General features: G+C 72.3%; 51 protein-coding genes and 3 pseudogenes (2 of these 54 cut by a window edge). 21 read left to right on the plus strand and 33 right to left on the minus strand.

Going from position 1 to position 56,124, the window contains the following annotated elements:
• The 3 genes in view from ACH4SI_RS39685 to ACH4SI_RS39695 are tightly spaced (at most 8 nt apart) and all read right to left on the minus strand, a layout consistent with a single transcriptional unit that may run on beyond the window.
• Positions 1-1,724, minus strand: the 5' portion of a protein-coding gene (locus tag ACH4SI_RS39685; protein WP_398305066.1) for an L-aspartate oxidase. 46 nt of this gene lie to the left of the window's left edge; the window shows 1,724 of its 1,770 coding nt (coding positions 1-1,724); the start codon lies at positions 1,722-1,724; its stop codon lies off the left edge, out of view.
• 8 nt (positions 1,725-1,732) lie between these two features.
• On the minus strand, positions 1,733-2,737 hold the full coding sequence (gene panC, locus ACH4SI_RS39690; RefSeq protein ID WP_398305069.1) for a pantoate--beta-alanine ligase: 1,005 nt from the start codon (positions 2,735-2,737) through the stop codon (positions 1,733-1,735).
• A complete protein-coding gene (locus ACH4SI_RS39695) occupies positions 2,734-3,669 on the minus strand; it encodes a Rossmann-like and DUF2520 domain-containing protein (RefSeq protein WP_398305072.1) in 936 nt (311 codons plus the stop codon). Before ACH4SI_RS39695 ends, panC begins: the two co-directional genes overlap by 4 nt.
• A gap of 172 nt (positions 3,670-3,841) precedes the next feature.
• On the opposite strand from ACH4SI_RS39695, the gene ACH4SI_RS39700 reads away from it, so the two are divergent.
• Positions 3,842-5,080 (plus strand): threonine aldolase family protein, encoded by a 1,239-nt coding sequence (locus ACH4SI_RS39700; protein WP_398305074.1) that lies wholly within the window; start codon positions 3,842-3,844, stop codon positions 5,078-5,080.
• A gap of 134 nt (positions 5,081-5,214) precedes the next feature.
• On the opposite strand, the gene ACH4SI_RS39705 is transcribed toward ACH4SI_RS39700, so the two are convergent.
• Positions 5,215-5,577 carry a hypothetical protein gene (locus ACH4SI_RS39705; protein WP_398305077.1) on the minus strand — a complete coding sequence of 121 codons (363 nt, stop codon included), beginning with the start codon at positions 5,575-5,577 and terminating at the stop codon, positions 5,215-5,217.
• A gap of 99 nt (positions 5,578-5,676) precedes the next feature.
• On the opposite strand from ACH4SI_RS39705, the gene ACH4SI_RS39710 reads away from it, so the two are divergent.
• Positions 5,677-6,768, plus strand: a complete 1,092-nt coding sequence (locus ACH4SI_RS39710; RefSeq protein WP_398305080.1) for a DUF5937 family protein — start codon at positions 5,677-5,679, stop codon at positions 6,766-6,768.
• Between the two features lie 611 nt (positions 6,769-7,379).
• Here ACH4SI_RS39710 and ACH4SI_RS39715 read toward each other — a convergent pair.
• Together ACH4SI_RS39715 and ACH4SI_RS39720 are read right to left on the minus strand one after the other, a co-directional pair.
• Entirely contained in the window at positions 7,380-8,075 is a 696-nt protein-coding gene (locus tag ACH4SI_RS39715) for a response regulator (RefSeq protein ID WP_398305083.1), read from the minus strand.
• Positions 8,076-8,160: 85 nt separating this feature from the next.
• Positions 8,161-9,357 carry a sensor histidine kinase gene (locus ACH4SI_RS39720; protein ID WP_398305086.1) on the minus strand — a complete coding sequence of 399 codons (1,197 nt, stop codon included), beginning with the start codon at positions 9,355-9,357 and terminating at the stop codon, positions 8,161-8,163.
• 111 nt (positions 9,358-9,468) lie between these two features.
• On the opposite strand from ACH4SI_RS39720, the gene ACH4SI_RS39725 reads away from it, so the two are divergent.
• Positions 9,469-10,491 carry an SAM-dependent methyltransferase gene (locus tag ACH4SI_RS39725; protein ID WP_398305089.1) on the plus strand — a complete coding sequence of 341 codons (1,023 nt, stop codon included), beginning with the start codon at positions 9,469-9,471 and terminating at the stop codon, positions 10,489-10,491.
• A 269-nt stretch (positions 10,492-10,760) separates the two neighbouring features.
• Positions 10,761-11,903: an NADH-quinone oxidoreductase subunit D gene (locus tag ACH4SI_RS39730; protein WP_398305092.1), complete on the plus strand. Its 1,143-nt coding sequence runs from the start codon at positions 10,761-10,763 to the stop codon at positions 11,901-11,903.
• 43 nt (positions 11,904-11,946) lie between these two features.
• Here the strand turns inward: ACH4SI_RS39730 and ACH4SI_RS39735 are convergent, their stop codons facing one another.
• From ACH4SI_RS39735 to ACH4SI_RS39750, 4 genes are all read right to left on the minus strand, one after another.
• Positions 11,947-13,050: a hypothetical protein gene (locus ACH4SI_RS39735; protein ID WP_398305095.1), complete on the minus strand. Its 1,104-nt coding sequence runs from the start codon at positions 13,048-13,050 to the stop codon at positions 11,947-11,949.
• 74 nt (positions 13,051-13,124) lie between these two features.
• Positions 13,125-14,084 (minus strand): ABC transporter substrate-binding protein, encoded by a 960-nt coding sequence (locus tag ACH4SI_RS39740; RefSeq protein WP_398305098.1) that lies wholly within the window; start codon positions 14,082-14,084, stop codon positions 13,125-13,127.
• Between the two features lie 65 nt (positions 14,085-14,149).
• Positions 14,150-14,887 carry an ABC transporter permease gene (locus ACH4SI_RS39745; RefSeq protein ID WP_398305101.1) on the minus strand — a complete coding sequence of 246 codons (738 nt, stop codon included), beginning with the start codon at positions 14,885-14,887 and terminating at the stop codon, positions 14,150-14,152.
• A complete protein-coding gene (locus ACH4SI_RS39750; RefSeq protein ID WP_398305104.1) occupies positions 14,887-15,564 on the minus strand; it encodes an ABC transporter permease in 678 nt (225 codons plus the stop codon). The genes ACH4SI_RS39745 and ACH4SI_RS39750 overlap by 1 nt, the downstream gene beginning before the upstream one ends.
• Positions 15,565-15,693: 129 nt before the next feature.
• On the opposite strand from ACH4SI_RS39750, the gene ACH4SI_RS39755 reads away from it, so the two are divergent.
• Positions 15,694-16,851: a betaine/proline/choline family ABC transporter ATP-binding protein gene (locus ACH4SI_RS39755; protein ID WP_398305107.1), complete on the plus strand. Its 1,158-nt coding sequence runs from the start codon at positions 15,694-15,696 to the stop codon at positions 16,849-16,851.
• 90 nt (positions 16,852-16,941) lie between these two features.
• Here ACH4SI_RS39755 and ACH4SI_RS39760 read toward each other — a convergent pair whose 3' ends face one another.
• Complete coding sequence (locus ACH4SI_RS39760; RefSeq protein WP_398305110.1) at positions 16,942-18,072, minus strand: alpha/beta hydrolase; 1,131 nt, start codon at positions 18,070-18,072, stop codon at positions 16,942-16,944.
• A gap of 166 nt (positions 18,073-18,238) precedes the next feature.
• On the opposite strand from ACH4SI_RS39760, the gene ACH4SI_RS39765 reads away from it, so the two are divergent.
• The 6 genes from ACH4SI_RS39765 (at position 18,239) to ACH4SI_RS39790 (ending at position 23,274) form a co-directional block, all read left to right on the plus strand.
• Complete coding sequence (locus tag ACH4SI_RS39765; RefSeq protein WP_398305113.1) at positions 18,239-20,071, plus strand: phosphatidylglycerol lysyltransferase domain-containing protein; 1,833 nt, start codon at positions 18,239-18,241, stop codon at positions 20,069-20,071.
• A gap of 84 nt (positions 20,072-20,155) precedes the next feature.
• Positions 20,156-21,034 carry a dihydropteroate synthase gene (folP, locus tag ACH4SI_RS39770; RefSeq protein ID WP_398305116.1) on the plus strand — a complete coding sequence of 293 codons (879 nt, stop codon included), beginning with the start codon at positions 20,156-20,158 and terminating at the stop codon, positions 21,032-21,034.
• Positions 21,031-21,510 (plus strand): nuclear transport factor 2 family protein, encoded by a 480-nt coding sequence (locus tag ACH4SI_RS39775; protein WP_398305119.1) that lies wholly within the window; start codon positions 21,031-21,033, stop codon positions 21,508-21,510. The genes folP and ACH4SI_RS39775 overlap by 4 nt, the downstream gene beginning before the upstream one ends.
• A gap of 228 nt (positions 21,511-21,738) precedes the next feature.
• Positions 21,739-22,107, plus strand: coding sequence for a dihydroneopterin aldolase (folB, locus tag ACH4SI_RS39780; RefSeq protein ID WP_398305123.1), 369 nt, complete (start codon positions 21,739-21,741; stop codon positions 22,105-22,107).
• A complete protein-coding gene (folK, locus tag ACH4SI_RS39785) occupies positions 22,104-22,697 on the plus strand; it encodes a 2-amino-4-hydroxy-6-hydroxymethyldihydropteridine diphosphokinase (RefSeq protein WP_398305126.1) in 594 nt (197 codons plus the stop codon). Before folB ends, folK begins: the two co-directional genes overlap by 4 nt.
• A gap of 79 nt (positions 22,698-22,776) precedes the next feature.
• Positions 22,777-23,274 (plus strand): DUF3180 domain-containing protein, encoded by a 498-nt coding sequence (locus ACH4SI_RS39790; protein ID WP_398305129.1) that lies wholly within the window; start codon positions 22,777-22,779, stop codon positions 23,272-23,274.
• A 55-nt stretch (positions 23,275-23,329) separates the two neighbouring features.
• Here ACH4SI_RS39790 and folE read toward each other — a convergent pair whose 3' ends face one another.
• The 6 genes from folE to dacB form a co-directional block, all read right to left on the minus strand.
• Positions 23,330-23,935: a GTP cyclohydrolase I FolE gene (folE, locus tag ACH4SI_RS39795; RefSeq protein ID WP_398305132.1), complete on the minus strand. Its 606-nt coding sequence runs from the start codon at positions 23,933-23,935 to the stop codon at positions 23,330-23,332.
• Between the two features lie 119 nt (positions 23,936-24,054).
• The gene (gene ftsH, locus ACH4SI_RS39800; protein WP_398305135.1) at positions 24,055-26,097 is read right to left on the minus strand and encodes an ATP-dependent zinc metalloprotease FtsH; all 2,043 of its coding nucleotides are present in this window, start codon (positions 26,095-26,097) and stop codon (positions 24,055-24,057) included.
• Between the two features lie 255 nt (positions 26,098-26,352).
• Positions 26,353-26,892: a hypoxanthine phosphoribosyltransferase gene (gene hpt, locus ACH4SI_RS39805; RefSeq protein ID WP_055547184.1), complete on the minus strand. Its 540-nt coding sequence runs from the start codon at positions 26,890-26,892 to the stop codon at positions 26,353-26,355.
• Positions 26,893-26,954: 62 nt separating this feature from the next.
• Complete coding sequence (gene tilS / locus ACH4SI_RS39810; protein WP_398305138.1) at positions 26,955-28,076, minus strand: tRNA lysidine(34) synthetase TilS; 1,122 nt, start codon at positions 28,074-28,076, stop codon at positions 26,955-26,957.
• Between the two features lie 200 nt (positions 28,077-28,276).
• On the minus strand, positions 28,277-29,416 hold the full coding sequence (locus tag ACH4SI_RS39815) for a zinc-dependent metalloprotease (RefSeq protein WP_398305141.1): 1,140 nt from the start codon (positions 29,414-29,416) through the stop codon (positions 28,277-28,279).
• 154 nt (positions 29,417-29,570) lie between these two features.
• Entirely contained in the window at positions 29,571-31,226 is a 1,656-nt protein-coding gene (dacB, locus tag ACH4SI_RS39820) for a D-alanyl-D-alanine carboxypeptidase/D-alanyl-D-alanine-endopeptidase (RefSeq protein ID WP_398305144.1), read from the minus strand.
• Between the two features lie 86 nt (positions 31,227-31,312).
• Here dacB and ACH4SI_RS39825 point away from each other — a divergent pair, with 86 nt between their 5' ends.
• The gene (locus ACH4SI_RS39825; RefSeq protein WP_391168451.1) at positions 31,313-31,804 is read left to right on the plus strand and encodes an inorganic diphosphatase; all 492 of its coding nucleotides are present in this window, start codon (positions 31,313-31,315) and stop codon (positions 31,802-31,804) included.
• A gap of 68 nt (positions 31,805-31,872) precedes the next feature.
• Here ACH4SI_RS39825 and ACH4SI_RS39830 read toward each other — a convergent pair whose 3' ends face one another.
• The 3 genes from ACH4SI_RS39830 to ACH4SI_RS39840 all read right to left on the minus strand — a co-directional run bounded on the left by ACH4SI_RS39830 (position 31,873) and on the right by ACH4SI_RS39840 (position 35,427).
• Complete coding sequence (locus ACH4SI_RS39830; protein ID WP_398305147.1) at positions 31,873-33,582, minus strand: threonine/serine exporter ThrE family protein; 1,710 nt, start codon at positions 33,580-33,582, stop codon at positions 31,873-31,875.
• A 210-nt stretch (positions 33,583-33,792) separates the two neighbouring features.
• The gene (locus ACH4SI_RS39835) at positions 33,793-34,488 is read right to left on the minus strand and encodes a DedA family protein (RefSeq protein WP_398305150.1); all 696 of its coding nucleotides are present in this window, start codon (positions 34,486-34,488) and stop codon (positions 33,793-33,795) included.
• Positions 34,489-34,668: 180 nt separating this feature from the next.
• Positions 34,669-35,427, minus strand: a complete 759-nt coding sequence (locus tag ACH4SI_RS39840; RefSeq protein ID WP_398305153.1) for a MerR family transcriptional regulator — start codon at positions 35,425-35,427, stop codon at positions 34,669-34,671.
• A gap of 139 nt (positions 35,428-35,566) precedes the next feature.
• On the opposite strand from ACH4SI_RS39840, the gene leuE reads away from it, so the two are divergent.
• Together leuE and ACH4SI_RS39850 are read left to right on the plus strand one after the other, a co-directional pair.
• Positions 35,567-36,247 carry a leucine efflux protein LeuE gene (gene leuE / locus ACH4SI_RS39845; protein WP_398305156.1) on the plus strand — a complete coding sequence of 227 codons (681 nt, stop codon included), beginning with the start codon at positions 35,567-35,569 and terminating at the stop codon, positions 36,245-36,247.
• Positions 36,248-36,798: 551 nt separating this feature from the next.
• Positions 36,799-37,722: pseudogene (locus tag ACH4SI_RS39850) on the plus strand (glutamate decarboxylase); the annotation flags it as partial.
• A gap of 11 nt (positions 37,723-37,733) precedes the next feature.
• Here the strand turns inward: ACH4SI_RS39850 and ACH4SI_RS39855 are convergent.
• The 6 genes and pseudogenes from ACH4SI_RS39855 to ACH4SI_RS39880 all read right to left on the minus strand — a co-directional run bounded on the left by ACH4SI_RS39855 (position 37,734) and on the right by ACH4SI_RS39880 (position 43,182).
• The gene (locus ACH4SI_RS39855; protein ID WP_398305159.1) at positions 37,734-39,128 is read right to left on the minus strand and encodes a hypothetical protein; all 1,395 of its coding nucleotides are present in this window, start codon (positions 39,126-39,128) and stop codon (positions 37,734-37,736) included.
• A gap of 76 nt (positions 39,129-39,204) precedes the next feature.
• A pseudogene (locus tag ACH4SI_RS39860) lies at positions 39,205-39,426 on the minus strand (ABC transporter permease); the annotation flags it as partial.
• Positions 39,422-40,039 carry a PadR family transcriptional regulator gene (locus ACH4SI_RS39865; protein ID WP_398305162.1) on the minus strand — a complete coding sequence of 206 codons (618 nt, stop codon included), beginning with the start codon at positions 40,037-40,039 and terminating at the stop codon, positions 39,422-39,424. The gene ACH4SI_RS39865 and the pseudogene ACH4SI_RS39860, both read right to left, overlap by 5 nt.
• 57 nt (positions 40,040-40,096) lie before the next feature.
• Positions 40,097-40,570, minus strand: a complete 474-nt coding sequence (locus ACH4SI_RS39870; RefSeq protein ID WP_398305165.1) for a DinB family protein — start codon at positions 40,568-40,570, stop codon at positions 40,097-40,099.
• Between the two features lie 199 nt (positions 40,571-40,769).
• Positions 40,770-42,227 (minus strand): aldehyde dehydrogenase family protein, encoded by a 1,458-nt coding sequence (locus ACH4SI_RS39875; protein ID WP_398305168.1) that lies wholly within the window; start codon positions 42,225-42,227, stop codon positions 40,770-40,772.
• Between the two features lie 91 nt (positions 42,228-42,318).
• Positions 42,319-43,182, minus strand: a complete 864-nt coding sequence (locus tag ACH4SI_RS39880) for a helix-turn-helix domain-containing protein (protein WP_398305171.1) — start codon at positions 43,180-43,182, stop codon at positions 42,319-42,321.
• Positions 43,183-43,490: 308 nt separating this feature from the next.
• On the opposite strand from ACH4SI_RS39880, the gene ACH4SI_RS39885 reads away from it, so the two are divergent.
• Positions 43,491-43,994, plus strand: coding sequence for an ATP-binding protein (locus tag ACH4SI_RS39885; RefSeq protein WP_398305174.1), 504 nt, complete (start codon positions 43,491-43,493; stop codon positions 43,992-43,994).
• A 53-nt stretch (positions 43,995-44,047) separates the two neighbouring features.
• On the opposite strand, the gene ACH4SI_RS39890 is transcribed toward ACH4SI_RS39885, so the two are convergent.
• A complete protein-coding gene (locus tag ACH4SI_RS39890) occupies positions 44,048-45,199 on the minus strand; it encodes a site-2 protease family protein (protein ID WP_398305177.1) in 1,152 nt (383 codons plus the stop codon).
• 68 nt (positions 45,200-45,267) lie between these two features.
• Complete coding sequence (locus ACH4SI_RS39895) at positions 45,268-45,501, minus strand: DUF397 domain-containing protein (protein ID WP_398305264.1); 234 nt, start codon at positions 45,499-45,501, stop codon at positions 45,268-45,270.
• 393 nt (positions 45,502-45,894) lie between these two features.
• Between ACH4SI_RS39895 and ACH4SI_RS39900 the strand changes: the two genes are divergently transcribed.
• The 6 genes and pseudogenes from ACH4SI_RS39900 to ACH4SI_RS39925 all read left to right on the plus strand — a co-directional run.
• A complete protein-coding gene (locus tag ACH4SI_RS39900) occupies positions 45,895-47,607 on the plus strand; it encodes a bifunctional 3'-5' exonuclease/DNA polymerase (protein ID WP_398305180.1) in 1,713 nt (570 codons plus the stop codon).
• Positions 47,608-47,686: 79 nt separating this feature from the next.
• Positions 47,687-48,715: a rod shape-determining protein gene (locus ACH4SI_RS39905; RefSeq protein WP_398305183.1), complete on the plus strand. Its 1,029-nt coding sequence runs from the start codon at positions 47,687-47,689 to the stop codon at positions 48,713-48,715.
• A gap of 186 nt (positions 48,716-48,901) precedes the next feature.
• Positions 48,902-49,498: a sigma-70 family RNA polymerase sigma factor gene (locus ACH4SI_RS39910; protein ID WP_050799946.1), complete on the plus strand. Its 597-nt coding sequence runs from the start codon at positions 48,902-48,904 to the stop codon at positions 49,496-49,498.
• On the plus strand, positions 49,495-50,316 hold the full coding sequence (locus ACH4SI_RS39915) for a zf-HC2 domain-containing protein (RefSeq protein ID WP_398305186.1): 822 nt from the start codon (positions 49,495-49,497) through the stop codon (positions 50,314-50,316). The genes ACH4SI_RS39910 and ACH4SI_RS39915 overlap by 4 nt, the downstream gene beginning before the upstream one ends.
• A 142-nt stretch (positions 50,317-50,458) precedes the next feature.
• Entirely contained in the window at positions 50,459-51,013 is a 555-nt protein-coding gene (locus ACH4SI_RS39920) for an RNA polymerase sigma factor (RefSeq protein WP_039938547.1), read from the plus strand.
• A gap of 65 nt (positions 51,014-51,078) precedes the next feature.
• Positions 51,079-51,153: pseudogene (locus tag ACH4SI_RS39925) on the plus strand (zf-HC2 domain-containing protein); the annotation flags it as partial.
• 37 nt (positions 51,154-51,190) lie between these two features.
• Here the strand turns inward: ACH4SI_RS39925 and ACH4SI_RS39930 are convergent.
• The 5 genes from ACH4SI_RS39930 to ACH4SI_RS39950 form a co-directional block, all read right to left on the minus strand.
• The gene (locus ACH4SI_RS39930) at positions 51,191-51,871 is read right to left on the minus strand and encodes a signal peptidase II (protein WP_398305189.1); all 681 of its coding nucleotides are present in this window, start codon (positions 51,869-51,871) and stop codon (positions 51,191-51,193) included.
• A 214-nt stretch (positions 51,872-52,085) separates the two neighbouring features.
• Positions 52,086-53,372 (minus strand): glycoside hydrolase family 5 protein, encoded by a 1,287-nt coding sequence (locus ACH4SI_RS39935; protein ID WP_398305191.1) that lies wholly within the window; start codon positions 53,370-53,372, stop codon positions 52,086-52,088.
• The gene (locus ACH4SI_RS39940) at positions 53,369-53,716 is read right to left on the minus strand and encodes a DNA-binding response regulator (protein ID WP_398305194.1); all 348 of its coding nucleotides are present in this window, start codon (positions 53,714-53,716) and stop codon (positions 53,369-53,371) included. The genes ACH4SI_RS39935 and ACH4SI_RS39940 overlap by 4 nt, the downstream gene beginning before the upstream one ends.
• A 305-nt stretch (positions 53,717-54,021) precedes the next feature.
• On the minus strand, positions 54,022-55,158 hold the full coding sequence (locus ACH4SI_RS39945; RefSeq protein WP_398305197.1) for a glycoside hydrolase family 6 protein: 1,137 nt from the start codon (positions 55,156-55,158) through the stop codon (positions 54,022-54,024).
• A gap of 14 nt (positions 55,159-55,172) precedes the next feature.
• On the minus strand, positions 55,173-56,124 hold the 3' portion of the coding sequence (locus tag ACH4SI_RS39950) for a S8 family serine peptidase (protein ID WP_398305200.1). 104 nt of this gene lie beyond the right edge of the window; 952 of the gene's 1,056 nt are visible here — the last part of the coding sequence; its start codon lies off the right edge, out of view; it ends in the stop codon at positions 55,173-55,175.

The raw sequence follows: 56,124 nt of genomic DNA on the forward strand, positions 1-56,124 counted from the left end.
GCCGCGGAGTCCGTCGTACGGACGTCGAGCGAGCCGTCGGGGCCGAGGGTGACCAGGAGGTGCCGCTGCCAGACCGCGTCGTCACGGTCGGGGCGGTCCTCCCGCCAGTGGCAGCCGCGGGTCTCCTCGCGCCGGAGCGCGGCGGCCACCAGGACCCGGGCGACGAGGAGGAGGTTGGTCGCCTCCCACGTCTCGACGCCGGGCTCGGCCGTCTTGCCGTCGCGGTGCAGCGCCTCGACGGCGTCCTCCCGGACGCGGTCCAGCCGCGCGGCGGCGTGGGCGAGGCTTGTCGCGGAGCGGAGGACACCGGCACCGGTGGTCATGATGCGCTGGACGGCGTACCGGGCCTCGGGGGCGAGCAGGGCGCCTCCCCCGCCCCGGCCCTGATCGGCCTCGGGCACGGGGGCCGCGTCCCGGGGCGCGGGGTCCGGTGTGCGGGCCGGGTCGGCGATGTCCGCCGCGATGCGCTCGGCGAAGACCAGGCCCTCCAGCAGCGAGTTGGACGCCAGCCGGTTCGCGCCGTGGACGCCCGTGCAGGCCGTCTCCCCGCACGCGTACAGCCCCGGCACCGTCGTACGCCCCCGCAGGTCCGTCCACACCCCGCCGCTGGCGTAGTGCGCGGCGGGGGCCACCGGGATCGGCTGGGTGACCGGGTCGATGCCGTGGGCCCGGCAGGCGGCCAGGATCGTCGGGAAGCGGTGCTCCCACATCCGGGCGCCGAAGTGGCGGGCGTCCAGGTACATGTGCTCGGCGCCCTGCTCCCGCATCCGCCGCATGATGCCCTTGGCGACGACGTCGCGGGGGGCCAGCTCGGCCAGCTCGTGCTGCCCCACCATGAAGCGGACCCCGTCGGCGTCCACCAGATACGCGCCCTCGCCGCGCACCGCCTCGGAGACCAGCGGCTGCTGCCCCTCGGCCTCCGGGCCGAGCCACAGCACGGTGGGGTGGAACTGGACGAACTCCAGATCGCTCACCTCCGCCCCGGCGCGCAGCGCGAGGGCGACGCCGTCGCCGGTGGAGACGGCGGGGTTGGTGGTGGCGGAGAAGACCTGGCCCATGCCGCCCGTCGCGAGGACGACCGCGCCCGCGTGGACCGCGCCCACGCCGTCGCGCGCGCCCTCGCCCATGACGTGCAGGGTGACGCCCGCGGCGCGGCCGGAGGCGTCCTTGAGGAGATCGAGCACGAGGGCGTTCTCGACGGTGTCGATCCCGGCCGCGCGCACCGCGTCGACCAGGGTGCGGGAGATCTCCGCGCCGGTCGCGTCGCCGCCCGCGTGGGCGATGCGACGGCGGTGGTGGCCGCCCTCCCGGGTCAGCAGGATCTCGCCGGTGTCGTCGTCGGCGTCGAAGCGGGCGCCGGTGGCGATGAGCCGGCGCACGGCGTCGGGGCCCTCGGTGACGAGCATCCGCACGGCCTGCTCGTCGCAGAGCCCGGCGCCCGCGACGAGCGTGTCGTCGAGGTGCTGCCTGGGGGTGTCGCCCTCGCCGAGGGCGGCGGCTATGCCGCCCTGGGCCCAGCGCGTGGAGCCGTCGTCCAGGCGGGCCTTGGTGACGACGGTGACCTTCTGCCCGGCGGCGGCGCAGCGCAGCGCCACGGTCAGGCCCGCGACGCCCGAGCCGACGACCACGACGTCGGCCTCGGTGGCCCAGCCGGGCGCGGGGGCGCGCAGGGCGGTGGCCGGGGCGCTCGTCAGGTTGTCCGGGCGGCGGTTCGGCTCGCTCATGGGCCCGCTCACCGGCCCGCTCCGAACCACAGCCGGATGTTGTCGATCAGCCGCGTGGAGCCGACCTTGGCGGCGACGGCCAGGACGGCCTCGCCGGTGTGGTCCCCGGGCGCCTCGGTGAAACTCTCCGGGTCGATCACGTCCAGGTAGTCGAGGACCAGCGGTGGTTCGAGCCGGGCGGCCTCCGCCAGCACCGCGCGCGCCGCGGCCCGCACCGCGGCGGGCGAGCCGACCTGGACGAGGCCGTCCGTGTCCCCGCCCCCGGTGGCCTCGGCGGCCCCGGCAGCCCCGGTGACGCCTGCGGACCGCGCCGCCGCCAGGCCCGCGTCGCGCCCCGCGAACAGTGCCCGGGACAGGGCCAGCGCGGTGTCCCGCTCCCGCGCCGACAGGTAGCGGTTACGGCTGGAGAGGGCGAGCCCGTCGCCCTCCCGGACCGTGGGGACGCCGACGATCTCCACGGGGAAGTCCAGGTCACGCACCATACGGCGGACCAGCACGAGCTGCTGTGCGTCCTTCTCGCCGAAGAAGGCGACGTCCGGGCGGGTGAGGTGGAGCAGCTTGGCGACGACGGTGAGCACCCCGTCGAAGTGGCCGGGCCGGGTGGCGCCCTCGTACCCCTCGCCCATGGCCCCGGCGGACATCCGTATCCGCGGCTCGCCGCTCCCGTACACCTCCTCGGCCGAGGGGGCGAAGACGATGTCCGCGCCGGCGGCGGCCGCAACCTCCAGGTCGGCGTCGAGCGTGCGCGGATAGCGGTCCAGGTCCTCGCCCGCGCCGAACTGCAGCGGGTTGACGAAGACCGTGACGGTGACGAGGCCCTTGGCGCCGACCCGGGCGCGCGCGGCACGGATCAGCGCGGCATGCCCGTCGTGCAGGGCGCCCATGGTCATGACGACGGCCGTACGCCCCGGCGCGGCGAACTGCGCCAGCGCCGCGTCGAAGTCCGCGCGGCGCGCGAACAGCTCGATGTCCGGCTCACCGGGGCTCGGCTTGGTCCACAGCTTCGGGCTCACGATCCCGCTCCTCCCCGGCCCCGGGAATCCGAGACATCCGACAGAACGCCCAGCAGGTTCTCCGCCAGCTCCGGCTTGAGCATCCCGTGGGCGAGCGCCCGGTCCGCCGTGGCCCGGGCCATCGCGAGATATCCGGCGACGGCCTGCGGCGCATGCCGCCGCAGCTCCTGGACATGGGCGGCGACCGTGCCCGCGTCGCCGCGCGCGACCGGTCCGGTGAGCGCGGCGTCGCCGCTGCGCAGCGAGTTGTCGAGGGCGGCGCCGAGCAGCGGGCCGAGCATCCGGTCGGGCGCCTCGACCCCGGCCGCGCGCAGCAGCTCCATGGCCTGGGCGACCAGGGTGACCAGGTGGTTGGCGCCGATGGCGAGGGCGGCGTGATACAGCGGACGGGACTCCTCCGCGACCCACTCGGGCTCGCCGCCCATCTCGATGACCAGCGCCTCGGCCGCCAGCCGCAGCTCCTCGGGGGCGGTGACGCCGAAGGAGCAGCCCGCGAGCCGCTGGACGTCGACCGGTGTGCCGGTGAAGGTCATGACGGGGTGCAGCGCGAGCGGCAGCGCACCGGCCCGCAGGGCGGGCTCCAGCACGGCCGTGCCGTAGCGGCCGGAGGTGTGCACCAGCAGCTGGCCGGGGCGCACCGCACCGGTCTCGGCGAGGCCCGCGACCAACTCGGGCAGGGCGTCGTCGGGGACGGTGAGCAGCACCAGCTCGGCCCGCGCCAGCACCTCGGCGGGCGGGACGATCGGGACCTCGGGGAGCAGGGCGGCGGCCCGGCTCACGGAAGCGTCGGAGACGCCGGAGGCGGCGACGGGCCGGTGCCCGGCCAGCCGCAACGAGGCGGCGAGCGCCGGACCGACCCGGCCGGCGCCGACGACGCCGACGGTGAGCCGGGCCGGGCGGTCCTGCGGCTCGGGAAGTGGATGTGCGTTCACGCGACTGCGGCCTTCCGTTCCAGTCCTCAGGGGTACCGGACGATTCCCCGCCATGCTACGCGAGTGCCCCGTGGGGGCCGGGGCACGTTCCCACGCCTGTGGATAACTCCGCTGAACAACGTCGTCTGTGGATAACCCGGGAGGTGACCGGCCCGTGAGTCATCATCGGGTCATGGCCGACACGGCGGATGTGGGGGATGTGGCGGATGTGGCGGACGTGGCAGATACAGCGGATACGGCGGACGTGACCGAGCAGGCGGCGCGGGCGCGCAGGCTCGCGGCCTGGCGCGGCTCCGAGCGGGCCCTCGTGCGGGGTCCGATGGAGCAGCGGATCGGCGAGCGGCTGGCGGCCCTGACCGCCGCCGCCCCGGATCTCGACGGCGCCCTCGACGACTGGGTGGACGTATACGGGGACGGCGTGGTCGAGAAGCTGGAGCGGCGGGTCGCCGACCTGCTCGGAATGGAGGCCGCGGCCTTCTTCCCCACTGGCACCATGGCCCAGCAGGTCGCGCTGCGCGCTTGGGCCGGGCGCACCGGCAACCCGGTGGTGGCCGTCCATCCGCTGGCCCATCTGGAGGTGCACGAGCGGGACGCGTATCTGACGGTGAGCGGGCTGCGCGCGGTGCGGCCGACCAGCGAGCCCCGGCTGCCCACCGCCGCCGAGATCCACGACCTGGACGAGCCCTTCGGCACCCTCGCGCTCGAACTGCCGCTGCGCGACGCGGGCTTCGTGCTGCCGGAGTGGGAGGACCTGGTCGCCGTCGTGGAGGCCGCCCGGGAGCGGGAGGCGGTGGTCCACTTCGACGGGGCCCGGCTGTGGGAGTGCACCACGCACTTCGGGCGCGGGCTCCCGGAGATCGCCGCCCTCGCGGACACGGTGTACGTGTCCTTCTACAAGTCGCTCGACGGGATCGCGGGGGCCGCGCTGGCGGGCCCGGAGACCCTGATCGCGGAGGCGAGGGCATGGCGCCACCGGTACGGCGGGCAGGTGTTCCAGCAGTGGCCCACGGCGCTCGCCGCCCTGGCCGGACTGGACCGCGAGCTGCCGCGGCTGCCGTCGTACGTGGCCCATGCGGCCGCCGTGGCGCGGGCGATGCGCGAGGCGTTCGCGGCGGCCGGGGTGGCCTGGGCCCGGGTGCACCCGGAGGTGCCGCACACCCATCAGTTCCAGGTGTGGCTGCCGTATCCGGCGCAGGTCCTGGAAGAGGCGGGGATACGACTGGCCGAGGAGACCCGGACGACGCTGTTCCGGCGCTGGTGGGAGCCGGGGCCGCCCGGTCTGGCCATGTCCGAGGTGACGGTGGCCGCGCCCGCGCTGGACTGGTCGGCGGAGGAGGTGACGGAGGCGGTCGCCGCGTTCCTGACGCGGGTGCGGGCAGTGCTGGCCGAGGAAGGCGGAGGCGACAGCTGACCGCCGGGCACGCGGCGGGCGGGACCGCCCTTACGGGAGCCGCGCGGCAACAGCGGCGGCCGCGGCTGCCGACGTGCGCTGCACGCCGCTCGGCGGGTCGGCCGCGGGCCGGGCGCGGCCGGCGGCCTGGCGAGTCAGCTGGTGGTGGGGCATGAGGACGGGTCCGTGACGGGGCGGACGTACGCGTCCCCGCCCGGCCCGGCGACCCGCCCGGCGGCCGGTTGCCGAGCCGCACCGGTCGGCCGCTCCCCTGCGGCACGTACGTGCCGCGCGGCGCGTACGGCCTGGGCCGCCCGGGCCCTTACCGCTCGCAGTGCCCGCAGGAGGGCTCTGCGTCGCCGCCGGGCCGGGCGTTCCTCGATCACGGCCTGGAAGTCGCGGTACTCGCGCAGCGCCCGGAGCGCGCGCCAGTCGCCGTGGCCGGGGGCGGGCGGGGCGGGCTCGCCGCGCTGGGCGGCCCGGTACAGGTCGAGTGCGTACTGCTGAGTGACGGACATGGCACGAGCGTCGGGCCGCCCGCCGCCACCCGTCACCTCGATTGACGATCGCCGTCAATCGAGGTCGGGGCGCGGCGCGGGCTGCCGCACCATGGGGTCATGGCCAATGTCGTGGACATCACCGGGCTGCCGCCCGAGCGCATCGTCTTCAGCCCGTCGCCGCTCGCCGAGCTGGGCGCCGCTCTGCACGTACTGTCCGAGCCCGCCCATCACCCCGGGCTGCACGGCTGGGCCACCGCGACCGCCGCCTCCCTCAAACCGGATCTCGCCGACCGGCTGTGCGAGGCGGACTTCCTGTGGGGCACGGCCCGTTCCGACCTGCTGCTGCCGTCCGCCCCCGGGGCGACCCTCGCCGAGGACCTGGACGCGCTGGACCGGATCGACGACGAGGCGTTCGTGGCGGCCGCCTTCGAGATCAGCTGCTCCGCCGCGTACGACCGGCCGACGCCGTCGCCGCTGGTCGACCGGGCCGAGCAGGACCGGGTCCGGGACATGGCCCGGGCCCGCGGACCGCGGCAACTGGCCTTCGTGAACCGCATGCTGGCCGACCCGGACGGGTTGCGGGTGTGGCTGCGACGGCTGCTGGAGGACTGCGACCAGGCGTTCTTCGCGGACACCTGGCAGCGGGTGCGGTTCCAACTCGCCGCCGACGCCCGCCACAAGGGCGAGCTGTTGCAGCGCAAGGGGCTCGCGGAGGCGCTGGCGGCGGCCTCGGCCGCGCTGTCGCTGGAACAGGATGCGGACGGGCGGTCGCGCGTCCTGGTCGACAAGCTGGCGGCGGGGCGTACGACGGCGTCCGGGCGCGGGCTGACCCTCATCCCGACGACCTTCGGCTGGCCGCATCTGCTGCTGGTGCACGCGCCGGGCTGGACCCCGGTGATCCAGTACCCGGTCGCCGGGCCCGAACTCGCCCCGCCCGCCGCCCTGCAACTCGTCCAGCAGCGCCTGGAAGCCCTCGCCCACCCGATGCGGATGCGCATCTGCCGCACGCTGGCCCGGGGGCCGCACACCACGGGTGAGCTGGCCGAGGCGTACGCCATCACACCGCCGGAGGTCTCCCGGCACATCGCCGTCCTGAAGAAGGCCGGGCTGCTGCAGACCCGGCGGCGCGGGCGGTACGTCCTGCACCAGCTGGAGTTGGCGGCGGTGGCGCGGCTGGGGAGCGACTTCCTGGAGGGCGTCCTGCGATAGGAGTGGCGGCGCGCCGGGACTCTCCCCCACCCCGCTCCTTCCCGAAACCGGGGGAAAACCCCCGGCCCCCCGACTGCGGGCCTCCGCCCCAGCACCCCACGTGGGCCCGCCCGTCGCACAGGACCAGGCACCGCCGCCGCGACGCCGCCCCACAGACGGCGGCCCACCCTCCGCACCGCATCGCGGCCCCAGCACCCCGCCGGGGCTCCGCCCCGAACCCCCTCCTGGCCGGGACCAGCAGGGCGCCACCCGCCCGTACGCGCTCCGCCCCAACCCCCCACCCCGGGACCAGCGGGACAAGCCCACCGCCCCCACGCCCTCCGGCCAGGGAACAGCCGCGAGCCCCCCAACGCGCAATGCCCCGACCCAGGGACAGCAGGGGAGCCCTCGCCCGCGCCAACCCGACCCGCCCCGGCCCGGCCCGGGAACAGCGGAGCGAGCCGACCGGGCACGCATGCCCCGCTCGGGATCAGCCGGGCGATTCCCGGCACGCACGCCCCACCCCGGGACCAGCGGGTGACTCCCCGCCCGCGCGAGCCCCGGCCCGGCAGGGCAAGTCGCCGCGCGACGGCCCCGGCCCGGCAGGGCGGGGCCACCCCGGCCCAGCCGGGTCAGCGGGGGGAGCCTCCTGCCCGCACGAGGCCCGTTTCGTAGGCCATCACCACCACCTGCACCCGGTCCCGCAGTTCCAGCTTGGTGAGGATGCGGCCCACGTGTGTCTTCACCGTCGCCTCGGACAGCACCAGGCGGCCCGCTATCTCGCCGTTCGACAGGCCCTGGGCGACGAGCAGCATCACCTCGCGCTCGCGCTCGGTGAGCCGGTCCAGCTCGGGGCGGGACGCCGCGCCGGAGCGGCCGCCGATGCCGCCGCCGGTGCCCGGCAGCATCGGCGCGAAGCGGTTCAGCAGCCGGCGCGTGGTGCTGGGCGCGACGACCGCGTCGCCGCTGTGCACCGCGCGGATCGCGGCGAGCAGTTCGCCCGGCGGCACGTCCTTGAGCATGAAGCCGCTCGCGCCCGCCTTGAGGGCGGAGAAGGCGTACTCGTCCAGGTCGAAGGTGGTCAGGATGAGGACGCGCGGCGCCCCGTCCCGCTCACAGATGCGCCGGGTCGCCTCCACTCCGTCCAACTTCGGCATCCGGACGTCCATCAGGACGACGTCCACCTCACCGGCGCGCAGCGCCTCCAGCGCCTCCAGCCCGTCGCCCGCCTCGGCGACGACCTCCATGTCGGGCTGGGCGGCGAGCACCATGCGGAAACCGGTGCGCAGCAGCACCTGGTCATCGACGAGCATGACGCGGATCGACATCCGGTCGGTCCCTTCCTTCGGCTCCCTCGGCGCGCGCTCCGTACGGCGCTCACCGCATACCTACGCGCAGACGGGTGTCCGCGGCTCACCCCGTCGGTTTCAGCGGCAGCAGCGCGCTGATGCGGAAGCCGCCGCCCGGGCGCGGGCCCGCGTCGAGCGTGCCACCCACCATGCCGACGCGCTCGCGCATCCCGATCAGCCCGTGGCCGCTGCCGTCGGCGCCGCCGTCCTCGTACAACTCGCGCTGGGCGCCCCTCCCGTCGTCCTCGACCAGCAGGCCGAGCCCGTCGTCGAAGTAGGTGATGCGGACGCTGGCGCCGACGTCGGGGCCGCCGTGCTTACGGGAGTTGGTGAGCGCTTCCTGCACGATGCGGTACGCGGTCAGCTCCACGCCGCTGGGCAGCTGGCGCGGGCTGCCGACGACCTTGAAGTCCACCGGGAGCCCGGATCCGCGCGCCTGCTCCACCAGTTCGTCGATCTGCTCGACGTCCGGCTGCGGGACGTAGTCGCTCGCCTCCCCCGGCTCACCGGTGCGCAGCACGCCCAGCAGCCGCCGCATCTCGGCGAGGGCCTGGCGGCCGGTGCCGGAGATCGTCTCCAGCGCCTGCCGGGCCTGGTCGGGGGAGGCGTCGAGGACGTACGCGGCGCCGTCGGCCTGAACGACCATCACCGACACGTTGTGCGCGACGACGTCGTGCAACTCGCGTGCTATCCGGGCGCGTTCGGCGGCGACCGCGACCTTCGACTGCGCCTCGCGCTCCTTCTCCAGCCGGGAGGCGCGCTCCTCCAGCTGGGCGTAGTAGGCGCGGCGGGTGCGGATCGAGTCGCCGAGCACCCAGGCGAGGACGAAGGGGATGGTGACGAAGACCGTCGAGACGGCGGCCGCCCAGGCGGACTCGTGCTCGCCGGGCCAGCGGAGGGTCGCGAGCGACGGTGCGCAGATCGCGGAACCCAGGGCCACCCAGGAGGTGCGGCGCCCGGCGGTGCACGCGGCCGTGTAGACGATCACCAGCATCGCGAAGTCGACGATGTTGATCCTGACGTCCGTCGCGAGCTGGGCGACACCGCACGCGATGACCAGCCCCAGCATCATCGCGGGGGCGCGGCGGCGCAGCGCGACGGCCGCGCACAGCGCCAGCGTGATCGGCACGGCGGCGAGCGGTGGTTCATAACCCGGGGCCGCCCCTACGAGCCACACGAGACCGCAGCCGAAGAGGAGGACGCCCCAGAAGGCGTCCACTCCTGTCGGATGGCTGCGGAGGAAATCGTAGAGGCGTTGCACGTCACCCAGAGTAGGCAGTATGGACGCCCGCGCGGGTCAGCCCGAGGGGCGATCCGTGCCGCCCCTCCCTACTCCCCAAGGTGGATACCGCCCGGCGATTAGCGTGGGGATGTGGCAAGTGAACAGCAGGAATGGGTCGGATGGCGGGCAGCCGCCCAACGGGCGCTCTACGGGACGGACGGCTTCTTCCGGCGGGCGGAGGGGCCGGCCGGTCACTTCCGTACGTCGGTGCACGCCTCACCGCTGTACGCGCGGGCCGTCGCGGAGCTGCTGCGGCGGGTGGACGAGGCGCTGGGGCGGCCGCCGGAACTGGCGCTGGTGGACCTGGGCGCGGGGCGCGGCGAGCTGCTGACCGGGGTGCTGGCGGCAGTCCCCGGTCTGCCGCACGGGCTCGCCGCGCGGCTGCGGCCGTACGCGGTCGAGCGGGCGGCCCGCCCCGCCGGGCTCGACGGGCGGGTGGAGTGGCGCGAGACGGTGCCGGAGGGGTTCACCGGGCTGCTGTTCGCCAACGAATGGCTGGACAACGTCCCCGTCGACGTCGCCGAGACGGACCAGGACGGCACCCCGCGCCGGGTCGAGGTCTCGGCGGCCGACGGCGCCGAACGGCTCGGCGCCGAGGTGACCGGCGAGGACGCGGCATGGCTGGCCCGGTGGTGGCCGCTGGCGGGCGCCGAGCCGGGGCTGCGGGCCGAGATCGGCCGGCCGCGCGACGCGGCCTGGGCCGAGGCCGTGCGGTGCGTGGGGGCCGGGCTCGCGGTCGCCGTGGACTACGGCCACGAGCGCGCCGCCCGGCCGCCCTTCGGCACGCTGACCGGCTTCCGGGACGGGCGGGAGGTGCGGCCCGTCCCCGACAGCTCCTGCGATCTCACCGCGCACGTGGCGCTGGACGCGTGCGCGGCCGGGACGGACGCGCGCCTGATCCCCCAGCGCGACGCGCTGCGCCACCTCGGCCTCGACGCCGGCCGTCCGCCGCTCGCCCTGGCCTCCACGGACCCGGCCGCCTACGTACGGGCCCTGGGCGCGGCGGGCGAGGCGGCGGAGCTGCTGGATCCGGCGGGCCTGGGCGGCTTCCGGTGGCTGACCCGGCCGGTGGGCCTCCCGGCGGACCTCCCGTGCGGCGCGCTGCTGCCTTAGGGGGTGTCTCGCCGATCATGCCGGGCTCCCGACGCCGCTGTGACATCAGCCGCTGCCGCGGCGGGCGGCACCTCGCGGCCCCGCGCTCGTCGCTCCCCCAGCTACCGCTGGGCGGTGCCCCCTCGCGCCTCCCCCCGCTACCGCTGGGAGGTGCCCCCTGACGCCGCTCGCTGATCCGGCCTGACCGACAAGACACCCCCTAGGGGGCCGCTGGTCCAGGGGCTGGACCCGGTTTCTGGACGGGGCGGGGGTCGAGACAAACTGTTCTCATGACGGAGACGACAGTCGGCATCGGCGGCGCCGCGGAAAGCACCGACATGGTGCTGAACATCGGCCCGCAGCACCCGTCCACCCACGGCGTGCTGCGGCTCCGGCTGGTGGTCGACGGGGAACGCGTGCAGCACGCGGAGCCGGTGATCGGGTACATGCACCGCGGCGCCGAGAAGCTGTTCGAGGCGCGCGACTACCGCCAGATCATCATGCTCGCCAACCGCCACGACTGGCTGTCCGCCTTCTCCAACGAGCTGGGCGTCGTGCTCGCCGTCGAGCGGATGCTGGGGATGGAGGTCCCCGAGCGCGCCGTGTGGACGCGCACCCTGCTGGCCGAGCTGAACCGGGTGCTCAACCATCTGATGTTCCTGGGGTCGTACCCCCTGGAGCTGGGCGGCATCACACCGATCTTCCACGCGTTCCGGGAGCGCGAGGACCTCCAGCACGTGATGGAGGAGATCTCCGGCGGCCGGATGCACTACATGTTCAACCGGGTCGGCGGCCTCAAGGAGGACCTGCCGGCGGGCTGGCTCGGCCGGGCCCGGGCGGCCGTGGCCGAGGTGCGGTCGCGGATGGACGTGTACGACGGACTCGTGCTCGGCAACGAGATCTTCCGGGGGCGCACCCGCGGGGTGGGCGTCCTGTCCGCGGAGGCCGTGCACGCCTACGGGGTCAGCGGCCCCATCGCCCGCGCCTCGGGCGTGGACTTCGACCTGCGGCGCGACGAGCCGTATCTGGCGTACGGGGACCTCCAGGACACCCTGAAGGTCGTGGTGCGCGAGGAGGGCGACTGCCTCGCCCGCTTCGAATGCCTGCTGGCGCAGACCCACAACTCCCTGGCGCTCGCCGACGCCTGCCTGGACCGGCTCGACGCGCTTCCGCCGGGGCCGATCAACCAGCGGCTGCCGAAGGTGCTCAAGGCCCCCGAGGGCCACACCTACGCCTGGACCGAGAACCCTCTCGGCCTCAACGGCTACTACCTGGTCTCCAAGGGCGAGAAGACCCCGTACCGGCTGAAGCTCCGCTCGGCCTCGTTCAACAACATCCAGGCGCTCACGGAGCTTCTGCCGGGCACGCTCGTCGCCGACATGGTGGCGATCCTGGGATCGCTGTTCTTCGTCGTCGGCGACATCGACAAGTAGGCCGACAAGGAGGTCGACAAGGAGACAGATCGGCCGGGCAGATCTACGAGATCGCGCTGCGCAGCCCCTCGGCCCCCGCGTGCTCGTGCGCGGTCTCCTCGTGCGCGGTCAGGTCGATGACCTCGCCCACCGCGCCCTTCCGGGTCTCGGCGAGGGTCTCCGCTCCGATCACATCGGCGAGGTCCTCGTCGGCCTCCGGCTCGGGCTCCTGCTGCTTCGGCGGATTCTTCTGGGTGCCGAAGTAGTCGAAGCCGCTCTCCGAACGGGAGGCGGCCCGGCGTGCCGCGGCATACGGCACCACGGCGGAGGCGGCCGTACGGGCGTGCGGAGGCGGCACCGGGGAGCTGTCCGGGCCGTCACGCTCGTCGGCCGCCGGGCGCTTCCCCGGGACGGCTGCACCGTCCTCGTCCGGGTCCGCGGCCGTTCTCCCGGCCTTGCCGCCCTTTGCTTCCGTTTTCTCCTGCTCCTTGGCCTCGGCGTCGGCCTTCTCCTGCTCGGCCGCCAGGGCGCGCGATTCCGCTTCGGCCCGCTCCCGCTGCTGCCGCGCGCTGGCGACGAGGCGGCTCAGCGCCTCATCGGCGCGTACGTAGGCGCTGAGGTCGGGACCGTCACCGGCAGCGGACCCGGCCGACTCGGCGTCCTCGGCGGACTCGTCGGACGGCGCCCCCGCGGTCAGCGCCTTCGACGGGACCGCGGCCTCCAGGGCGAGCCTGCGGCGCCCCTCCAGGGCGCTGGCGCGCTCGGTCTCGGCCGTGGCGTAACGGCGCAGCAGCTCGGCGTGCTCGTTGCGCAGCCGGGCGAGTTCGGCCCGCTTGGCGCGGAGCCTGGTGTTGAGCGCGGTGCGCAGCTCGGCCGCCTTCTCGGCGTCCGCCTCCAGCTCCGCGATCCGCTCCTCGTACTTCATCTCCTGGCGGGCGGTCTCACTCGCGGCCTCCGCGACCCGGCGGCCGGCCGCGCGGTCCCAACGGCGCGTCAGGACCGAGCCGACGACCGCGGCGGTGGCCGCGGTCGCGGCGAGTCCACGGATCACAACCGTATCGCCGACCAGCCAGGCACCGGCGGCGCAGGTTATTGACGCGGCTGCAACCGACAGCGGGGGAAGTAGCCTGTGCAGGGGTGGGGATTGGCGGTGGCGTCCACGTGGCATGGGCCGAAACTTACCGTGCATACGGCTCGTTTGGGGGGTCGGCAGGCCAGATCCGTTGTCAATCCGTTGGCAAACTACTTCACGAGACCCTTCTCCTTGAGGTAGTCGGCCGCGACATCGGCGGGCTTGAGCCGCTCGGCGTCGACCTTCTTGTTGAGTTCGGTGAGATCGGCCGTGGTGAGCACCCGGCCGAGCTTGTTCAACGCGTTTTCGATCTTGGGAGATCCGGCGGACTTCGCATTCACCACGGGAAGTACGTTGTCGGCATTCTGCAGATTTTTGTCGTCGTCGAGCAGCACAAGTCCGAACTGGTCGAGCGTGGCGTCCGTGGTGGTCGTCACGGCCATCTGGTCCTTGCCGTCCCTGACCGCCTGCTTGGCCTGCACACTACCGGTTTCCAGCGGGTCGACGCCCGCGATGTCGATGCCGTAGCGCTTCTCCAGACCGGGCTGGCAGAACGGCCGCTTCGGGCATTCGTCGCCCGCCGCCAGCTTGACCTTCTGCCCGGACTTCCCCAGATCGGAGAGCGTCTTCAGGTCGTGCTCCTTGGCGAACTTCCGGCTCACCGCGAAGGCGTTCTGGTCGACCGCCTTGCCGACGTCGAGCACCTTGAGCCCGCGCGGCCCGGCGAGCTTCTTCAGCGCCTTCACCGTGTCGTCCACGTTCGAGGAGGCCACGGGCTCGGCATTCGGCCCGTTCTTCTTCTGGTTGAGGAATTCGGCGAGCGTCGCCGCGTACTCCGGCACGACATCCATCTGACCCTTCTCCAGGGCCGGTTCATACAGCTCGCGGGTGTCCACCGTCTTGAGTGACGTCGAGTAACCGGCGTCGTCCAGTAGCTCCGCGTACAGCTCCGCGAGGATCTTCGACTCGGTGAAGGACGCGGTCCCGATCACCAGCGAGCCCTTGCCGGGCTTGCCGGAACTGTCGCCACCGCCGGACTTCTCCAGGCTCTTGCCGCCGCATCCGGTCGCGCCGACCGCCAGCGCCACGACGCTCGCCGCCGCCCCCGCCACTCTCAAGAACTTGCTCATGGGATCCCCATCCATAGATACGTACATACGGCGAGAGCATCACGCCGGTGTTCGGGTGTTCGGGTTTACGACGTCAGCGCGGGCGCCTTGGGCGCCTGGTCGGCGGGCGGGCGGCGGAACGCGGCCGACCGCCGCCCCGTCTTCCGCCGCATCGGGTCCAGCAGCAGCCCCAGCACCACGAACGCGCCCTCGACCAGCAGCGCGAGCGCCGCGACCAGCACCGCCCCGGCCACCACCTGCGCGGTGTCGGTGATCCGGAAGCCGGCCGTGATGATCCGGCCGAGTCCGCCGCCGCCGGGCAGCGCCGCCAGCGTCGCGGTGGCCACCACCTGCACCGCGGCGGTCCGTACGCCCGTCATGATCAGCGGGAACGCGAGCGGCAGCTCGACCCGGCGGATCAGCTGGCCGCCCGTCATCCCCATGCCCCGGGCCGCCTCCACGACCTCCCGGTCCGCCTCGCTCACCCCGACGTAGGCGTTGGTGAGCAGCGGCGGGATGGCGAACAGCACCAGCGCGATGATCGTGGGCCACTGGCCGTGGGTGCCCAGCGGGCTGAGGAGCAGCAGCACCAGCACGGCGAAGGTGGGCACGGCACGGCCCGCGTTGGAGATGTTGACCGCGATCGCGCCGCCCTTGCCGATGTGGCCGAGCAGGACGGCGACCGGCAGCGCGACCGCGCACGAGATCGCCAGGCAGACGAACGTCAGGAAGAGGTGCTGGCCGAGCCGGTGCCACACCCCGTCCCCGCCCGACCAGTGCGACCCGGTGGCCAGCCAGTTCCACGCCTCGCCGATGACGCCCATCAGGCCCTCCCCCTCTTACGCGCCCAGGGCGTCAGCACCCGCTGGACGCCGAGCAGCAACAGGTCCGCCACGACCGCCAGCGCCACGCACAGCACCGAGGCGGTGAGCACCTGCGCCTTGAAGAAGCTGTGCATGCCCTCGTAGATGAGGTTGCCGAGCCCGCCGTAGCCGATGATCGCGCCGACCGTGGTGAGCGAGACCGTGGAGACCGTGGTGATGCGCAGCCCGGCCATCAGGGCGGGCAGCGCGAGCGGCAGTTCGACGCCGAAGAGCAGCCGCAGCGGCCCGTACCCCATGCCGCGCGCGGCCTCTCTGGCGTCCTCCGGCACGGAGGCGAGGCCCGCCATGATGTTGCGCACCAGGATGGTGAGCGAATAGAGCACCAGCCCCGTGACCACGACCGCCTGGGACACCCCGAAGACGGGCAGCAGCAGCGAGAACATCGCGAGCGACGGCACGGTGTAGAGGATCGTGGTCAGCCCCAGCACCGGGCCCGCCACGCCCTGCCGGCGGCGGGCCAGCAGCGCGAGCGGAAAGGCGATCGCGAGACCGATCGCGACCGACGCGAGGGTGATCCCGACATGCTGGAGCGTCGCGTCCGTCAGCTCCTGACCGCGCGTGCGCACATACTCGCCGCAAATCCAATCGTTACTGATCAGACAGTTCTGGTCCGCCATACGCTCACCTCCCCCGGGCACGTGGTCGTCCAATTCCTGGGTGACCCTATCCCCGGGAGATGACAATCTCGTCCGATCGCCACACAACAGCAACAATGTCTGCCACGAATGCGGCAACAATGGGGAGCCATGATCCGTTTCGAGCATGTCACCAAGCGCTACGCCGACGGCACGACCGCCGTGGACGATCTGTCCTTCGAGGTCGCGGAGGGTGAGCTGGTCACGCTCGTCGGCCCCTCGGGCTGTGGCAAGACCACCACGATGAAAATGGTCAACCGGCTCATCGAGCCGAGCTCCGGCCGCATTCTGGTGGAGGGTGACGACGTCGCCGAGACGGATCCGGTCGCGCTGCGCCGCCGTATCGGCTACGTCATCCAGCAGATCGGCCTCTTCCCGCACAAAACCGTGCTGGAGAACACCGCGACCGTGCCGCATCTGCTGGGTTGGCAGCGGAAGAAGGGGCGGGACCGGGCCGCCGAGCTTCTCGATCTGGTCGGACTCGACCCTTCCGTATATGCCGACCGCTATCCGGACCAGCTCTCCGGCGGCCAGCGCCAGCGGGTCGGGGTGGCGCGGGCGCTGGCGGCCGACCCTCCCGTGCTGCTCATGGACGAACCCTTCGGGGCCGTCGACCCGGTCGTACGTGAACATCTGCAGACGGAATTCCTACGGCTTCAGTCACAGGTGCGGAAGACCGTGCTGTTCGTGACGCACGACATCGAGGAGGCCGTGCGGCTCGGCGACCGCATCGCGGTGTACGGCTCCGGGCGCATCGAACAGTTCGACACCCCGGCGGCGGTGCTGGGCGCGCCCGCCTCGCCGTACGTGGCCGACTTCGTCGGCGCGGACCGGGGCCTCAAGCGGCTCTCGGTGACCCCCATCGAACCCGGCGACCTCTGGCAGCCGCCGGTCGTCCACCTCGACGACGCCCTCCCCGAGGCGGCCGCCCGCCTGTCCTCGGAGGGCGCCCGGTGGGCCGTCGTCCTGGACGACGCGGACCATCTGCACGGCTGGATCCCGGCGGACGCGGCCGACGGGCCGGAGGGGACCGTACGGGATCACGCCCGCCGGATGGAGGCGTGGCTTCCGGTGGGGGCGCCGCTCAAGCAGGCGTTCAGCACGATGCTGCAGCACGACGCGGGGTGGATCGCGGTGCTGGACGGCGAACGCTTCCTCGGCGTCCTCACCCCGGGACGCCTCCACGAGGCCCTGCGCCGCTCCATCGACGCGGACGCCGGCGGCATCGCCCGAGGCGACGTGGACCTCCAGACGGTGGCCGACACCTGAGCCCCCACCGGTGGTCCGTCCCGGCTCCGCCGCGCGGCGGAGCCGCATATCGGATGCTGTGGGGAGGGGCGGGGTGGGGGAAGACCCCCCTCAGTCGGCGTGGAGGCGGGTGCCCAGCCATTGCAGGGCGGGGGCGACCTCGCGCTTCCAGGTGTTGAAGTTGTGGCCCCCGGTGCCGAGGATCATCGACGAGATGCGGGTCGGCTCGCCCCGCCGGTTCAGCTCGCGCACCTTCCCCACGAACCGCATCGTCGCCCCGTAGTTCTTCTCCCCGCGCCGGCTGCTGCTCACCAGCAGCGAGACCGGCGGGGCGGGGCAGTGGTCGAGGCGCCACATGAGGTTGTTCTCGCGCTCCAGCTGCCTGCTGCCGCCGAAGAGGTCGCCCGTGGTCGGGTCGGTGGGGGCCTTGTAGAAGGGGGACAGACCGGCGGCGGCGGAGAAGGCGCCGGGGTGGCGCATCGCCATCTTCAGGGCGCAGTAACCGCCGGTGGAATTTCCGATGACACTCCAGTTGCGGGCCTGTGTGCCCACCCGGTAGTGCTCGGAGACGGCCTTCGGCACGTCCTCGGTGAAGAAGGTCTCGGTCTGCGGCCCACCGGGGACGTCCATGCACTCCGTGTCCCGCGGCGGCGCCACCGTCGGCCGCATCATGACCAGGATGGTCGGCTGCATTCTCCCCTCTTTGACCAGCTTCTGGGACTTCTGGGGGTATTTCAGGCCATTGATGAGAGCCTCGGTGGTGCCCGGGTAGCCGGTCAGCACGAGGGCCGCCGGGAAGCGCCGCCCGGCGTAGCGGTGCTGGAAGTACTCTGGCGGCAGGTAGACGTAGCCGGGGCCGGCGATCCGCGAGAGGGGCCCCCGGAAGGTAACCTTGTCGATGCGCCCGCCGGTCTCCGGCGACGAGCCGCCGGAGCCCCTGAACTTACGGGTCTCCGTGACCTTCACCCTGGTCCCGGGGGTGTCGTGGTCCACCACCACCCCCGTCTCGTTCTCGGCCCCGAGCAGGTCTCCCCAGGAGCCGTAGAAGCCGAAAGACTGATTGGCGAACAATCCAAAAGCAGCGAACACCGTCACCTGGGTAGCCAGTAGCATGCCGACCCGGCCGAGCAGGGCGGTCACCCCGCGTCCGGCCAGCCGTGGCCACAGCCATATCGTGGCCGTGAACAGCAGCAGCGCCGCGACGACAGCCATGATCACGACGTTGTTGCTCGTGAGACCCATCACTATCTTTCTGCCGGGCGGCCGGTTCTCCGTGCCGCGGGGGTACCGCCCGGCGGGCGCCGGGGGCGGAACCCCGCCGCCTCGAACTGCATCTAGATAGACGCAAATCGTGCGGAAGCTGCGTCAGAGAACCAAAGATCCTTTGACCGAAGCGACGGGAATGCGAATGTCTGACAGTCCAGATGCCGAAAAGTCCGGAGGGGTTCCCAACCGGATACGGCGCGCGCTGCGCGGCCCGCGCCCGGCGGCGGTCCCCACGGCCGTCGGCACGGCCTGCGGGCTGATCGGGCTCGTGGATCTCGTCTTCCCGCGGCTGAGGCACAGCAGGGTGCACGCGGTGGCGGAGCTGCTGCCGGGCGCGGTCAGCTCCCTGGCCGCCGCGGCGTCCATCGTGGTCGGGCTCCTGCTGCTGATGCTGGCGCACGGCCTCAAGCGGCGGAAGCGCCGCGCCTGGGTCGCGGCGGTGGTGCTGCTGCCGGTCGGCGCGGCGGCCCAGCTGCTGTACCGGCACTCGGTCCTGGGCACCGTCTTCTCGCTCGTCCTGATGGGCGTGCTGCTGCGCTACCGCCGCGAATTCGCCGCGCTGCCCGACCCGCGCAGCCGCTGGCGGGCGCTGGCCAACTTCGTGGTCATGAGCGGGGTGAGCGTCGGGGTCGGACTGCTCATCGTGCGGTCGCACCCGGACACCATCGAGGGCCGGCCGTCGATGGCGGCGCAGCTGGAGCACGTGCTGTGGGGGCTGCTCGGCTTCGAGGGGCCGGTCGGCTACCGCAACGGAGCGGACTACACGGTCGGCTACTCACTGGGCGCGCTCGGCCTGCTGACCGTCGCCACCACCGCGTACCTCGCCTTCCGTCCCGAGCACCCGGCCGCCCGGCTGACCCCGTCCGACGAGGAGAAGCTGCGGGAGCTGCTCGCCACCCACGGGCGCCGTGACTCACTCGGCCACTTCGCGCTGCGCCGCGACAAGGCGGTGATCTTCTCGCCGAGCGGCAAGTCCGCCGTCTGCTACCGCGTGGTCTCCGGCGTGATGCTGGCCAGCGGCGACCCGGTCGGCGACGTGGAGGCGTGGCCGGGCGCGATCGCCGCGTTCATGGAGGAGGCGCGGGCGCACTCCTGGACCCCGGCGGTGATGGGGTGCAGCGAGACCGGCGGCGAGGTGTGGACCCGGGAGACCGGGCTGGACGCGCTGGAGCTGGGCGACGAGGCGATCGTGGACGTCGCGGACTTCACCCTCTCCGGGCGCGCCATGCGCAACGTACGCCAGATGGTCAAGCGCATCGAGCGGGCCGGGTACGAGACGAGGGTGCGGCGCGTCGCCGACCTCGGCGCGGAGGAGCTGGAGAGCGTCCGGCAGGCCGCGGAGGACTGGCGGGGCACCGACACCGAGCGCGGCTTCTCGATGGCGCTGGGCCGGATCGGCGACCCGGCGGACGGCGACTCGGTGATCGCCACCGCCCACAAGGCGGCCGAGGAGGGCGCCGACGAGGGCCCGTACGGGGACCTGAAGGCCGTCCTGCACTTCGTGCCCTGGGGCCCGGACGGGATGTCGCTGGACCTGATGCGGCGCGACCGGAGCGCCGACCCGGGCATGAACGAGCTGCTGATCGTGGCCTCGCTGGAGGCCGCCCCGGCGCTGGGCGTCACCCGTGTGTCGCTGAACTTCGCGATGTTCCGCTCGGCGCTGGCGCGCGGCGAGAAGCTGGGCGCGGGCCCGGTGCTGCGCGGCTGGCGGGGGCTGCTGGTGTTCCTGTCCCGCTGGTTCCAGATCGAGTCGCTGTACAAGTTCAACGCCAAGTTCCGGCCGCGCTGGGAGCCGCGCTTCGTGGTCTTCCGCAACACCCGGGACCTGCCGCGCATCGGCCTGGCCGCGATGCAGGCCGAGGGATTCGTCTCCCTCGCGCTGCCCCGGCTGCTGGGCCGCGGGCGGCGCGCCGAGCGCCGGCCCTGCGCCCACCAGGCCCCGGCCCGGCGCCGCGAACTGGAGCAGGCCGCCTAGCGAGCCGCCCGGCAAGCCGTACGGGCGGGCACCCCACCCCCCGCGTCCCCCGTCCGGGCTGCCGGTACGTCTAGCCTTAAGGTCATGAGGACGTTGCGCGAGCGGGGCCGAGTGGCCGGACTGCCGGAATGGGACCGGTGTGCGGTCATGGGCGTGGTGAACGTCACGCCCGACTCCTTCTCCGACGGCGGCCAGTGGTTCGACACCGACCTAGCCGTCAAACACGGTCTGGACCTGGTCACGGCCGGGGCCGACCTGGTGGACGTCGGAGGCGAGTCGACCCGGCCGGGCGCCGCGCGCGTCGACGAGGCCGAGGAGCTGCGCCGGGTGGTCCCGGTGGTGCGGGACCTGGCCGCGGCGGGCGTCCGGGTCAGCGTCGACACCATGCGGGCCACGGTCGCCGAGCGGGCGATCGAGGCGGGCGCGCTGCTGGTCAACGACGTGAGCGGCGGCCGCGCCGACCCGGCGATGGTGCCAACGGTGGCCGCGGCCGAGGTGCCCTTCGTGGTGATGCACTGGCGCGGCCAGTCGATCGACATGAACAACCGGGCGGTGTACGAGGACGTGGTCGGCGAGGTCGTCGCCGAGCTGCGCACCAGCGTGGACCAGGCCGTCGCGGGCGGTATCGACCCGGAGCGGATCGTGCTCGACCCCGGGCTGGGCTTCGCCAAGGAGGCCGAACACGACCTGGCGCTGGTCGCGCATCTGGCCACGCTGCGCGAACTGGGCCGCCCGCTGCTCGTGGCGGCCTCCCGGAAGCGGTTCCTGGGCCGCGTGCTGGCCGGGGACGGGGGCGCGCCGCCGCCCGCCAGGGCGCGGGACGCCGCGACCGCCGCGGTGACCACGATCGCGGCGCGCGAGGGCGCGTGGGCGGTCCGGGTGCACGAGGTGCGGGCGAGCGCGGACGCGGTGCGGGTGGCCCGGGCCATCGACCGGGCTGAGAACGCGGCGGGAGCGCTGTGACTTCCCTTACGGACAACGAGCGGGTCGCGCTGGTCAACACCGCGCTGTACGAGGCCATGGAGCAGGGCGACCACGGGGCGCTGGACCGGCTGTGGCTGGATTCGGCCGAGACCGAGGTGTCCTGTGTGCACCCGGGCTGGCCGGTGCTGCGCGGCCGGGGCGAGGTCTTGCGCTCGTACGCGCTGATCATGGCGAACACCGACTACATCCAGTTCTTCCTGACCGACGTCGAGGTCTCGGTGATGTCCGACACCGCGCTGGTGACCTGCACCGAGAACATCCTCAGCGGCGCCCCGGCCGAGGAGGAGGGGCAGCTCGGCCCGCTGGTCGGCCAGCTGGTGGTGGCCACGAACGTGTTCCGGCGCACCGACGACGGCTGGAAGGTGTGGTCGCACCACGGCTCCCCGGTGCTCGCGGAACGTGACGACGAGGGTCCGGAGGGTCCCGAGGACGACGACCGGCTGATGCCGGGCTGACGGGCCTTTCCCGGCCCGGTGATGGCTCGAATGGGTTCCGTTCGAGCTGTGCGAGGTGCGGGTAGGTGAAGGTGGCGCGGGACTGTGGGAGGCATCCGCCGCGACCCCGTGGGCATGTGCCTCCGACATTCGCAGGTAGATTCGAGGAGGTTCCCCGCCGATGGCAGGGGGTCATTGGTGCGCTCCGGGCCGGCCGGGGCGTGCCCGCGTAACCGACGACCAGCAGGAGTGATTCGGGTGGATCGTGTCGCGCTGCGCGGCCTGAGGGCTCGTGGGCACCACGGCGTGTTCCCGGAGGAGCGCGAGGAGGGCCAGACGTTCGTCGTGGACCTCGTGCTCGGCCTGGACACCCGTCCCGCCGCCGCCGACGACGACCTGACCAAGACCGTCCACTACGGCGTGGTGGCGGAGGAGGTCGTGGACGTGGTGCGGGGCGAGCCGGTCGAGCTGATCGAGACCCTGGCCGAACGGATAGCGGAAACCTGCCTGAAGCATGATGTGGTGCGCGAGGTCGAGGTCGTCGTCCACAAGCCGCAGGCCCCGATCACCGTTCCCTTCGACGATGTCACCATCACCATTACCCGGAGCCGAGTATGAGCAGCAGCGACCCGACCGTGCAGCCCGTTCCCGCCTCCGTGGTGGAGAAGGTGGACGCCGCCGATGTGACCCTGTCCAACCCCAAACGGGCAGTGATCTCCCTCGGCAGCAACCTGGGCAACCGCCTGGAGACCCTTCAAGGCGCGGTGGACGCGCTGGAGGACACCCCGGGCCTGCGGGTCAAGGCCGTTTCCCCGGTGTACGAGACGGAGCCGTGGGGCGTGGATCCGGGCACCCAGGCGACGTACTTCAACGCGGTGGTGCTGGTGAAGACCACCCTGCCGCCGTCCTCGCTGCTGGAGCGCGGCCACGCCATCGAGGAGGCGTTCGAGCGGGTACGGGACGAGCAGTGGGGTCCGCGCACCATCGACGTGGACATCGTGGCGTACCAGGACGTGGTCTCCGACGACCCGCTGCTCACCCTGCCGCATCCGCGCGCGCACCAGCGGGCCTTCGTCCTGGTGCCGTGGAACGACGTGGACCCGCAGGCCGAGTTCCCCGGCCGGGGCAGCGTCTCGGCGCTGCTGGACGAGGTGGGCCAGGACGGCGTACAGGTCCGCGCGGACCTGGAACTGCGACTGCCCGAATAGACGTTCACCAAGAGACGTCGGCCCCGGTGGGTGCCGGGGCCATTGCCGCGTAACGGATGCATGGAGGGGCGACCGCTCGGTGAAGCAACTTCGGATCGGGGTGCTGGTCGGGCTGTTCGCCGTGGCCGGTGTGGTGTCGTGGGCCGGGGCCCGGCTGTGGGACACGCTGGGGTCGCTGCCGAGCGTTCCGGTGGCGGCGCCGATCGTGCTGGCCCTGATCGCGGTCGTGCTGGTCGCGACCGCGCTCTCGCTGCGGTCGCGGCTGCGCGCCCAGCGGGAGCGGGAGCCGGACGCGAAGGGCGTGGACCCGATGGTGGCCGCCCGCGCGGTGGTTTTCGGCCAGGCGAGCGCGCTGGTGGCGGCGCTGGTCTCGGGGATGTACGGCGGGGTGGGTGTCTTCCTGGTCCTGGAACAGCTGGACGTACCGGTCCGCCAGGACCAGGCCATCTACGCGGGGGCGTCGGTGCTGGCCGGTGCGGGCGTGGTGGCCGCCGCGTTCTTCCTTGAGCGGGTCTGCAAGCTGCCGGAGGACGACGACGAGAACGGTTCGGGCCCGGGCGCCTCGGCCCGGGCCTGAACGGGTCTGAACGTCTGAACGGGTCTGAACGGGCCTGAACGGGTCCTGGGGGCCGTCAGCGGGCCATGATGAGGCTCATCGCCTCGGCCCGGGTGGCCGGATCGCGCAGCTGACCGCGCACGGCCGAGGTGAGGGTCTTTGCCCCGGGCTTGCGCACCCCGCGCATGGTCATGCACATGTGCTCGCACTCGACCACGACGATCACCCCGCGCGGTTCCAGTATCCGCATCAGCGAGTCGGCGATCTGGGTGGTCAGCCGCTCCTGGACCTGGGGGCGGCGGGCGAACACGTCCACCAGCCGGGCCAGCTTCGACAGGCCCGTGATCTTGCCGTCGTGGGACGGGATGTAGCCGACGTGCGCGACGCCCACGAAGGGCACCAGATGGTGCTCGCACGAGGACATCACCTCGATGTCCTTGACGAGCACCATCTCGTCGTGGCCCAGGTCGAAGGTGGTGGTCAGGACGTCCTCGGGCTCCTGCCGCAGCCCCGCGAAGATCTCCTTGTACGCCCGGGCCACCCGCCCCGGCGTCTCCCGCAGCCCCTCCCGGTCCGGGTCCTCGCCGACGGCGATCAGCAGCTCACGAATCGCGTTCTCGGCCCGCTTCTCATCGAACACGCCGATAATGCTCTCGCCGTCCAGCGTCACCGGGTCCGTCATGGAGCTGCCTCGTTCCTTGTGCACAAATGCGAAATGCCGCGCCCCCAAGGCTAGAACCTGGGTGACGCGGCATTCATTCCGGGTCCTCCCGGGGCCGTGTGGGCCCCGGGAGACCGGGATCAGCTCTCGGAGCCGGAGCCCGACTCCTCGGGCCGCTCGGCGCCGTCCTCGGGCGCGGTGGCCTTGGTCAGCGAGGCCGCCGAGGTGGGCTGGGCACCGTTCGCCGGGGCCAGCTCCCGGGGGGAGAGCACCGGCGGGCGGGTGGAGGGGGTACGCCGCGAGGAGCCGGTCCACGCGGGGCGGGCCGGACGCTTCACGACCGGGGCGAAGATCTCGGCGATCTCCTCCTTGTTCAGCGTCTCCTTCTCCAGCAGCGCCAGCACCAGGTTGTCGAGGACGTCGCGGTTCTCGACGAGGATCTCCCACGCCTCGTTGTGCGCGGCCTCGATGAGCTTCTTGACCTCCTCGTCCACCAGAGCGGCGACCTCTTCCGAGTAGTCGCGCTGGTGAGCCATCTCACGGCCCAGGAACGGCTCGGAGTTGTCGGAGCCGAACTTGATCGCCCCGAGCCGCTCGGTCATGCCGTACTGCGTGACCATCGCGCGGGCCGTCGTGGTCGCCTTCTCGATGTCGTTCGAGGCGCCCGTGGTCGGGTCGTGGAAGACCAGCTCCTCCGCGGCCCGGCCGCCCATCATGTAGGCGAGCTGGTCCAGCATCTCGTTGCGCGTGGTCGAGTACTTGTCCTCGTCCGGCAGGACCATGGTGTAACCCAGGGCCCGGCCTCTGGAGAGGATCGTGACCTTGTGCACGGGATCGCTGTTCGGAGAGGCCGCCGCGACCAGGGCGTGTCCGCCCTCGTGGTACGCGGTGATCTTCTTCTCCTTGTCGCTCATGATCCGGGTCCGCTTCTGCGGGCCGGCCACGACACGGTCGATCGCCTCGTCCAGGTAGTGGTTGTCGATCAGCTTCTTGTCGCCGCGGGCCGTCAGCAGGGCGGCCTCGTTCAGCACGTTCGACAGATCGGCACCGGTGAAGCCGGGGGTACGGCGGGCGACGGCCGACAGGTCGACGTCCGGCGCGACCGGCTTGCCCTTCTGGTGAACCTTGAGGATCTCCAGACGGCCCTGCATGTCCGGGCGGTCGACGGCGATCTGCCGGTCGAAACGGCCGGGGCGCAGCAGCGCCGGGTCCAGGATGTCCGGCCGGTTCGTGGCGGCGATCAGGATGACGCCGCCCTTCACGTCGAAGCCGTCCATCTCCACGAGCAGCTGGTTCAGCGTCTGCTCGCGCTCGTCGTGACCGCCGCCCATACCCGCACCGCGGTGCCGGCCGACCGCGTCGATCTCGTCGACGAAGACGATGGCCGGGGCGTTGGTCTTGGCCTGCTCGAACAGGTCACGGACCCGGGAGGCACCCACACCGACGAACATCTCGACGAAGTCGGAGCCGGAGATCGAGTAGAACGGGACGCCCGCCTCGCCCGCGACGGCGCGCGCGAGCAGGGTCTTACCCGTACCGGGCGGGCCGTACAGCAGCACACCCTTGGGGATCTTGGCACCGACGGCCTGGAATTTCGCCGGCTCCTGCAGGAACTCCTTGATCTCCTGGAGTTCCTCGACCGCCTCGTCGGACCCCGCCACATCGGAGAAGGTCGTCTTCGGCGTGTCCTTGGTGATCAGCTTGGCCTTCGACTTCCCGAAGTTCATCACCCGGGAGCCGCCGCCCTGCATCTGGTTCATCAGGAACAGGAAGACCACGACGATCAGCACGAACGGGAGCAGCGAGAGCAGAATCCCGACGAACGGGTTCTGCTTCGAAGTCGAGACGTTGTACCCGTCGGGGATCCCGTTGTCCTTCTGGGCATTCGCCTGAAGAGTCCTGGCGAGGTCGACGCCCTGGTCACCGATGTAGGTGGCCTGGAGCTTGTTGCTGCCCGAGACCTTGGCGACGTTGTCCTTGAGTTCGACCTTGATCTTGTGCTCGTCGCCGGTCGTCAGTTCGGCGGACTGGACCTGGTTCCTGTTGATCGCCTTGACGACCTGGCTGGTGTCCACCGACTTGTAGCCGCCGGACGAGCCGACGACCTGCATCAACACGACCACGGCGAGGACGGCCAGCACGATCCACATGACCGGCCCACGGAAGTAGCGCTTCACGTCCATCCATACGGGGCGAAACCGCCCCGTCCCTCCTGCCACAGTGAGGCACGGCAGCCCTGGAGGGGCGCCTGTGCGTGCGGTGTATTGCGGTGTATTTAGTGGTGTATGAGCTGTGTAATCCTCAGTCTCGAAAAAGACTGACCTTCGGACGGTACCCCAGCATTGTCACCCGACGCCGCCGTGGAGTGTTAACACATCCGCCTTCCCCTGCTCCAACGGCGGAAAACCGCGTCAGGTTCCCAGGGGAGGCGGTGCCTCTCAGCCGCCGTAGACGTGCGGGGCCAGGGTGCCGACGAACCGCAGGTTGCGGTACTTCTCCGAGTAGTCGAGGCCGTATCCGACGACGAACTCGTTCGGGATGTCGAAGCCGACCCACTTCACGTCGATGGCGACCTTGGCCGCCTCCGGCTTGCGCAGCAGCGTGCACACGTTCAGCGAGGCGGGCTCGCGGGACCCCAGGTTCGACAGCAGCCAGGACAGCGTCAGGCCGGAGTCGATGATGTCCTCGACGATCAGGACGTGCTTGCCCTTGATGTCGGTGTCCAGGTCCTTGAGGATCCGCACCACGCCCGAGGACTGGGTGCCCGCGCCGTACGACGACACGGCCATCCAGTCCATGGTGACGGGCGTGGACAGCGCCCGCGCCAGGTCCGCCATCACCATCACCGCGCCCTTGAGCACGCCGACGATGAGCAGGTCCTTGCCCTCGTACTCGGCGTCGATGCGGGCGGCCAGCTCGGCCAGCTTCGCGTTGATCTCTTCCTCGGTGATGAGGACCGACTTGAGGTCGGTGCCCATGTCCTTGTCGTCCACCCGCGCCACTCTCGTTCGACGTAACCAGCTCATCTGGCTCGGGCGGATCAGCCCTGCCGGATCACCAGTCTGCCACCCTCCCGGCGGACCTCGACGCGGCCGGGGAGGTTGATGGCCCGCTGGCCCCGCCAGCCGGTGATGAGCCGGTCGACTTCCTCGATATGGCGGGCGAAGAGCGAACCGGCGGGCGAGCCCGCGGCGATGGCGGCGCGGCGCAGCACCCGGCGGCGGACGGCGGGGGGCAGCCCGTGCAGCCCGACGGTGTCCAGCTCGACGGCGTCCGGCCCACCGGACCCGGCCCCGGGGGCGGGGGCCGGGGTGATGCGCAGGACGTCGGCCTCGGCGCGGAGGGCCCAGGCGTCGAGGGCGTCGGCGTCGTCGCGGGAGAGCTGGGCGGTGCGGGCGAGGGCCTCGACGACGCCCTTGCCGAGGGCCTTCTCCAGGACGGGCAGCGCCTCGTGGCGGACCCGGGAGCGGGTGTAGGCCGGGTCCACGTTGTGCGGGTCGTCCCAGACGGGCAGCGACTGGGCCAGGCAGGCCTCGCGGACGGTGTGCCGGTCGAGCTGGAGGAAGGGGCGGCGGTAGCGGCCGCCGGCGCCGGAGACGCGGGCCATGCCGGACAGCGAGCGGGTGCCGGAGCCGCGGGCGAGCCCCAGCAGAACCGTCTCGGCCTGGTCGTCGCGTGTGTGGCCGAGCAGCACGGCGGCGGCGTCGTGGCGCTCGGCGGCGATGTCGAGGGCGGCGTAGCGGGCGTCCCGGGCGGCGGCCTCGGGGCCGCCGCCCCGGCCGACGGACACGGCGATGGACTCGACGGGGGCCAGGCCCAGTTCCCGCATCCGCTCGGCGACCTCGGCGGCGCGCACGTCGGAGCCCGGCTGGAGGCCGTGGTCGACGGTGACGCCGCCGGCGCGCAGGCCGAGGCGGGGGGCCTCGAAGGCGAGCGCGGAGGCGAGTGCCATGGAGTCGGCGCCGCCGGAGCAGGCGGCGAGCACGAGGGGGCGGCCCTCGGGAGGCGCGGAGCCGCGGGGCGCGGGCGCCTGGGCGGCCGAGGCGGGGGAGGCCGCGGAGGGCTGCGCGGGGGCGGGGGCGGCCGGGGAGTCGACGAGGACGTCGTGGAGGACGCGGCGGACCGCCAGGCGTATCGCGGCGACCGCTGGATGGGGACCCATGTCCGTTTCCCATCTGTCATGCGAGGGGGTGCCTCGGGGGAGCGTGCGAGGTGTCGTCACGCGGGGGGATTCGTCACGCTGTGTATGTCGATGGTGACAGAAGCGAGCTGTTCCCCGAGCATCGCACGCCTACCCGTCGTCAACGGTCCCTCGGACGAGTGATTAACGGGAGCATTCGTCCGTTACCGAGTGAGCCGGTTTCACGACTCCGCCTTACGATGCACCCGCGCGACCCACTCGGCGGGTTTGCTGATCTCCGACTTCGTGGGGAGCGTGTTCGGGGAGGTCCAGACCCGGTTGAAGCCGTCCATGCCGACCTGGTCCGCCACGGCCCGCACGAACCGCTCACCGTCACGGTACTGCCGCAGCTTGGCGTCGAGCCCCAGCAGCTTGCGCAGCGCCTGGTCGAGCCGGCCCGCGCCGCTGGCCCGCCGCTTCTGGAACTTCTCGCGGATCTCGGCCACGGAGGGCACGACGTCCGGCCCGACCCCGTCCATCACATAGTCCGCGTGCCCCTCCAGCAGCGACATCACGGCGGTCAGCCGGGCCAGGATCTCGCGCTGGGCCGGGGTCTGGACCAGCTCGATGATGCTGGGCGAGGCGCCGCGCTCGGCGGCCCCCTCCCCGTCCGGCCGCCCGCCGCCCAGCGACTGGACGGCCTCCCGGAGCCGCTCCAGCAGGGTGGCCGGATCCACGTCGGTCTCGCCCAGGAACGCCTGGATCTCGGACTCGATGTGGTCGCGCAGCCAGGGCACCGCGGTGAACTGCGTGCGGTGGGTCTCCTCGTGCAGCGAGACCCACAGCCGGAAGTCGTGCGGGGCCACGTCCAGCTCGCGCTCCACATGGACGATGTTGGGGGCGACCAGCAGCAGCCGGCCGCCGCCCGGGGACCCGGCGGGCAGGTCGCGGGAGGCGGGCGCGAACGTCTCGTACTGGCCGAGCACCCGGGAGGCCAGGAACGACAGCAGCATCCCCAGCTCGACGCCGGTCACCTTGCCGCCGACCGCGCCCAGCACCGCCCCGCCGGGCAGCCCGCCGCGCCGGTCCTGCATCTTGCCCAGCAGCGGCGACAGGATCTGGCGGAATCCCGCCACATTGGCCTTGATCCAGCCCGCGCGGTCCACGACGAGGACGGGGGTGTCGGCGGCCGGGCCGCCGGGGACGGCCATCCGGGTGAAGCCGCGTACGTGCTCCTCCGACGATTTCGCGTGCCTGCGCAACTCCGCGACGACGGCGCGCGCCTCGTCCCGGCTCACCTCGGGGCCCGGGCGCACCAGCCGGGTCGCGGTCGCGACGGCCAGGTTCCAGTCGACCATCTCCACACCACCGATGCTCGTCATGGCTTCACGGTACGTGGCCCGCGCCGCATCCGGGAGGAGACGAGCGCCCCGCACACCCGGCCGCCCCCGGCCCGGCCGGGCGACGCGCCGCCCACGTCGCCCCAGGGGGTGTCTTGCCGATCATCCGGCCTGACCGACAAGACACCCCCTGGCCTCACCGGCATCCGCAGTTGGCGAGCGCCGAGGCCATGGTGTCCAGGGCGCGCTGGGCGCCCTGGGGGTCGGTGGTGCCGTTGGTCATGAACGCGAAGACCAGCAGCCGGCCGTCGGCGTCCACCACGCTGCCCGCCAGGGTGTTGACCCCGGTCAGGGTGCCGGTCTTGGCCCGCACCACGCCGCGGCCGACGGTGTCCGCGCCGTAGCGGGTGCGCAGGGTGCCGCTGAATCCGGCCACCGGCAGCCCGGTGAGCAGCGGCCGCAGCTCGGGGTGGCCGATGTCCGCGGCCCGTACCAGCACCTGGGCGAGCAGCGCGGCGGAGACGTGGTCGTCGCGGTCGAGCCCGCTGCCGTCCGCGATCCGGGCGCCGGAGACCGGCAGCCGGAGCGTCTTCAGCCGGGCGGCCACGGCCTTCGCCGCGCCGGCGAAGCTCGCGGGCTCACCGGAGGCGACGGCGGTCTGCCGGGCCAGGGCCTCGGCGATGTCGTTGTCGCTGTTGGTCAGCATCCGCTCGACGAGTGCGGACAGTGGCTGGGAACGGACGGTGGCCAGCGGCCGGGGGTGCTTTCCGGCCTCCTGGGGCCGCGGGTCCCCGGTCACCGCGACGCCGCGGTCGCGCAGCATCGAGGCGAACGTTTTGGCCGCGTCGGCGGCGGGGTCCTGGGAGCGGGCGGCCGGGCCGTGGTCGCTGTTGTCGAGGCGGCCCTCGTCGGCCATCAGGGGGGTGACGGGCGAGATGTTCTCGTTGGGGCCGATGGGGTGCAGCCCGGGCCCGGAGTACAGCGAGGTGTCGTACCCGAGCCGGACCGATGTCGTGCCGCTCTTCTTGAGGGCGCCGGCGGTGCCGTCGGCCAGGGCGCGCAGCGAGGCGGGCCCTTCGCCCTTGGCGGCGCGGGCGGTGAGGGTCGGATCGCCGCCGCCGACCAGCACGATGCCGTCGCCGCCGCCCCGGACGACGGTGGTCTTGATCCGGTGGTCGGGGCCGAGGGCGGACAGCGCGGCGGCGCCGGTCGCCAGCTTGATGGTCGACGCGGGCACCACGGCGTCCTTCGCGCCGGTCCCGAACACCTGCCGGCCCGTCGTCACGTCCACGACGGACGCCGAGCGGTCGGTGCCCAGCGCCGGGTCGTCCAACAGCGGTTCCAGGGCGTCGGCGAGCCCGCCTCCGGTGGGCGACGGGACCGCGTCCTCGCCGCTGTCCGGCGACGGCACGGCGCCGGGCGCGCCGAGGGCGGCCAGCACGGGCGCGGCGCTGGGGGCGGTGTTCCCGGGGTGACGCTCGCCACCCGCGCCCGGTCCCCGGGCGGCGCGGGCGCGTTCGGCGTCACGCTGGCCGGTGTCCCAGGGTCCGGCGGCGAGCACCGATCCGGCCGCGACGGCGAGGCCGACCGTGCCGGAGACGGCCACCAGCCGCCAGGTGCCACGCTGTTGGGGCGGAGTGCGCTGCCAGCGGTCGTGCGTCCGGCTGTTCCGCCAGCGGGTCCTGAGCCGTTCGTGGAGCGGTTCCCGGACCGGCCTGTTCCACCAGCGCTCGCGGAGCTGTTGGAGGGCCCGGGCGCCCGGCCACCGGCCCCGGCGGCGCCACTGGTCCCGCACGAGGGTCTGCCCGCGCTTGAGCAACTCCCTGAACTGCCGTGATCTGGCTTCAGGCACGACGGACCAGCCCCTTTCGCCACCACACACCTGCGTGGGGGACACTTAATCACCAGACGTATGTGTTGATCATGGAGGAGCCACCCGTGGAGTTCGACGTCACCATCGAGATCCCGAAGGGTTCGCGGAACAAGTACGAGGTGGACCACGAGACGGGGCGCCTCCGTCTCGACCGTCGGCTCTTCACTTCGACCAGCTACCCGGCGGACTACGGCTTTGTCGAGAACACCCTCGGCGAGGACGGCGACCCGCTGGACGCCCTGGTCATTCTCGACGAGCCGACGTTCCCCGGCTGCCTGATCAAGTGCCGTGCCATCGGCATGTTCAGGATGACCGACGAGGCGGGGGGCGACGACAAGCTGCTGTGCGTGCCCGCGTCGGACCCGCGGGTCGAGCATCTGCGTGACATTCACCACGTATCGGAGTTCGACCGCCTGGAGATCCAGCACTTCTTCGAGGTCTACAAGGACCTGGAGCCCGGCAAGTCGGTCGAGGGGGCCAACTGGGTGGGACGCGCCGAGGCCGAGGCCGAGGTCGAGGCGTCCATCAAGCGCCTGGAGGCGTCGGGCGGCCACTGAGCCCCGACACCCGAACGGGCCGGCCCTTGGGGCCGGCCCGTTCTGCGTTTACGCAGGTCAGCCGCGGGTCAGAAGCCGCGGGTGCGCTTGGCCGCACGACGGCCCGAGGGGTCGTCCCCGCTGCCCGGGATCTTGAGGAACAGCCGGGCCGCCTCGCCACCCAGATTCACCCCGATGGCGATCGCCAGGGCCAGTGCCGCCGCCTGGGTGAGATGGGGGATGCCGCGGTCCAGATTTCCCTGGGCGAGCGCGAGCAGTCCGAAGTACGTCGCGCTACCGGGCAGCAGCGGCCCGATCGCCGCCGTGACGTACGGCAGGGCGGACACGTAGCGGTAGCGGGAGAGCAGTTGCGCGAACAGGCCGACCAGCCCGGCGGCCACGGTCGTGGCGGCGACGGGCGGCACCTTGGCGGTGTCGGCGAGCGCGCCGTAGACCACCCAGGCGACCCCGCCGTTGAGCGTGGCGAAGAGCACGGTGTGACGTTCCTGCTGGAGCAGGATGCAGAACGTCAGCGCGAGCAGCATCGCCGCCAGGATCTGGGTGACCGGCTCCGGCTGTCCCACCAGCGCCGCCTCCGGGTTCAGCTTGGCGTTCAGCTGGAGCCCGCCGTAGAGCACGGTGAGCACGCCGCAGACGATGCCGACGATCAGGTAGCCGACCTCCAGCAGGCGGGCGGCGGCGGTGATGTAATACCCGGTCAGCCCGTCCTGGACGCTCGCCACCAGGGCCCGTCCGGGGATCAGGGCGAACAGCCCACCGGTGATCACCGCGGACGACTGGAGCTCCGCGCCCGCGAGGCTGAGCGCGATGCCCATCGCGGCGGGCGGCATCGCCGCGACCACGAACTGGTAGAACTCCGGCAGCCCGCGCCCGGACGCCAGCCACGCCAGCCGGTCGCCGAGCATCGCCCCGATCGCCGCCGCGAAGAAGACCGGCCACGCGCCGCCGACCAGCATGCTCGCCGCGCCGGCCAGCCCGCCCGCGGCCACGGTGAGCGCCCAGCTGGGGTACGGGTGGCGGTTACGGCGTATCTCGGCGAGCCGCCGGTACGCCTCCTCCAGGGTGAAGTCGTCGCTGGAGGTGATGTCGTCGACCAGCCGGAAGACGGCGGCCAGCCGGGTGTAGTCGGTGCCCCGGCGGCGCACCGTACGGCTGGCGGTGACCGGGTCGTCGACCAGCGAGGGCTGGTAGCTGACCGACAACAGGGTGAAGGTCACCGTCGGCTCGCAGCGGTCGAGCCCGTACGCGTGCGCCACGCCGAGCATCGCCGCCTCGACGTCCTCGGCCCCCTCGCCGCCCGCGAGGAGCAGCTCGGCGATGCGGAGAGTGAGATCGAGCACACGAGGGACGGCGGGACCCGTCTCGTCCTGCGGATCGGCGCGCTCGGCGGGTGTCGGGCGCTCGCTGATCGGCATCCGCAGCATCGTGCGCATCCGGTCCTGCCAGGGCGAATCCTTGGTCAGCCGGATCATGGGTATGCCGTTCGGCGGCGTGAAGACCGGGAAGCCGCCGGTGGTCTGGTTGACCGACGTGGTGACCCCGGCGGGCGGCACGAAGGCCGAGCTCTCGGGCTCGGTCGCGGTCAGCTCGGTGGCCAGCCCCTCGGGGATGGCGAACTCCGAGGTCGGGTGCTCACCATCGGGCGAGGGCGGCCTCGGTACGCCCTGGGGCGGTGTGAAGGCGCTGTGCGCCTCATCGGACTGCGGCTTGCGGTTCTCCGCCGCCTCCGCGTCCTGCGTGCTCGCGCACCGCTGCCCGTACTGTCGCTCCGTCCCCACGCTTCCTCGCTCCTCGACCGCCTCCCCGTGCACTCTGCCGGTGGCCCCGATGCATCATCGGCGACCACCGAAGCCCATTGTGCGGGGAGGTGGCCGCCGAGTGAGAGTGGGGGCAGCGTGTGCGACGGGTGTGTAGTGGAGTGACCCCTGTGAAGTGAGGGTGAAGATTCGCGCCGGAGTGGAACGCCGGGCCCGGGAACGCCGTCCGGGTCAGCGCTTGGCGTGGCGGCCGCGCTGGCCCTGCTGGTCGGCCCCCTGCCCGGCCGGGGCCTCGGCGGCCGCCTTCTTGGACTGGCTCCGGGCCCGCAGGAACTCGATCGCGATCGGGATGACGGACAGCAGGACGATGCCGACCAGGATCAGCTCGATGTGCTTGTGGACGAAGTCGACCTTGCCGAGCGACGCGCCCAGCAGGGTGACGCCCACGCCCCACAGCACGCCGCCGACGACGTTGAAGATGATGAAGGAGCGGTAGTTCATCCGGCTCACGCCCGCGATGATCGGCGTGAACGTCCGCACGATGGGCACGAAGCGGGCCAGGATCAGCGACTTCGGGCCGTGCTTCTCGAAGAACTCATGCGCCTTCTCCACGTTCTCCTGCTTGAAGAGCTTGGAGTCCGGGCGCTTGAACAGGGCCGGACCGACCTTCCGGCCGAAGAGATATCCGACCTGGTCGCCGACGACCGCCGCGATGGTGATGCCGATGCACACCAGCCACAGGTCCTGCTTGATCACATCGGTGGTGACCAGCAGGCCGGTGGTGAACAGCAGCGCGTCACCCGGCAGGAAGAAGCCGATGAGCAGGCCGGACTCCGCGAAGACGATGGCCAGCACGCCGAGCAGCCCGAAGGTTTGGATCAGATAGTCCGGGTCCAGCCACTGAGGGCCGAGCGCGAGGGTGGTCACGGGTCACAGGCTCCTGGGTCGAGGGGTGCAGGCTCGTGCTCGTGCGAGGCCCGGCCGCAGGGTCGGGGTACGGACTGACTGCGGGGTACATCGCTTCGCAGTGTGCCGCCCAAAGCTATCAACGCCGTGTGCGTGCCCGTGGTTCCCGCTGTCCGTCCGCCCTCCCCCTCGGGGCCCTCCTTACCCGTGGCGCTCCGCGTTGGCCCGGATCGCGTCCCGGAGGTACGCGGCGAGCCCGGGCTTGGCCTTGTCGATGTTCTCGGTGAAGCGGTGGTCGTTCACATAATTCTCGGCGATGCAGGCATGGAGCCGGTGGTCGCAGTCGTAGTGGTTCCGGCTGATCCCCTGCCGGTGCTCCTCGGCGAGGTCCATCGCGGCCTCGGACTCGGGCTCGGCGCCCGACTCCATCAGGGCGACGAAGCGGTCGTTGAGCGCGTCGGCCTCGGCCTGGATCCGCTGCCAGTCCTCCTTGGTGTACGTGGCCGCCCTGCGCTGGGACTCCCGGTACGCCTCGGTGTTCCCCCAGCGCTCCTCGACCTCGTCCGCGTACTGGTCCGGGTCGAAGTCGCCGAAGACCTCGAACTTCTCCTCGGGGGTGAGATCGATGCCCATCTTCCGTGCCTCCATGGCGTGTTCGACGGCGGCGGCCATCTTCTCCAGCTGCTCGATCCGGTCGGTCAGCAGCGCGTGCTGACGCCGCAGGTGGGCCTGCGGGTCCGCGTCCGGGTCGTCGAGGAGGACCGCCACCTCGTCGAGCGGAAAGCCGAGTTCCCGGTAGAACAGGACGCTCTGCAGCCGGTCGAGGTCGGCGTCGTCGTACCGCCGGTGCCCCGCCGTGCTGCGGGCGCTCGGGCGCAGCAGCCCGATCTCGTCGTAGTGGTGCAGCGTGCGCACCGTTACCCCGGCGAAGCCCGCGACCTGTCCCACCGAATAGCTCATGACCTGGTCCGCTCTCCGTGCATGTCTTTGTACGGGGTCCCGTACGGGCTCCACGGTGGCGCCTCACGTCGCGTGAGGTGCAAGTCCGGATGCCGAAATCGTGCGGGGCTCGGCCGCGCTCCCTGGCATCCTGCCGATTGTGCTGGGGATTACCGATCTTTCGACATATCTGGCGGGCCTTGCGCTGATCATCCTGCTGCCGGGCCCGAACTCGCTCTATGTGGTGTCCGTCGCCGCGCGCCGCGGCCCCCGGACCGCCTACCGGGCGGCGGGCGGGGTGCTGTGCGGGGACGCGGTGCTGATGGCGCTGTCCGCGGGCGGCGTGGCGTCGCTGCTCCAGGCGAGCCCGGCGCTCTTCGCCGTGGTGAAGTTCGCCGGTGCGGGCTATCTGACCTGGCTCGCGGTGGGCATGCTGCGCGGGGCGCGGAAGCTGTGGCGCCAGGGTCCTGGCAGCGCGCGGGCCGCCGCCGAGCGCTCCGGGGACGGCGCGGGCGGCGCGGCGACCGGGGCGGTCGAGCGGCCGTACCGCCGGGCCCTGGTCGTGAGCCTGCTGAACCCGAAGGCGATCCTGTTCTTCATCTCCTTCTTCGTGCAGTTCGTGGATCCGGAGTACGCCCATCCGGCGCTGTCCTTCCTGGCGCTGGGCCTCTGGGCGGAGCTGTTCAGCATCACCTATCTGTCCCTGCTGATCTTCGGCGGCACGTATCTCGCGGCCCTCTTCCGGCGGCGCAAGCGGCTGACGGCCGGGCTGTCGGCGGGCGCGGGGGCGGCGTTCCTGGGCTTCGCGGCGAAGCTGTCGCTCAGCAGCGCGGCGGGCTGACGGCGCGGACTGACGACCCGCGCCGACGGCTCATGCCGTCGGCGCGGGAAGCGGGCATTTGGGTCGCATGTTCGCAATTTAACGAGCATGGCACTTCACGGCGGCTGGCGCGGCTAAGCGGCCCGACATCTCGGTCAACCGTTCCTGGGGACTGAGTAGAGGTGATCCTGATCAGCCGCACGCCCCGAACGGTCTTGGGCGCTCCCCCAGCTACCGCTGGGAGGTGCCCCCTGGTCCCCGGCGTACTCAACCCCGGGGCGGCGACACGCATCCTGTGCGTGGTCCGGGCCCAGGAGGCCAGTTCCCTGCGCGACCTGGCCAGGTGGTACGGCCAGAGGCGACGGGGAGGCCCCGAACCATCCTCTGGTGGAGCGGGGGCCCCGCACACTGGCGCCGCATCGGCGTCCCAGATCGCACGATAACGCTAACCCGCCCGGCCCACGGTGCCGCAAGCCCACGAGCCGACCATCACACGATCGAGCCAACTCGACCTCGTGCACAGTCTGCTACGAGCAGCTGCCCCATCTGGTGCACGACGACTAATGCTCGACGTCATGGGGATCAACGTCCAGGTGTGCTGGGAGAAGTTCTGCGCCTACTGGGAGGTGGAGCCGCGGCACGTGCCCATGGAGGGCGACCGGTTCCACCTCGACCCCCGGGCCGCCGCCGAGCTGTGCGACGAGAACACCATCGGCGTCGTCACCGTGCTCGGCTCGACCTTCGACGGGTCGTACGAGCCGGTCGCCGAGGTGTGCGCGGCCCTGGACGGCCTCCAGGAGCGCACCGGTCTGGACGTACCGGTCCATGTGGACGGCGCCTCGGGCGCGATGGTGGCGCCGTTCCTCGACACCGACCTGATGTGGGACTTCCGGCTGCCCCGCGTCTCCTCCATCAACGCCTCGGGGCACAAGTACGGCCTCGTCTACCCGGGGGTGGGGTGGGCGCTGTGGCGCACGCCGGAGTGCCTGCCCGAGGAGCTGGTCTTCCGGGTCGACTACCTGGGCGGCGCGATGCCGACCTTCGCGCTCGACTTCTCCCGGCCCGGCGCCCAGGTGGCCGCCCGGTACTACACCTTCCTGCGGCTCGGCCGGGACGGCTACCGCGCCGTCCAGCAGACCTCCCGCGACGTGGCCTGCTCGCTCTCGGCACGGATCGCGGAGCTGGGCGACTTCAGGATGCTCACGCGCGGCGACGAGCTGCCGGTCTTCGCCTTCACGACGGCCGAGGAGATCACCAACTTCGACGTGTACGACGTGTCACGGCGGCTGCGCGAACACGGCTGGCTGGTGCCCGCGTACGCGTTCCCGGCGAACCGCCAGGACCTGTCGGTGCTGCGGGTGGTGTGCCGCAACGGCTTCTCGGCGGACCTGTCCGACCTCTTCCTGGACGATCTGCGGACGCTCCTGCCCGAACTGCGGAAGCAGCGGGCGCCGATGGGGCGGCCCGAGGCCGTCGCCACGGCCTTCCACCACTGAGATCTCCGGATTCAGCGCGCCTGCGCGGTGGCGCGCAGCAGCTCGACCCTGCGCCGCACGGCCTCCAGGGCGCCCGGCCTCCGGCCCGGCACCCGGCCCCGCAGATCGATCAGCATCGGCGCGAGGGCGTGCGCCCGGGCCGGTTCCTGCACGAACTGCCACTGGTGGTGGGCCCGGTCCACGGCCCCCTCCACCTCGGGGTGCCCGGTCGGCTCGCCATTGCCCAGCCGGGCGTCGGCCACCGCGAGCCACAGCTCACACGCGCGGCCCGGATCCCCGGCGAGCCGGGCGAGATCGGCGCGGACCTCCAGCCAGTGGATCGCGCCGGACGAGCGCGGACCGGCCGACCGGAGGGCCTCCTGCTCCCAGGCGGCGGCCATCGAGGCGGCCTCGCTGTGCCGCCCGGCGTGCGCGGCCTCGAAGATCGCGGCGTGCGGATCGGGAACGGGCTCGGCAGCCCGTACGGGCTCGGCCCGCCGGGCCGGTATGGGCTCGGGCGCCGGGGCGCTCCCCGGGGCGGGCCCGGCGGCCATGGGCGGCCCGGGCGGAGGGGGCGCGCTGCCGGGTACGGCCGGGGGGTGGGGGTGTGGGGGCTGCTGAGGCTGCTGGGCCTCGTACGACCCGTACGTCCCCTGCGGCTCGTAAGTCCCCTGCGGCTCGTACGCGCCGGGCGCCCGGTGGGCCCCGTACGTCGCCGACACCTCGTACGCCGCGTAGCCCTCCACCGGTGCGCCCAGCAGCAGTCCGGGCCCTGCGCCGAGCCCCGCCTCGGCGGCGGCCTGCTGGTGCAGCAGGGCGAACGCCGGGCTGCCGGTGCCGTCGCGCAGCAGCCCGGCGAGGGCGCGGCTGTAGACCGGCGCCGCGAGTTGGCGCCTGGGCGGGGCCGGGGCGATCGTCCCGTAGAGCGTCAGCCCGTCCGCGAGCGTGCCGACCGGCAGCCGCCCGTCGGACAGCCGCGGCCAGGTCGTCTCCTCGGCCACCAGATCGGCGAGCACCGTGGTGCTGCCTTGTGGCCGCCGGCCCAGCTCGGCGGCCAGCCAGTGCCAGGGCAGCGCGGTGTAGCGGGCGGTCCTCGGCGTCGTACGGGCCAGCGCGAGGTGCGGCAGCCGCTGTTTGTGATCGAGGGTGAGCTGACCCGCCAGATAGATGAGCACCGGGCCCGGATGGGCGGCCGCCGTCCGCAGGTGCGTCAGCACCGTCTGCGGGTCGGCGGGATCCACGAGTTGGACGACGCTGGCGCCGCCGGGCGTGCCCAGCAGCGCGGCCGGTGGCACGGCCGCGAGCTGTGGCAGCGCGGCGGCCGCGTCCATCAGCCGCTGCTTGCCGATCGGCCCGGCGGCGAGGAGCAGGGCATAACCTGGCCCGCGCGTCGTAGCCGCCCCCGTGTCCGCCGTGTCGTTCCCCATACGTGCACCGTATCCGCATCCGGCCACGGCGGGTGGGGGTGTGACATAGGTGGCATCGGGGACGGCGGTCGGCCGCTCAGCGGCTGAGCCCCCGGTAACGGCCCACGGCCAGCGGGAAGAAGACCGCGAGGAGCGCCAACGGCCAGCAGACGGCGAGGAGTCCGGCGTGGTCCGCGGCCCATGACGTGCCGCCGCTCCCGGGGCTCCCGAACAGGTCACGGACCGCGGTGGCCGTCGCCGACATCGGGTTCCACGCCGCGATCGCGCCGAGCCAGCCGGGCATCGTGGTGGGGCTACTCCGCGTGCGGGTTCGGCGCCCCGTCCGGCAGGACCTCCACCGAGCGCTCCCCCTCGCCCGCCATGACGTACGCACCGCCTTCGAGCCGCTCGATCAGCCCGCGGGTCCACTCGGCCCCGCTGTCGGCCGAGTGCACCCAGAACTTCATGATCTCGCCGATGTGGCCCCACTCGTCGGGGGCGCCCTCCGGCGGCGACCAGTGCCGGGTGACCTCGGCCCGCCACGCCTCCAGCGCCGCCACCCGCTCCTTCAGCAGCGTGATGGCCTCGGCACGCGGCAGATCGACGATGAACCCGACCCCGGCCGTCAGCTCGTCGATCTTCTGGTCGTGCCGCAGCAGGGCGTCCCGCAGCAGCTTGAAGTACGCCTCCTCGCCCGCCGCGGTCAGCTCGTACTCGGTGCGTGGCGGGCCGCCGACGGTGCTCGGGGCCACGTCGTGGGCGCGCATCAGGCCCTGCTTCGCCATCTGTTTGAGCGCGTGGTAGATCGATCCGGGTTTGGCGTTGGACCACTCGTGCGCGCCCCAGAACTCCAGGTCGTTACGGACCTGATAGCCGTGTGCGCGCCCGTGCTGGCGCACCGCCCCCAGCACCAGCAGCCGGATCGCTGACATGTGCCCGTCTCCCCATCCTGCCCCGCCTGACCTGCGCTGGGGTCCAGGTTAGAGGTGTCAGCCCTCCATGAGCGACCAATCGGGCTCGGGCATCGCACCGGTCTCGAAGACCAGATCGAATGCGCCCTTCCCATCGATCGACTCGCGGATGATGTCCGCGTGCCCCGCGTGCCGGGCGACCTCCTCGATCAGGTGCAGGACCGCCCAGCGCCAGGTGCGGGTGCCGCCCTCGTCCCAGGGGTAGCGGGGCGCCTCGAAGGTCGCGTCGAGCGAGGGCAGCGCCCGCACGGCCGCCTCGGTCTCGGCCGCCGCCTCCTCGTACTGGGCGAGCAGCGCCTCGACCGTCTCGCCGTCGGAGGGCGTCCAGTGGTCCTGCCACTCCCGCATCTGCTCCGAGAATTCCGCCTTCTCCCCCTGGAGGATCCGCAGCCATCCGCGCTCGCCGCGCGCCACGTGCTTGAGCAGCCCGGCCAGGGAGAGGGAACTCGCGGTGGGCTTGCTGCGGGCCTGCTCCTCGGTCAGGCCGTGCACGGCGCGCCGGATGCCGCCCCGTCCAGGTACGCGAGGAGCGCGCCGCGCTCGTCCAGACACGCCTCGGGGTTCACGACGATGGGCATGGCTGCCGCCTTTCATCAGGAGAGCGCCCGGGTCGGGTGCCCTTCGACGAATCCCACGTTAGGAAGGCTTGCGGTCAGCTTCGGTCCGCAAGCCCTCCGCAGGAGCAACGGCGTCAGAACGGGAACTGGCTGCGGCCGTGCTGGATCGAGATCCACTTGGTGGTGGTGAAGTCCTCGACCATCGACTCCCCGTTGAGCCGCCCGAGCCCCGAGTGCTTCTCGCCGCCGAACGGCACGATCGGCTCGTCGTGCACGGTGCTGTCGTTCACATGGATCATGCCGGTCTGGACGCGCTTGGCGAGGCGGACGCCGCGCTCGATGTCGCCGGTGTGCACGGCGCCGCTGAGGCCGTAGTCGGTGTCGTTGGCGATCCGTACGGCCTCCTCGTCGCCGTCGAACGGGATCAGCACCACGACCGGGCCGAAGACCTCCTGGCGGAGGATCGCCGAGCCCTCGGGGACGTCGCCGAGCACGGTCGGCTCCATCAGGGTGCCCTCGGCCCGCCCCCGCACCAGCGCGGTCGCGCCGTCGGCGATGGTCTGGTCGACGAGCGCGGTGATGGCCTCGGCCTGGCCCTCATTGATCAGCGGGCCGATGTGGGTGGCCGGATCGCCCGGGTCGCCCACCTTCAGCGTCTTCACCTTGGCCACGAACTTCTCGGTGAACGCGCGCTCCACCGACCGGTCCACCAGCACCCGGTTGGCAGCCATGCAGACCTGCCCCTGGTGGACGAAGCGGCTGAACACCGCGGCGTCCACCGCGTAGTCGAGGTCGGCGTCGTCCAGCACGATCAGGGCGCTGTTGCCGCCCATCTCCAGGATGGAGCGCTTGAAGTGCGAGGCCGCGACGGTGGCGACATGGCGGCCGACCCGGTCGGAGCCGGTGAACGAGATGACCTTCGGGACCGGGTGCTCGATCAGGGCGTCACCGATCTCCGCGATGTCGGTGACGACCACGTTGAGCAGCCCGGCCGGCAGCCCGGCCTCCTCGAAGATCTTCGCGACCAGACCGCCGCCGCATATCGGGGTGTTCTGGTGCGGCTTGAGGACGACCGAGTTACCGAGGGCCAGCGCCGGGGCGACCGACTTCAGCGACAGCAGGAAGGGGAAGTTGAACGGGCTGATCACGCCGACGACGCCGACCGGCACCCGGTAGAGGCGGTTCTCCTTGCCGTCGCCGGGCGACGGCAGGACGCGGCCCTCGGGGCGCAGCGCCAGCTGGACCGCCTCGCGCAGGAACTCCTTGGCGAGGTGCAGTTCGAAACCCGCCTTGAGGTGGGTGCCGCCGCACTCCGCGATGATCGCCTCGGTCAGCTCCTTCTCGCGCTCCTCGATGACGCGCAGCGCCCGCTCGAAGACCGTCCGGCGGGCGTACGGGTTGCGGGCCGCCCACTCCGGCTGGGCCCGCTCGGCGGTGCGGTAGGCGAGGTCGACCTCGTCGACGGTGGCCACGGTGATGGAGGCCAGCTTCTCCCCGTCGTACGGATTGAAGTCGACGATGTCCCAGGAACCACTGCCGGTGCGCCACTCACCGCCGATGTACTGAAAGGCCAACTCGGAGAAGTAGGACATGCCATCCCTAATCTGGAGGACGCGGGACCGCATCCGGACACCCGCGAACGCGTGGGGGGTATTCCTGACAGCACGTCATCCTACTGATGGGTCAGACCTCGCGCAGGAGCCTCCCGAGCAGGTCCCGGCTCTTCTCCGGGGACAGACCGTCCGCCCCGAGCCGCTCCAACACCCGCTCGTACTGCCCCACTTCATCGGGTTTGTCGAGGTAGAGCGCGCTGGTGAGCTGTTCCAGATAGACGACGTCCGGGAGGTCCGGCTCCGGGAACCGGAGCAGGGTGAACGCACCGCTCTCCCCCGCGTGCCCGCCAAGGGCGAACGGCATCACCTGGAGCGTCACGTTCGGCGCTTCCGAGACGGAGAGGAGATGCCGCAGCTGGGCGCGCATCACCTCCGGTCCGCCGTACGGGCGGCGCAGCGCGGCCTCGTCCAGCACCACGTGGAACGCCGGCGCCCGCTCGGACACCAGCAGCTTCTGCCGCTCCATCCGCAGCGCGACCCGCCGCTCCACCTCGGAGTCGCACGCCTGCGGCTGCCCCCGGGTGACCACGGCGTGGGCGTAGCCCTCGGTCTGCAGCAGGCCGTGGATGAACTGGACCTCGTAGACGGCGATGTGCGAGGCGGCGCCCTCCAGTCCGACGTACGTCTGGAACCAGCCCGGCAGCACATCGCCGTAACTGTGCCACCAGCCGGTGAGGTTGGCCTCGCGGGCGAGCCCGAGCAGCGCCGCTCGCTCCGCGTCCTCGGTGACCCCGTACAGCGTGAGCAGGTCCTCGACGTCGCGCGCCTTGAAGCTCACCCGGCCCAGCTCCATCCGGCTGATCTTGGATTCGGAGGCGCGGATCGAATAGCCCGCCGCCTCGCGAGTGATGCCTCGGGTCTCGCGCAGCCGCCTGAGTTGGGAGCCCAGGAGAATGCGGCGCACCACCGATCCGCTCGACTCGCTTGCGGTCATCTGTCCGTGACCCTCCCTGTACGGAATGTGCCCTTCCGGCGATGGGCCCCCGCAACCCGGCAGGCCGAAGTCTGCCACTTTTCGGGCTCCTGTCCGTGCCCAAGTGATTACCCGATGGGGAGACCTACGCACAATTGCGTAGGACGAAAACATGGCAAAGGAGGATCTCATACCTCAATTCGGCTCCGTGCACGTGCATTTGCCCTTGCATCCGCTGTCGGCATTCGGAACGATAGAAGTCGCGCACGTGCAAGCTCGTACGAGATCTGGCCAGGATTCGTCAGGGCCACGGATGCAGGAGTGCTCGCATGGGGAGCGAAGGTTCGGTCCTGCTGGAACCGTTGTGGAGGGGGCTTCCCGCCATCGATCCCACCGCCGTCTCCGGCGCCGTCTCCTGTTCGCTCCCCGCGCGCTACGACGCGGTCAAGGGGGCACGGCAGTTCACCGGCACCACGCTGCGGCAGTGGGACATACCCGAGCTGCTCGACGAAGTGGCCCTCGTCGTCTCGGAGCTGGTCACCAACGCGCTGCGGCACGCGGTCGCCGCGGCCCTGCCGGGCGGCCCGCCCGCCGACGGACACGAACCGCCCCTGGTGCGGCTCCACCTGATGTACTCCGCCTCACGGCTGGTGTGCGCCGTACGCGACCCCAGCGAGGACGGACCGGTCACCGGGGAGGCCGGCGCCTGCGAGGAGTCGGGGAGGGGGCTGTATCTGGTGGAGTCGTTCACCGATGGCTGGGGCTGGCATCCGCTGGCCGGAACGCTGCCCGGCAAGATCGTCTGGGCCCTGTTCCGCCTGCCCCGGCCGTAGCCCGCCCGCCCGAGCCGTGGCTCACCCGCCCGGACCGTAACGCGGTCGGGCGCTCAGTGGGGCGTCGCCTCCGGGGGCGCCGTCGTGATGCCCAGCGAGTGCAGCTGGAAGAGGCGCGACACATCGTGGGAGGTGACGATCCCCTCCAGCTGCCCGTGGTCCACCACCAGCACCGGCATCCCCCCGGCTCCCGGCCGGGCCCGCTCCAGGACCTCGCTCAGCAGCTCGTCCGACGTCGCGACCGTGCACCGCTCCACCGGCGTCGCCACCTCGCGCACCCGCCGCTCCTCCCGCATCCCGGCCGGCACCGCCGCCAGGGCGCGCAGGCGCACGACACCGCTGGGCCGGCCCTCGAAGTCCAGCAGCGGCAGCGCCGAGTGGCGTGAGTGCGCCGCCACCTCGTCGATGAACCGCCCCACCGGCAGCCAGTCGGCGCCCGTCGCGACCGGGGACGACATCGCGTCGCCCACCCGCACCCCGCGCAGCGCCGTGTTGATACCGGCCCGCTGCCGCTCCGCGTTGGCGATCACCATCATGAACAGCCCGACGAGCGCGATCCACAGCCCACCGCCCTCGCCGCGCACGAACGAGAACCAGCCGACCGCGATGAGCAGCACGCCGAAGATCTGGCCGCTGCGCCCGGCCGCCCGCTCGGCCCGGTCCCGGTCGCCCGTACGCCACCACAGCACCGCCTGCACCACCCGGCCGCCGTCCAGCGGCGCGGCGGGGAGCAGGTTGAACACCCCCAGCAGGAGATTGGCCCAGCCCAGCCAGATCAGCAGGGCGGCGGGCACTCCCCACCCGGCCAGCGCCTTCGCCCCCATCCCGGCGCCGACGGCGGCGCCGCCGATGGCCAGGCTGGTGAGCGGGCCGCTGACGGCCACGAGCAGGGCGATCCCTGCGGTGCGCGGCCGCCCCATCTGGGTCACACCGCCGAGCGCCCACAGGGTGACGTCCTCGACGGAGACGCCCTTGCCGCGCGCGGTGACCGCGTGCGCGGCCTCATGCAGCAGCAGGCTCCCCATGAGCAGAAGGGCGCCGATCACGCTCGCGACCGCGTACACGAGTCCGGTCCGGCCGGGCGTCCAGGCGGGCAGCGTCTCGCGGCCGAGTCCATAGGCGAGCAGGACGATCAGCACGGGGGCGCTCCAGTGCATGCGCAGGGGCACTCCGAGGACATGTCCGACGCGAACCGAGCCGTTCATCGCTCATCGCCGTCTCACATCAGTAGGGCCCCCACCGATCACTACCAGTGTCGCTCACGCGTGGTCCCTCACGCACGGCCGACGGGGTCGTGCACGAGGTGGTCGAATTCCCCGTCCTTGACGCCGCGCAGCATCGCCTCGACCTCGGCCGGGGTGTAGACGAGCGCCGGTCCGTCCGGGAAGCGGGAGTTCCGTACGGCCACGTGCCCGCCGGGCAGCTTGGCGAACTCGACACAGGACCCCTGGGAATTGCTGTGCCTGCTCTTCTGCCAGACGACCCCTTGAAGGTCCGCGGCCGCCATGCCGTTGTACGGGTGGTCGCGCACAGGGCTCTCCACTGTTCGTGCATTAGTGCAACTGTCAACTGACTCGGATCATAGCCGCGTTTCTCAGCTTATGCATGGGCAAATGCATGAGCATATGCACGTGCATAAATCTCGATGATCACTTGAGCACCGCGTCTTCTGCCCCGCCCCGCGCGCATCAGTCGTCGTGAAAGACGTCGAGGACGCCCCGCGGGTTGGCCCGCGGGACGTCCTCGACGCCAGGTGTCGTGCCGGGCTGCGTCAGCCCGGTGTGCCGGAGGGCTCGGCCAGGACGGTGGAGGCGGAGACGGGGACGCCGAAGTTCGGCTCGCCGTTGCTCCCGGGGCCGTTGCCGGGCCGTTGTCAGACCCCCCTGCCAGACTCACGGTCATGAGGTGGGCAGTGGCGGAGACGGGCGACGGGGGTGTTCGTCTCTGCCCGCTGGACGCCTCCGGAAAGGCCGCCGGGCCGGTCGTCGAGGTCCCGGCGGCACGGGGCGGGATCGCCGAAGCGGTGCGGTCCCGCCCGGAGGCCGACCGGTGGGTGTGGCGGTCCACCGCCGAGGTCGCTCCGCGGCTGCTGGCGGCCGGGGTCCGGGTCGAGCGGTGTTACGACGTGGAGGCGGCCGAGGCGCTGCTGCTCGGCCACGAGGGTCGCTCGGGCGCCCCGCGCTCCCTCGCCGCGGCCTGGGCCCGGCTGCGCGGGCTGCCCGTTCCCGAGGATCCGCCGGTGCGGGCCGCCGAGACCCAGCCGTCGCTGTTCGAGCCCGGTCCGCCGCCGCTGCCGCCCGGCACCGATCCGCTCGACGCGCTGCTGGCGGTGTACCAGGCGCAGCTGGCCCGTACGGAGGCGGCCGAGCACCCGGACCGGATGCGGCTGCTGACCACCGCCGAATCGGCCGGGACCCTGGTCGCCGCCGAAATGCGGCGCGCCGGGGTGCCCTGGCGGGCCGACCGCCACCGGGAGCTGCTGGACGAGATGCTCGGCGAGCGCTATCCGGGCGGCCTCGAGCCCCAGCGGCTGGCCGAGCTGGCCGACGAGGTGTCCCGCGCCTTCGGCGGCGGGGTGCGGGTGCGGCCCGATCTGCCCGCCGACGTCATCCGGGCGTTCGCGCGCGCGGGCATCGCGCTCACCTCCACCCGTGCGTGGGAGCTGCGGGAGATCGACCACCCGGCGGTGGAGCCGCTGCTGCGGTACAAGAAGCTGTACCGGCTGCACACCGCCCACGGCTGGTCCTGGCTCCAGTCCTGGGTGCGCGACGGCCGCTTCCGCCCCGAATACCTGCCGGGCGGCACCGTCTCCGGCCGCTGGACCACCCACGGCGGCGGGGCGCTCCAGATCCCCAAGGTGGTGCGGCGCGCGGTCGTCGCCGATCCGGGCTGGCGGCTGGTCGTCGCCGACGCCGCCCAGATGGAGCCCCGGGTGCTCGCCGCGATCTCCCGCGACCCCGGTCTGATGGAGGTCGCGGGCACCGGCCGGGATCTGTACACGGAGCTGTCCGACCGCGCCTTCGCGGGCCGCCGCGACCAGGCCAAGCTCGCGCTGCTGGGCGCGATCTACGGGCAGACCTCGGGGGACGGGCTCAAGCACCTCGCCGCGCTCCGGCGCCGCTTCCCGGCGGCCGTGGCCTACGTGGACGACGCGGCCCGCGCGGGCGAGGAGGGCCGCCTCGTGCGGACCTGGCTGGGCCGCACCTGCCCACCGGCCGGCGGCGCCGCCACCGACCCGGCCGACGAGGCGGGCCTGCCGCGCGACCTGGGCGAGGAGCCGAGTTACGGCAGCACGCCCAGCGCCCGCGCCCGCGGCCGCTTCACCCGGAATTTCGTCGTCCAGGGCAGCGCCGCCGACTGGGCGGTGCTGATGCTCGCCGCGCTGCGCCGCGCCCTGGCGGCCGCCGGGCTCCGCGCCGAGCTGGTCTTCTTCCAGCACGACGAGGTGATCGTGCACTGCCCGGAGCCGGAGGTGGCGGCGGTGCGGCAGGCGATCGTGGAGGCGGGCGAGGCGGCCGGCACGATCGCCTTCGGCCCCACTCCGGTCCGCTTTCCCCTCACGGTGGCGACGGTGGAGTGCTACGCGGACGCCAAGGATCAGCCGTCGGATTAGCCACAAGGTGTGTGCGGGGCTCGCCCGACCGGCGCACCTCCGGAGGCAGCCGCCGCGTCCGGCCGCACACGATGGCCACATGAGCATCAGCCTTGAGCGGCTGCGTCGCTGCTCCATCGCCGTGGACCTCGGAGCGTCCAGGACCCGCGTCTACCTCAAGCGCACCGGCCTGATCGTCGACGAGCCCACCGTGGCCGCCGTCAACACCCGCACCGGCGCCGTGATCGCGGTCGGGGCGTTCGCCGAGCGCATGACGGGCCGTACGCCCGCCCACATCCGGGTGGTGCGCCCCGTGGCCAACGGCACGGTCGTCGACATCGCCATGGCGCAGCGCATGCTGCGGCTGCTCCTCGGTACCAAGCTGCGCCGCGCCTGGCGCCGCAAGCCGAGGCCGAGCGCCGCCGTGTGCGTACCGCACGACGCCGATCCGCTCGCCCAGCGCGCCGCCATGGAGACGCTCGCCGGGCTCGGCGCCAAGCGGGTCGAGCTGGTGGACACGCTGATCGCCGCCGCCGTGGGCTGCGGGCTGCCCGTGGAGCGGCCCGAGGCCACGATGATCGTGGTGTGCGGCGCGGCCACCACCCACGTCGCGGTGTTGTCGCTGGGCTCGATCGTGGCCGCCGAGCGGGCGCCGGTGGGCGGCGAGACGGTCGACCACACCATCGTCCAGCACCTGCGCAACGCGCACGCCCTGCTGCTGCCGAGCCAGGCCGTCCGCCCGCTGCACCTGGTCCTCGGCGACACCGCGCTGGCCTCGCTCGGCACCGAGGTGCACGGCCGCGACGTGGCCACCGGGCTCGCCCGGTCCGTACGGATCGACGTCGATGGCGTACGCGACGCCATCCGCACCCCGCTGACCTCCGTCCTCGACGCGATCAGCGCCGTACTGCGCCGCTGCCCGCCCGATCTGGTGGCCGACCTCGCCGACCGCGGCATCATGCTGGCGGGCGGCAGCGCGGTGCTGCCCGGTCTCGACACCCTGCTGCGGGAGGCGACCGGCGTCCCGGTGCACATCGCGGACAACCCGGGTGTCTGCGCGGTGGAAGGGCTCGGCGCGATGCTGGAGGGCAAGGTCCAGCCCCATGTCCTCAGCTCGGCCATCACCTGAGGCCGGTCACCTCGAGGACCCTTCATCTGCCTCCTCACCACCTCTCTCTCCGGGCAACTCCAGGAACTGATCGGAACTTTCTTACTGACGCGTTGAGTGGCCGCCCCCTCCCATCCGTACGAAGGGAGGAAGAGGCCGACATGGCCACCCAACCCCCCCGGGGCACAGACCGGGAGTCGTCAGTTGATGTTGTCCAACTCAGGTCCTGTCCTGGAGGTTCTGGTGCACGACGACGCCGCCGTGGCCGATGAGCGTCCGTCCAGATCGCAGCGCGGTACACCGGACGAGCAACTCATGCGCGCGCTCTACCAGGAGCACGCCGGACCGTTGCTCGCCTTCGTACTGCGCCTGGTCGCGGGCGATCGCCATCGCGCGGAGGACGTCGTGCAGGAGACCCTGGTGCGCGCCTGGCGCAACGCCGACCAGCTGTCCCGGGCCACCGGTTCCATCCGGCCCTGGCTGGTCACGGTCGCGCGGCGCATCGTCATCGACGGGCACCGCAGCAGGCAGGCCAGGCCCCAGGAGGTCGACCCGTCTCCCCTGGAGCTGATGCCGGCGGAGGACGAGATCGACCGGGCACTACGGCTGATGACACTTTCCGACGCGATGCACGATCTCAGCGACGCCCACCGCGAGGTGCTCGTCGAGACCTACTTCAAGGGCCGTACGGTCAATGAGGCGGCGGAAACGCTCGGCATACCCAGCGGGACGGTTCGGTCCCGGGTCTTCTACGCGCTGCGCTCCATGAAGCTCGCGCTTGAGGAGAGAGGAGTGACGGCATGACAGCGCAGGCGCACCACGCGGGACACGACGCCGTTGGCGCGTATGTGCTCGGCGTGCTCGACGAGGCGGACGCCACCTATTTCGAGGAGCATCTGGCCGGTTGCGACCAGTGCGGCCGGCAGCTCGACGAGCTGACCGGACTGGAACCCCTGCTGGCGGACCTCGCGGCGGACATCCCCGGCATCCACGGGACACCCGGCCGGACCGCGATCACGGGCCACACCCCGCACGCGTTCACCGCCACCCCGACCGCCATCGACACCCTGACCGCCAAGCCCGGCCCCGCCCTGCTGAACCGCATGGTGGGCGAGGTCGCCGCGGCCCGCAGCAAGCGCAAGCGGCGCGGTCTCTACCTGGTCGCGGCGGCTGCCGCGCTGATCGTCGGCGGACCGCTCGGCACGATGGCCGTCACCTCGGGCTCGGGCTCCGACGCCGCGCCGCCGGTCGCGTCCGCGGCGAGCGACAGCCAGCTCTTCGCGGGCATGCCCGACAAGGTCGAGGCCACCGACCCGGACACCAAGGTGAGCGCGGCGATCGCCCTGGAGAACAAGATGTGGGGCACCTTCGGGATGCTCAGGCTGGGCAACGTCAAGGGCCCGCTCGAATGCAGCCTCATCGCGGTCGGCAAGGACGGCCAGAAGCAGACCATGACGACCTGGGCCGTGCCGGACCGGGGATACGGGATCAAGGACAGCCCGGAGAAGATGGCCAGATCTCCGTTGTGGGCGCACGGCGGCGCGGCCATGGCGCGCTCCGACATCGACCACTTCGAGGTCCGTACGTCCGACGGCAAGATGCTGATCTCCGTGAAGGCATAACCCGTACCCCTCGCGGCGAGCCCCGCCCGCCGCCGTGTCACCCGGATCGCCGACCACCCCGCGCGGCGCCGTGAGCGAGATGTTACACAGAGTGTGATATGTCGCTTTCGCGCCCCGGGGGTTCGGATCCGAGGAGGCACACGTGGCTGACCCGGACGCCCATCAGCAACGCATGTTCAGCCAGTACGTGCTGCCCGAGATCGAGGTGCTGCTGCGCGTGGCGATGTCTCTGACCGCTCAGCGAGCCGACGCCGAAGATCTCGTGCAGGACACGTTACTACGGGCGTACCGGGCAGTCGGCCGTTTTGACGGGAGACATCCACGGGCCTGGCTGCTGACGATCATGCGGCACGCGGAGGTGAGCCGGCGCCGCCAGCGCAGGCCCCGCCTGCTGGACGACCCGGACACCGAGCTGGAACGGCTCTCCCCGGCCCGCGACGCCACCCCGGAGGAACTGGTGGTGGACACCGCTTTCGACGAGGCCGTGGACGCCGCGTTCACCGCGCTGCCGCTCCGCGACCAGCAGGTCGTGCGGCTGGTGCATGTGGACGGGCTGTCGTACGCGGAGGCGGCGCAGGTGCTGGACGTCCCCAAGGGGACGGTGATGAGCAGGCTGCACCGGGCGCGAAGGCGGATCCGGAACCAGTTGCTGGCCGCGGGGCGCACCGGACGGGAACCCGAGCGAGGTGAGGCATGAGCCGATGGACATGGTGGCGCGAGACCGAGCGGCGCCGGACGAGAGAGTGCCCGGTGGGCGCGCCGATGCTCCAGGCGTACCTCGACGGCGAACTGGACGCGTCGGAGGCGGGCCGGGTGCGGGCCCATGTGGCGGGGTGCCATGCCTGCGCCCGTGAGCTGTCCCTCTACCAGCGCATCACCAGCGCGCTGGCCTCCCGGGGGCTGACCGACGAAGCGGCGCTGGCGCGGCTGAAGGAGTTCGCGGCCTCGATCGCGGAGCGGGAGAGCACCCGGGAGCCGGGGCCGGATCGGATGCCGGGTTCGGGGCCGGGCTCGGGGTCGGGACCGGGGTCGGGCGCGGTGCCCAAGGCAGGGGGCTGACGTCACCCCGCCGCGCGGCGGCGAGCAGCAGCACGGCCGCGGTGAGCAGGGTCCCGGAGACGAGGGCGACATCGGCCAGGTTGAACACCGGGCCGCGCCCCGCCACCGTGATCCAGTCGACCACGGCGCCGCGCAGCGGGCCCGGCGGCCGTACGACCCGGTCGGCGCCGTTGCCGACCGAGCCCCCGGCGATCAGCGCCATGCCGAACGCCAGGCCCCGGCGCCGGGCCCGCAGCCCCGCGCCGACGGCGGCCAGGGTGGCGACCGCGCCGGTGAGGGTGATCATGGAGATCAGCACCGGGCGGCCGTCGCCCAGCCCGAAGGCCACGCCGGCGTTGTGCACCAGCAACGCGCGGAACGGCCCCAGCCGGGCCTGCGGCCCCGTCGTACCGCTCCAGGCGGCCAGCGCGAACGCCTTGCTCACCTGGTCGGCCGCGATCACCAAGAGCGCGACCAGCGGGAAGAGCAGCCGGCCGGAGTGCTGGTGGGGGTTCATGGTCGGCCTCCCTGGATGCCGGGGGCCGGTCCGCGGGCGCGAGCCGGGTCCGAGGAGGAAACCCGGCGGGAGCGCGTCCCGCTTCCCTCCCTACGGGACTTTCCGGACCTGACCGGCATCCGGCAGGGGGCGCGGACACGACGGAGGGCCCGCAGGCGGTTGCCTGCGGGCCCTCGCTGTCACCTCACCATGCTCGGCACAGTGCCGGAAGGGGTCACTCCGACGCCTTCCCCTTCGGCTGCAGCAGAGGCATCTGGTACTCGGACAGCATCTTCATCTTGTTCTTGTCGATCGTCTTCCAGTCCTTGTTCAGCACACCGCCGGTGTCACCCGAGTCCGGGTTCCAGGTCCAGTAGGTGTAGCTGATGCCGTTCTTCTTGAGGTAGTGCATCAGGGCGTTCTGCCAGATGGCCTCGTGGCTGTTGCCCGCGGTCTTGCGGCCACCGAACTCACCCAGCATCACGGGAGCGATGTTCTGCTGCTTGATGTAGGCCCAGTGCTTCTTCCAGATGGCCGGCATGTTCTTCGGGAAGTCCTTCGTCTGGAACCAGTTCTGGTTGAAGACGCCCGGACCGTAGTCGTGAGGCGAGTAGACGACCTTGTTGGCCTCGTCCAGCTTCACCGGGTACTTCTTCACACCCTGGAGGTCGCCACCCCACCAGAACTGCTCGTTCTTGTGGCGGTCGGTGCCCTCGACGAAGACCAGCCAGTTCTTGTTGACCTTGTGGATCGCGTTACCGGCCTTGGTGGCCGCCAGGCGCCAGTCGGTCTTCGGGTTGCCGTCGCCCCACGTGGCCTGGCCACGCGGCTCATTGTGCAGGTCGGCGCCGATCACCCGGTCGTTGTTCTTGTAGCGCTCGGCCAGCTTGACCCAGTCGCTCAGCCACTTCTTCTCGGTGAGGCTCTGGGAGTACCACAGCTCACTCTGGCCGTACTGGTCCGGGCGGTGCTGGTCCAGGACCACCATGATGCCGCGGTCGGTGGCTCCCTTGACGACCTTGTCCATGATCTGCTGGCCGGTAAGGCCCTTCAGGTCGGGGTTCTTCTTGAAGTCGATCCCGTTGGGCTTGCTCTTGGCGTCGAACATCTCGTTCGCGTAGGGGAGCCGCATGGTGTTGAAGCCCTGCTTGGCCATCTGGTCCAGCATGGAATCCAAGCTGCGGGTCCACAGGCCGTGCGGCGCGAAGGTGCCGGTCTCGAAGCCGAACCAGTTCACACCGGTCAGGACGACCTTGTGACCCTGCGAGTCCACGATGTCACCCTTCTTGGTGGACAGCGGGAACTTCACATCCGCACCGGCGGGCTTGCCCACGGCGGCCGAGGACGAGGAGCCCGAGTCGCCGGAGTTCATCGCGAACGCGGTGACGGTGCCACCCACGGCAGCGACAGCGACGACGGCCGCGGCGATACCCATGCGCAGACGGCGGGAGCGCGGAGCGCCCTTGGTCTCGGTGGTCTCGGGGTTGGTCGGGACGTTGTTCTGGTCCATGGGGGAATTCATTCGGTGATACTCCTGAGGAATTCGCGTATTTCGGTCTTGAGGATGCTGGGGGTGTTCGTCGGAGATTCCAGGCATTCCATGTGGGGGTCGGATACGGCGGTCAGCCGGACAATCCGCGCCTGCGGGAGGAGGTCGCCGATGAGGCGGTCCAGCCCTTGCGCTTTCCAGCCGGGCCCGTCCACATCGATCAGCACCACATCCGGTTGCGCCGCCTGGGCCAGAGAAATTGCCTCTCGGGCCGATCCGGCAATTCCGGACAACTCCAGTCCCGGCTCCTCGATCACGAGATCGGCGAGAGCACTCAGCACCTGGGTGTGGTGCTCCACGACGAGAACTCTTTGCATCGATGGAGCTCCTTCGGGCTCTTTTGTCCTGTCGCTCACCGACATTAGAAAAGCCCGGGGCTCGAAACACCGTACGCATGAGCGAAATCCGAATACCTCAATTGCAGGAATTCAGGGCACGCCAAACGGCCGAATTCCGACTACCTCAGTTGAGGTAGCGGAATTCGGCCGTTTCGTATGGGTTATGTCCGATTTGTGGGGGTGGTGGGAGGGCGCCCAGGGCGCAGGAGGGGGCCCTGCGGAGGTCTACGGAGGTCTACAGGGCCCCTTCGGGGGCCCTGCGGAAGCGCGGATCAGCCGGTCGGTCAGCCGGTCGGCCGGCCCGTCAGCCGGTACGCGTAGCCGGGGACGAAGACGCCCGCACCGGCCGCGCAGCCGTCCGCCTGCCCCGGCTGCTTGATCCACAGAAAGGCGTCGAGCCCGGGGATCCCGGTGGCCGCGGTGGGGGCCCTGCCCAGCCTGCGGCCGGGCGGATCGCAGAACTGGTGCTTGTGCGTGGGCCCCGCGCCGTTGCGGCTGGTGTCGACCACGACCCCCAGCCGGGGGCGGCGCAGCTCACGCAGCACGGACAGGCCGTAGCGCACCTCGTCGCCGGTGGCGTTGAAGTTGGAGACGTTGACCGCGATGCCGTCCCCGTACCGGTCGATACCGGCGTGCCGCAGCCGCCCGGCCATGGTGCGCGCGGGCTGCCAGCCGGAGTTCCCCGCGTCGTAGTAGACCCGGGTGCGCGGGGCCCGCTCCCGGAGCGTCCGGGCCGCGTACGCCAGGGCGGCGAACCGCTCCGCGCGCTGCCGCTTCCGCAGACAGCCCAGGTGGGCGAGGGCGTCCGGTTCGAGGACGACCAGGGCGGGCCGGTCGCCGATGCCCCGGGTGAAGGCGTCGATCCAGCGCCGGTAGGCGACGCCCGCGTCCCCGCTGCCGCCGGAGCTGTACTGCTCGCAGTCGCGCTGCGGGATGGCGTACGCGACCAGGACCGGCAGCCGCCGCTGGGCCGCGGCCGCGCCGACCAGGCCCCGGGCCTGCTCTTCGACCAGCGACTCGTTGGTCTGGGTGAACCAGGCGGCCTGCGGCTGGTCGGCGATGCGCCTGCGGATGGCCGCCGCCCGCCGGTCGCGCGGATGGGCGCGCACCCAGGACGCGGCGGGGTTGTGGGGGTCGGTGTAGAAGCGGGTGGTCGCGGGATAGAACGGCTTGGACACGGAGAGTGGCGGCTCGAGGGCATGGGTGACCGCTGCATGGGGCGCCGGGGGCGCCAGCAGCGTACGTACCGTGGTGGCGGCCATCACGGCCTCGGCCACCAGCACCAGGACCAGCACCTGGGCGCTCAGCCAGGCGGTACGGCGCGACCGCGCCGGCGGGCGGGCCCGGTCGGCCCGGTCGGCGCGGTCGGCGCGGTCGGCGCGGTCGCGCGGTCCGGTGAACCTGGTGAACCCGGTGAACATCGCCGCCCCCGCCGTCAGCTGTGATGGGAGTTGCCGGGCGGCGGGCGGCGGCGGCTGATGAGCACTATGGCCAGCACCGCGAGCACGACCAGCACACCGGCCACCACCCCTATCGTGACCAGCGCGGATTCATCCCCGGCCGCATGGGAGGCGGCGGCCGCCTTGGTGCGGTGCGGGGAGGGGGCCGCGGTGGGCTCGGCGGAGGGCGGCGGCGCGGCGCGGTCGGCGAGCGCCTTGGCGGGGGCGATCACCCCGTAGCCGTAGCGCGGATCGTGGCCCGCCGAGCCCTTCCGGTCGGCCGTGTCGATCAGCTTCCGCACGATCTGGCGCGCGTTCCAGCGGGGGTGCTCCGAGCGCAGCAGCGCCGCCCCGGCGGTGACCCAGGGCGCGGCGAAGCCGGTGCCGTCGCCGGTCCAGTAGTCGTTGTTGCCGGCGGTGGTGAGGATGGCGACGCCGGGCGCGGCGAGCGTGATGGTCCCGCCGTGGTGGGACGAGGTCCACACGGCGCCCTTCTTGTCGGTGGCCACGACGGCGACCACACCGGGGAGGGCGGCCGGGTACGTGGGCCGGTTGCCGTCCTTGCCGTTGTCGCCGGCGCCCGCCACGACCACGGCGTCCTGGCCGGCGGCGTACTTCACCGCGGACTTCAGGTCGGGGGTGGGGTGCTTGAAGGACGCGGCCACGTGGATGATGTGCGCGCCATGGCTCGCCGCGTGGCGGATGGCCCGGGCGGTGGCCGCGGCCTGGGGTTTTCCATTGCGGTACACCCCGAGCGGCATGATCCGGGCGCGGGGCGCGAGCCCGTACACCCCGTCGCCGCGGTAATTGCGGCCGGTGCCGACGATGATGCCCGCGGCATGGGTGCCCTGCTCGACCGCGTCCGCGTCGTCCCGGGTGACGGGGCTGCCGCCGCCCGCGAAATCCTTTCCAGGGGCGACCCGTCCGCGCAGATCCGGATGGGTCGCG

The organism is Streptomyces sp. NPDC021212 (genome assembly GCF_044332925.1).
GTDB lineage: Bacteria > Actinomycetota > Actinomycetes > Streptomycetales > Streptomycetaceae > Streptomyces.

Coding starts and splice junctions, on each gene's coding strand:
- ACH4SI_RS39700 (WP_398305074.1), top strand. CDS start 3,842: ATGGCCGACACGGCGGATGTGGGGGATGTGGCGGATGTGGCGGACGTG.
- ACH4SI_RS39705 (WP_398305077.1), bottom strand. CDS start 5,577: ATGTCCGTCACTCAGCAGTACGCACTCGACCTGTACCGGGCCGCCCAG.
- ACH4SI_RS39710 (WP_398305080.1), top strand. CDS start 5,677: ATGGCCAATGTCGTGGACATCACCGGGCTGCCGCCCGAGCGCATCGTC.
- ACH4SI_RS39715 (WP_398305083.1), bottom strand. CDS start 8,075: ATGTCGATCCGCGTCATGCTCGTCGATGACCAGGTGCTGCTGCGCACC.
- ACH4SI_RS39730 (WP_398305092.1), top strand. CDS start 10,761: ATGACGGAGACGACAGTCGGCATCGGCGGCGCCGCGGAAAGCACCGAC.
- ACH4SI_RS39735 (WP_398305095.1), bottom strand. CDS start 13,050: ATGCCACGTGGACGCCACCGCCAATCCCCACCCCTGCACAGGCTACTT.
- ACH4SI_RS39740 (WP_398305098.1), bottom strand. CDS start 14,084: ATGAGCAAGTTCTTGAGAGTGGCGGGGGCGGCGGCGAGCGTCGTGGCG.
- ACH4SI_RS39745 (WP_398305101.1), bottom strand. CDS start 14,887: ATGGGCGTCATCGGCGAGGCGTGGAACTGGCTGGCCACCGGGTCGCAC.
- ACH4SI_RS39750 (WP_398305104.1), bottom strand. CDS start 15,564: ATGGCGGACCAGAACTGTCTGATCAGTAACGATTGGATTTGCGGCGAG.
- ACH4SI_RS39755 (WP_398305107.1), top strand. CDS start 15,694: ATGATCCGTTTCGAGCATGTCACCAAGCGCTACGCCGACGGCACGACC.
- ACH4SI_RS39760 (WP_398305110.1), bottom strand. CDS start 18,072: ATGGGTCTCACGAGCAACAACGTCGTGATCATGGCTGTCGTCGCGGCG.
- ACH4SI_RS39765 (WP_398305113.1), top strand. CDS start 18,239: ATGTCTGACAGTCCAGATGCCGAAAAGTCCGGAGGGGTTCCCAACCGG.
- folP (WP_398305116.1), top strand. CDS start 20,156: ATGAGGACGTTGCGCGAGCGGGGCCGAGTGGCCGGACTGCCGGAATGG.
- folK (WP_398305126.1), top strand. CDS start 22,104: ATGAGCAGCAGCGACCCGACCGTGCAGCCCGTTCCCGCCTCCGTGGTG.
- folE (WP_398305132.1), bottom strand. CDS start 23,935: ATGACGGACCCGGTGACGCTGGACGGCGAGAGCATTATCGGCGTGTTC.
- ftsH (WP_398305135.1), bottom strand. CDS start 26,097: ATGGACGTGAAGCGCTACTTCCGTGGGCCGGTCATGTGGATCGTGCTG.
- hpt (WP_055547184.1), bottom strand. CDS start 26,892: ATGGGCACCGACCTCAAGTCGGTCCTCATCACCGAGGAAGAGATCAAC.
- tilS (WP_398305138.1), bottom strand. CDS start 28,076: ATGGGTCCCCATCCAGCGGTCGCCGCGATACGCCTGGCGGTCCGCCGC.
- ACH4SI_RS39815 (WP_398305141.1), bottom strand. CDS start 29,416: ATGACGAGCATCGGTGGTGTGGAGATGGTCGACTGGAACCTGGCCGTC.
- ACH4SI_RS39840 (WP_398305153.1), bottom strand. CDS start 35,427: ATGAGCTATTCGGTGGGACAGGTCGCGGGCTTCGCCGGGGTAACGGTG.
- ACH4SI_RS39855 (WP_398305159.1), bottom strand. CDS start 39,128: ATGGGGAACGACACGGCGGACACGGGGGCGGCTACGACGCGCGGGCCA.
- ACH4SI_RS39865 (WP_398305162.1), bottom strand. CDS start 40,039: ATGTCAGCGATCCGGCTGCTGGTGCTGGGGGCGGTGCGCCAGCACGGG.
- ACH4SI_RS39875 (WP_398305168.1), bottom strand. CDS start 42,227: ATGTCCTACTTCTCCGAGTTGGCCTTTCAGTACATCGGCGGTGAGTGG.
- ACH4SI_RS39880 (WP_398305171.1), bottom strand. CDS start 43,182: ATGACCGCAAGCGAGTCGAGCGGATCGGTGGTGCGCCGCATTCTCCTG.
- ACH4SI_RS39885 (WP_398305174.1), top strand. CDS start 43,491: ATGGGGAGCGAAGGTTCGGTCCTGCTGGAACCGTTGTGGAGGGGGCTT.
- ACH4SI_RS39890 (WP_398305177.1), bottom strand. CDS start 45,199: ATGAACGGCTCGGTTCGCGTCGGACATGTCCTCGGAGTGCCCCTGCGC.
- ACH4SI_RS39895 (WP_398305264.1), bottom strand. CDS start 45,501: ATGGCGGCCGCGGACCTTCAAGGGGTCGTCTGGCAGAAGAGCAGGCAC.
- ACH4SI_RS39900 (WP_398305180.1), top strand. CDS start 45,895: ATGAGGTGGGCAGTGGCGGAGACGGGCGACGGGGGTGTTCGTCTCTGC.
- ACH4SI_RS39905 (WP_398305183.1), top strand. CDS start 47,687: ATGAGCATCAGCCTTGAGCGGCTGCGTCGCTGCTCCATCGCCGTGGAC.
- ACH4SI_RS39910 (WP_050799946.1), top strand. CDS start 48,902: ATGTTGTCCAACTCAGGTCCTGTCCTGGAGGTTCTGGTGCACGACGAC.
- ACH4SI_RS39915 (WP_398305186.1), top strand. CDS start 49,495: ATGACAGCGCAGGCGCACCACGCGGGACACGACGCCGTTGGCGCGTAT.
- ACH4SI_RS39930 (WP_398305189.1), bottom strand. CDS start 51,871: ATGAACCCCCACCAGCACTCCGGCCGGCTGCTCTTCCCGCTGGTCGCG.
- ACH4SI_RS39935 (WP_398305191.1), bottom strand. CDS start 53,372: ATGAATTCCCCCATGGACCAGAACAACGTCCCGACCAACCCCGAGACC.
- ACH4SI_RS39940 (WP_398305194.1), bottom strand. CDS start 53,716: ATGCAAAGAGTTCTCGTCGTGGAGCACCACACCCAGGTGCTGAGTGCT.
- ACH4SI_RS39945 (WP_398305197.1), bottom strand. CDS start 55,158: ATGTTCACCGGGTTCACCAGGTTCACCGGACCGCGCGACCGCGCCGAC.